The 57,046-nt window shown below is 70.4% G+C and carries 50 protein-coding genes, 2 tRNA genes, 2 pseudogenes and 2 riboswitches (1 of these 56 cut by a window edge); of the genes and pseudogenes, 23 read left to right on the top strand and 31 right to left on the bottom strand.

The window, feature by feature from the left end:
* The 5 genes in view from AC5YDV_RS15605 to AC5YDV_RS15585 are tightly spaced (at most 41 nt apart) and all read right to left on the bottom strand, a layout consistent with a single transcriptional unit that may run on beyond the window.
* On the bottom strand, positions 1–2,847 hold the 5' portion of the coding sequence (locus AC5YDV_RS15605) for a Na+/H+ antiporter subunit A (protein WP_496184391.1). 84 nt of this gene lie to the left of the window's left edge; only the first 2,847 of its 2,931 coding nucleotides appear in the window; the start codon lies at positions 2,845–2,847; the stop codon falls past the left edge of the window.
* Between the two features lie 41 nt (positions 2,848–2,888).
* The gene (locus AC5YDV_RS15600) at positions 2,889–3,950 is read right to left on the bottom strand and encodes a CPBP family intramembrane glutamic endopeptidase (RefSeq protein ID WP_496184390.1); all 1,062 of its coding nucleotides are present in this window, start codon (positions 3,948–3,950) and stop codon (positions 2,889–2,891) included.
* Complete coding sequence (ndk, locus tag AC5YDV_RS15595) at positions 3,947–4,354, bottom strand: nucleoside-diphosphate kinase (RefSeq protein WP_496184389.1); 408 nt, start codon at positions 4,352–4,354, stop codon at positions 3,947–3,949. The genes AC5YDV_RS15600 and ndk overlap by 4 nt, the downstream gene beginning before the upstream one ends.
* 10 nt (positions 4,355–4,364) lie before the next feature.
* Complete coding sequence (locus AC5YDV_RS15590) at positions 4,365–4,703, bottom strand: DUF4233 domain-containing protein (protein WP_496184388.1); 339 nt, start codon at positions 4,701–4,703, stop codon at positions 4,365–4,367.
* Positions 4,700–6,040, bottom strand: coding sequence for a bifunctional folylpolyglutamate synthase/dihydrofolate synthase (locus tag AC5YDV_RS15585; protein ID WP_496184387.1), 1,341 nt, complete (start codon positions 6,038–6,040; stop codon positions 4,700–4,702). The genes AC5YDV_RS15590 and AC5YDV_RS15585 overlap by 4 nt, the downstream gene beginning before the upstream one ends.
* A gap of 78 nt (positions 6,041–6,118) precedes the next feature.
* Between AC5YDV_RS15585 and valS the strand changes: the two genes are divergently transcribed.
* A complete protein-coding gene (gene valS / locus AC5YDV_RS15580; protein WP_496184386.1) occupies positions 6,119–8,752 on the top strand; it encodes a valine--tRNA ligase in 2,634 nt (877 codons plus the stop codon).
* A gap of 120 nt (positions 8,753–8,872) precedes the next feature.
* Here the strand turns inward: valS and clpX are convergent, their stop codons facing one another.
* The 8 genes from clpX to AC5YDV_RS15540 form a co-directional block, all read right to left on the bottom strand.
* Positions 8,873–10,159 (bottom strand): ATP-dependent Clp protease ATP-binding subunit ClpX, encoded by a 1,287-nt coding sequence (gene clpX / locus AC5YDV_RS15575; protein ID WP_496184385.1) that lies wholly within the window; start codon positions 10,157–10,159, stop codon positions 8,873–8,875.
* Between the two features lie 31 nt (positions 10,160–10,190).
* Positions 10,191–10,835, bottom strand: coding sequence for an ATP-dependent Clp protease proteolytic subunit (locus AC5YDV_RS15570; protein WP_496184404.1), 645 nt, complete (start codon positions 10,833–10,835; stop codon positions 10,191–10,193).
* A 26-nt stretch (positions 10,836–10,861) separates the two neighbouring features.
* Entirely contained in the window at positions 10,862–11,476 is a 615-nt protein-coding gene (locus AC5YDV_RS15565) for an ATP-dependent Clp protease proteolytic subunit (RefSeq protein ID WP_496184403.1), read from the bottom strand.
* A 147-nt stretch (positions 11,477–11,623) separates the two neighbouring features.
* The gene (gene tig, locus AC5YDV_RS15560) at positions 11,624–13,156 is read right to left on the bottom strand and encodes a trigger factor (protein ID WP_496184384.1); all 1,533 of its coding nucleotides are present in this window, start codon (positions 13,154–13,156) and stop codon (positions 11,624–11,626) included.
* Positions 13,157–13,201: 45 nt separating this feature from the next.
* Positions 13,202–13,272, bottom strand: a tRNA-Gly gene (locus AC5YDV_RS15555).
* Between the two features lie 78 nt (positions 13,273–13,350).
* Positions 13,351–13,611: a hypothetical protein gene (locus tag AC5YDV_RS15550; RefSeq protein ID WP_496184383.1), complete on the bottom strand. Its 261-nt coding sequence runs from the start codon at positions 13,609–13,611 to the stop codon at positions 13,351–13,353.
* An 84-nt stretch (positions 13,612–13,695) separates the two neighbouring features.
* Entirely contained in the window at positions 13,696–14,115 is a 420-nt protein-coding gene (locus tag AC5YDV_RS15545; RefSeq protein ID WP_496184382.1) for a hypothetical protein, read from the bottom strand.
* 12 nt (positions 14,116–14,127) lie between these two features.
* Positions 14,128–14,538, bottom strand: coding sequence for a DUF4258 domain-containing protein (locus AC5YDV_RS15540; protein ID WP_496184381.1), 411 nt, complete (start codon positions 14,536–14,538; stop codon positions 14,128–14,130).
* A gap of 111 nt (positions 14,539–14,649) precedes the next feature.
* On the opposite strand from AC5YDV_RS15540, the gene AC5YDV_RS15535 reads away from it, so the two are divergent.
* Positions 14,650–14,725: transfer RNA gene (locus AC5YDV_RS15535), tRNA-Pro, on the top strand.
* 335 nt (positions 14,726–15,060) lie between these two features.
* Entirely contained in the window at positions 15,061–16,215 is a 1,155-nt protein-coding gene (locus AC5YDV_RS15530; protein WP_496184380.1) for a tyrosine-type recombinase/integrase, read from the top strand.
* A gap of 233 nt (positions 16,216–16,448) precedes the next feature.
* Here AC5YDV_RS15530 and AC5YDV_RS15525 read toward each other — a convergent pair whose 3' ends face one another.
* From AC5YDV_RS15525 to AC5YDV_RS15515, 3 genes are read right to left on the bottom strand one after another with little or no spacing between them, the layout of a single operon-like run.
* Positions 16,449–17,882: a hypothetical protein gene (locus AC5YDV_RS15525; RefSeq protein ID WP_496184379.1), complete on the bottom strand. Its 1,434-nt coding sequence runs from the start codon at positions 17,880–17,882 to the stop codon at positions 16,449–16,451.
* Positions 17,879–18,235: a hypothetical protein gene (locus AC5YDV_RS15520; protein WP_496184378.1), complete on the bottom strand. Its 357-nt coding sequence runs from the start codon at positions 18,233–18,235 to the stop codon at positions 17,879–17,881. Before AC5YDV_RS15520 ends, AC5YDV_RS15525 begins: the two co-directional genes overlap by 4 nt.
* Positions 18,219–18,890: a hypothetical protein gene (locus tag AC5YDV_RS15515; protein WP_496184377.1), complete on the bottom strand. Its 672-nt coding sequence runs from the start codon at positions 18,888–18,890 to the stop codon at positions 18,219–18,221. The genes AC5YDV_RS15520 and AC5YDV_RS15515 overlap by 17 nt, the downstream gene beginning before the upstream one ends.
* 485 nt (positions 18,891–19,375) lie before the next feature.
* Between AC5YDV_RS15515 and AC5YDV_RS15510 the strand changes: the two genes are divergently transcribed.
* From AC5YDV_RS15510 to cobF, 7 genes and pseudogenes are all read left to right on the top strand, one after another.
* Complete coding sequence (locus AC5YDV_RS15510; protein WP_496184376.1) at positions 19,376–20,617, top strand: IS256 family transposase; 1,242 nt, start codon at positions 19,376–19,378, stop codon at positions 20,615–20,617.
* Positions 20,618–21,119: 502 nt separating this feature from the next.
* Entirely contained in the window at positions 21,120–21,860 is a 741-nt protein-coding gene (gene cobI, locus AC5YDV_RS15505; RefSeq protein WP_496184375.1) for a precorrin-2 C(20)-methyltransferase, read from the top strand.
* Positions 21,857–22,669, top strand: coding sequence for a precorrin-4 C(11)-methyltransferase (cobM, locus tag AC5YDV_RS15500; RefSeq protein WP_496184374.1), 813 nt, complete (start codon positions 21,857–21,859; stop codon positions 22,667–22,669). The genes cobI and cobM overlap by 4 nt, the downstream gene beginning before the upstream one ends.
* The gene (cobJ, locus tag AC5YDV_RS15495; RefSeq protein WP_496184373.1) at positions 22,666–25,110 is read left to right on the top strand and encodes a precorrin-3B C(17)-methyltransferase; all 2,445 of its coding nucleotides are present in this window, start codon (positions 22,666–22,668) and stop codon (positions 25,108–25,110) included. The genes cobM and cobJ overlap by 4 nt, the downstream gene beginning before the upstream one ends.
* Position 25,111: 1 nt before the next feature.
* A pseudogene (locus AC5YDV_RS15490) lies at positions 25,112–26,323 on the top strand (CbiX/SirB N-terminal domain-containing protein); the annotation flags it as partial.
* Positions 26,306–27,025, top strand: coding sequence for a precorrin-8X methylmutase (locus tag AC5YDV_RS15485; RefSeq protein ID WP_496184402.1), 720 nt, complete (start codon positions 26,306–26,308; stop codon positions 27,023–27,025). The pseudogene AC5YDV_RS15490 and the gene AC5YDV_RS15485, both read left to right, overlap by 18 nt.
* The gene (cobF, locus tag AC5YDV_RS15480) at positions 27,022–27,819 is read left to right on the top strand and encodes a precorrin-6A synthase (deacetylating) (protein WP_496184372.1); all 798 of its coding nucleotides are present in this window, start codon (positions 27,022–27,024) and stop codon (positions 27,817–27,819) included. The genes AC5YDV_RS15485 and cobF overlap by 4 nt, the downstream gene beginning before the upstream one ends.
* 38 nt (positions 27,820–27,857) lie before the next feature.
* Here the strand turns inward: cobF and AC5YDV_RS15475 are convergent, their stop codons facing one another.
* Genes AC5YDV_RS15475 through nrdH form a run of 8 tightly spaced genes read right to left on the bottom strand, consistent with a single transcriptional unit; the run spans position 27,858 to position 33,960 of the window.
* Positions 27,858–28,085, bottom strand: a complete 228-nt coding sequence (locus AC5YDV_RS15475) for a hypothetical protein (RefSeq protein ID WP_496184371.1) — start codon at positions 28,083–28,085, stop codon at positions 27,858–27,860.
* A complete protein-coding gene (locus tag AC5YDV_RS15470; protein ID WP_496184370.1) occupies positions 28,085–28,678 on the bottom strand; it encodes an EamA family transporter in 594 nt (197 codons plus the stop codon). Before AC5YDV_RS15470 ends, AC5YDV_RS15475 begins: the two co-directional genes overlap by 1 nt.
* A 15-nt stretch (positions 28,679–28,693) precedes the next feature.
* Positions 28,694–28,924, bottom strand: coding sequence for a hypothetical protein (locus tag AC5YDV_RS15465; protein WP_496184369.1), 231 nt, complete (start codon positions 28,922–28,924; stop codon positions 28,694–28,696).
* Positions 28,925–28,968: 44 nt separating this feature from the next.
* Positions 28,969–30,165, bottom strand: a complete 1,197-nt coding sequence (locus tag AC5YDV_RS15460; RefSeq protein WP_496184368.1) for a cobalamin-independent methionine synthase II family protein — start codon at positions 30,163–30,165, stop codon at positions 28,969–28,971.
* A 1-nt stretch (position 30,166) separates the two neighbouring features.
* On the bottom strand, positions 30,167–31,141 hold the full coding sequence (gene nrdF, locus AC5YDV_RS15455) for a class 1b ribonucleoside-diphosphate reductase subunit beta (protein WP_496184367.1): 975 nt from the start codon (positions 31,139–31,141) through the stop codon (positions 30,167–30,169).
* An 18-nt stretch (positions 31,142–31,159) separates the two neighbouring features.
* On the bottom strand, positions 31,160–33,316 hold the full coding sequence (nrdE, locus tag AC5YDV_RS15450; RefSeq protein ID WP_496184366.1) for a class 1b ribonucleoside-diphosphate reductase subunit alpha: 2,157 nt from the start codon (positions 33,314–33,316) through the stop codon (positions 31,160–31,162).
* The gene (nrdI, locus tag AC5YDV_RS15445) at positions 33,313–33,699 is read right to left on the bottom strand and encodes a class Ib ribonucleoside-diphosphate reductase assembly flavoprotein NrdI (protein WP_496184365.1); all 387 of its coding nucleotides are present in this window, start codon (positions 33,697–33,699) and stop codon (positions 33,313–33,315) included. Before nrdI ends, nrdE begins: the two co-directional genes overlap by 4 nt.
* Positions 33,700–33,714: 15 nt before the next feature.
* Positions 33,715–33,960, bottom strand: coding sequence for a glutaredoxin-like protein NrdH (gene nrdH / locus AC5YDV_RS15440; RefSeq protein ID WP_496184364.1), 246 nt, complete (start codon positions 33,958–33,960; stop codon positions 33,715–33,717).
* An 18-nt stretch (positions 33,961–33,978) separates the two neighbouring features.
* Positions 33,979–34,208: riboswitch (cobalamin riboswitch) on the bottom strand.
* A gap of 226 nt (positions 34,209–34,434) precedes the next feature.
* Here nrdH and AC5YDV_RS15435 point away from each other — a divergent pair.
* The 4 genes from AC5YDV_RS15435 to AC5YDV_RS15420 are packed head-to-tail and all read left to right on the top strand — an operon-like array spanning position 34,435 to position 37,085.
* Positions 34,435–35,115, top strand: coding sequence for an energy-coupling factor ABC transporter permease (locus AC5YDV_RS15435; protein WP_496192521.1), 681 nt, complete (start codon positions 34,435–34,437; stop codon positions 35,113–35,115).
* On the top strand, positions 35,108–35,473 hold the full coding sequence (locus AC5YDV_RS15430; RefSeq protein WP_496184362.1) for an energy-coupling factor ABC transporter substrate-binding protein: 366 nt from the start codon (positions 35,108–35,110) through the stop codon (positions 35,471–35,473). Before AC5YDV_RS15435 ends, AC5YDV_RS15430 begins: the two co-directional genes overlap by 8 nt.
* Positions 35,473–36,261: a cobalt ECF transporter T component CbiQ gene (cbiQ, locus tag AC5YDV_RS15425; protein WP_496184361.1), complete on the top strand. Its 789-nt coding sequence runs from the start codon at positions 35,473–35,475 to the stop codon at positions 36,259–36,261. The genes AC5YDV_RS15430 and cbiQ overlap by 1 nt, the downstream gene beginning before the upstream one ends.
* Entirely contained in the window at positions 36,246–37,085 is an 840-nt protein-coding gene (locus AC5YDV_RS15420; RefSeq protein WP_496184401.1) for an energy-coupling factor ABC transporter ATP-binding protein, read from the top strand. Before cbiQ ends, AC5YDV_RS15420 begins: the two co-directional genes overlap by 16 nt.
* Here AC5YDV_RS15420 and cbiT read toward each other — a convergent pair.
* Positions 37,060–37,629 carry a precorrin-6Y C5,15-methyltransferase (decarboxylating) subunit CbiT gene (gene cbiT / locus AC5YDV_RS15415; RefSeq protein WP_496184360.1) on the bottom strand — a complete coding sequence of 190 codons (570 nt, stop codon included), beginning with the start codon at positions 37,627–37,629 and terminating at the stop codon, positions 37,060–37,062. The genes AC5YDV_RS15420 and cbiT overlap by 26 nt on opposite strands.
* A 42-nt stretch (positions 37,630–37,671) precedes the next feature.
* On the opposite strand from cbiT, the gene cobA reads away from it, so the two are divergent.
* Positions 37,672–38,424, top strand: coding sequence for a uroporphyrinogen-III C-methyltransferase (gene cobA, locus AC5YDV_RS15410; protein ID WP_496184359.1), 753 nt, complete (start codon positions 37,672–37,674; stop codon positions 38,422–38,424).
* Here cobA and AC5YDV_RS15405 read toward each other — a convergent pair.
* Entirely contained in the window at positions 38,402–39,127 is a 726-nt protein-coding gene (locus AC5YDV_RS15405) for a cobalt-precorrin-6A reductase (RefSeq protein ID WP_496184358.1), read from the bottom strand. The genes cobA and AC5YDV_RS15405 overlap by 23 nt on opposite strands.
* Before the next feature lie 72 nt (positions 39,128–39,199).
* Positions 39,200–39,325: riboswitch (cobalamin riboswitch) on the top strand.
* A gap of 26 nt (positions 39,326–39,351) precedes the next feature.
* Between AC5YDV_RS15405 and cbiB the strand changes: the two genes are divergently transcribed.
* The 4 genes and pseudogenes from cbiB (at position 39,352) to AC5YDV_RS15385 (ending at position 44,965) form a co-directional block, all read left to right on the top strand.
* Positions 39,352–40,317 (top strand): adenosylcobinamide-phosphate synthase CbiB, encoded by a 966-nt coding sequence (gene cbiB / locus AC5YDV_RS15400; RefSeq protein ID WP_496184357.1) that lies wholly within the window; start codon positions 39,352–39,354, stop codon positions 40,315–40,317.
* Entirely contained in the window at positions 40,314–42,350 is a 2,037-nt protein-coding gene (locus AC5YDV_RS15395; protein WP_496184356.1) for a cobyric acid synthase, read from the top strand. Before cbiB ends, AC5YDV_RS15395 begins: the two co-directional genes overlap by 4 nt.
* Positions 42,344–44,718, top strand: a pseudogene (gene cobBC / locus AC5YDV_RS15390) (bifunctional hydrogenobyrinic acid a,c-diamide synthase/histidinol phosphate aminotransferase CobBC). Before AC5YDV_RS15395 ends, cobBC begins: the two are co-directional and overlap by 7 nt.
* A gap of 37 nt (positions 44,719–44,755) precedes the next feature.
* Entirely contained in the window at positions 44,756–44,965 is a 210-nt protein-coding gene (locus AC5YDV_RS15385; protein ID WP_496184355.1) for a DUF6933 domain-containing protein, read from the top strand.
* Positions 44,966–45,003: 38 nt separating this feature from the next.
* Here the strand turns inward: AC5YDV_RS15385 and AC5YDV_RS15380 are convergent, their stop codons facing one another.
* Positions 45,004–45,162, bottom strand: coding sequence for a HepT-like ribonuclease domain-containing protein (locus tag AC5YDV_RS15380; protein ID WP_496184354.1), 159 nt, complete (start codon positions 45,160–45,162; stop codon positions 45,004–45,006).
* Positions 45,163–45,321: 159 nt separating this feature from the next.
* Between AC5YDV_RS15380 and AC5YDV_RS15375 the strand changes: the two genes are divergently transcribed.
* The gene (locus AC5YDV_RS15375) at positions 45,322–45,951 is read left to right on the top strand and encodes a GNAT family N-acetyltransferase (RefSeq protein ID WP_496184353.1); all 630 of its coding nucleotides are present in this window, start codon (positions 45,322–45,324) and stop codon (positions 45,949–45,951) included.
* 50 nt (positions 45,952–46,001) lie between these two features.
* On the opposite strand, the gene AC5YDV_RS15370 is transcribed toward AC5YDV_RS15375, so the two are convergent.
* From AC5YDV_RS15370 to AC5YDV_RS15355, 4 genes are read right to left on the bottom strand one after another with little or no spacing between them, the layout of a single operon-like run.
* Entirely contained in the window at positions 46,002–46,373 is a 372-nt protein-coding gene (locus AC5YDV_RS15370) for a hypothetical protein (protein WP_496184352.1), read from the bottom strand.
* 5 nt (positions 46,374–46,378) lie between these two features.
* Positions 46,379–47,455, bottom strand: coding sequence for an ArdC-like ssDNA-binding domain-containing protein (locus AC5YDV_RS15365; RefSeq protein ID WP_496184351.1), 1,077 nt, complete (start codon positions 47,453–47,455; stop codon positions 46,379–46,381).
* On the bottom strand, positions 47,452–48,213 hold the full coding sequence (locus AC5YDV_RS15360; protein WP_496184350.1) for a hypothetical protein: 762 nt from the start codon (positions 48,211–48,213) through the stop codon (positions 47,452–47,454). The genes AC5YDV_RS15365 and AC5YDV_RS15360 overlap by 4 nt, the downstream gene beginning before the upstream one ends.
* Complete coding sequence (locus AC5YDV_RS15355) at positions 48,210–48,536, bottom strand: hypothetical protein (protein WP_496184349.1); 327 nt, start codon at positions 48,534–48,536, stop codon at positions 48,210–48,212. Before AC5YDV_RS15355 ends, AC5YDV_RS15360 begins: the two co-directional genes overlap by 4 nt.
* A 274-nt stretch (positions 48,537–48,810) precedes the next feature.
* Between AC5YDV_RS15355 and mobF the strand changes: the two genes are divergently transcribed.
* The 3 genes from mobF to AC5YDV_RS15340 all read left to right on the top strand — a co-directional run bounded on the left by mobF (position 48,811) and on the right by AC5YDV_RS15340 (position 57,029).
* Positions 48,811–54,228 (top strand): MobF family relaxase, encoded by a 5,418-nt coding sequence (gene mobF / locus AC5YDV_RS15350; RefSeq protein ID WP_496192520.1) that lies wholly within the window; start codon positions 48,811–48,813, stop codon positions 54,226–54,228.
* A 38-nt stretch (positions 54,229–54,266) separates the two neighbouring features.
* Positions 54,267–54,908 carry a prepilin peptidase gene (locus AC5YDV_RS15345; protein WP_496184347.1) on the top strand — a complete coding sequence of 214 codons (642 nt, stop codon included), beginning with the start codon at positions 54,267–54,269 and terminating at the stop codon, positions 54,906–54,908.
* A gap of 570 nt (positions 54,909–55,478) precedes the next feature.
* Positions 55,479–57,029: an IS1634 family transposase gene (locus tag AC5YDV_RS15340; RefSeq protein ID WP_496184346.1), complete on the top strand. Its 1,551-nt coding sequence runs from the start codon at positions 55,479–55,481 to the stop codon at positions 57,027–57,029.
* The last annotated feature ends 17 nt before the right edge of the window (positions 57,030–57,046 follow it).

The following is a 57,046-nucleotide window of genomic DNA, read 5'->3' as shown; positions in this document are numbered from 1 at the left end:
GGCCTGCACGTCGATGCCGGCCCCGACGCTGCGGACGAGGTCGAGCATCATGCCGAGGACCACGAGGTAGACGCCGATGTCGAACACGGTCGAGCTGACGAGGTGGAGGTCTCCGAACGCGTTGACCACCCCCCACGGGGTGGGGACGGCGTCCAGCCCGGGAATCGTCACGTGGATGTCGTAGCTCTGGAAGATCCGTCCGCCGAAGGCCCACGGAACCAAGGCGCTGCCGACGGCGACGAACAGGCCGGCGCCGAGCACACGGCCCGCGTCGATGGGGGCCGCCTCCTCCAACTCACGTCCTCCCGCAGCGAGGTATCGGACGACGAGGGCCAGGCCGGCGACGAGGCCGCCGGCGAACCCGCCGCCCGGCAGGTTGTGCCCTGCGATCAGCAGGTAGACCGAGACGACGACCATCAGGCCGAACAGCAGGCGGGTCGTGACCTCGAACACGAGCGACCGCGCCGCGGGGTGGAGGCTGCCCGTCGTGCGCAGCCACGCCCCGCTGCTCGTGCTGGCCTCGACGCGGCGCGTGCGGCGCTGCTGCACACGGGAGCGCAGGAAGATGAGGCTCGCCACCCCGGTCGCGGCAATGACGAGCACCGAGATCTCGCCGAGGGTGTCCCACGCGCGGGTGTCGACCAGGATGACGTTGACGATGTTCTTGCCGTAGCCGAACTCGTAGGCCGCCGTCTCCAGCCCCGCCGACGCCCGCTGGGCCGTCCGCGACGCCGCTGCCACCAGGACCGAGGCGCTGGCGGTGGCGCCGACAGCGACCGCCAACAGCATCCGCGGCCAGCGGGAGGAGTGCAGTGGCCGGTCCGTGAAGTACTTGGGCAGGGTGCGCAGGACGAGGAGGAAGACCAACAGGGACGCCGTCTCGACCAGCACTTGGGTCAGCGCCAGGTCGGGAGCACCATGCACCAGGAAGAGCAGGGCCGTGCCGTAGCCGGTCACCCCCACCGTGATGACCGCTCGGACACGCCCGCGCACCCCGATCAGGGTCACGGCCGCCACGACGATGACGAGCCCCACGGCGACCTGGGCCACCGTGTCGAACCAGACCAGGTCCTGGGGCCAGGCGGGCATCATCATCAGCGTCCCCCCGACGGCGACGACGAGCACGGTGAGGATCGTGGAGAGGTAGTACGCCAGCGAACCGCGCTGGACGCGCGCGGTCACCTCGACAGCGATGACGTCGAGCAGGCGCATGGACGCCCGGTAGAAGTCGTTGGCGGCCGGCACCTGGGGGAAGGTGGCTTGGACGCGCCCCACCGCGTCCCGCTGCCAGAAGAGGATGACGCCACCCGTGATCGCGACCACCGAGAGCAGCAGCGGCGTGGTGAAGCCGTGCCACAGGGCCAGGGCGTGCGGCTCCGATCCCACGGGCACGCCGCGGGTGTAGGGAGTCAGGATGCCGGTCACCTGGTGGCCCAGGAAGCCCAGCGCCAGCCCGGCCAGCCCCAGGACGACGGGCCCGGCGATGAACCCGGCCTCCGGCACGTGCGTGACCTCGAGGCTGACCGAGCGTCGACGCCTGCCGAACGCCCCCCACCAGAAGCGCAGGGAGTAGGCGGCCGTGAGCATCGAGCCCGTCACCACTGCGGCGGCGAGCACGAAGGCGGGGGCGGGCAGCAGCCCCGTCCCGTCGCCCCCCTGCGCGACCCGGACCAGCGCGTCCAGCGCCGCCTCCTTGGCGACGAACCCGATCAGCGGCGGCAGCCCGGCCATGGACGCCGCGGCCAGGCCGGCGGCCACAGCCAGCACCGGCATGCGTGGCCCCAGCCGGGTGAGCTTCGTGATGTCGCGGGTACCGGTGGCGTGGTCGATCACGCCGACGGTGAGGAACAGCGTCGCCTTGAACAGGGCGTGGGCCAGCAGCATCGCCAGGCCCGCCTGGCCGGCGGCCTTCGTGCCGAGGCCGACGAGGATCATGATGAAGCCCAGTTGGCTGACCGTGCCGTACGCGAGCAGGAGCTTGAGGTCGGTCTGGCGCAGGGCGCGCCAGCCGCCCAGGATCATCGTCGTCGCGCCCAGGATCGTGAGGGTCTCCCGCCAGAGCGGGACGCCGGCGAACACCGGGGCCAGGACCGCGACCAGGTACACGCCCGCCTTCACCATCGTCGCGGCGTGCAGGTACGCCGACACCGGAGTGGGGGCCGCCATGGCGCCGGGCAGCCAGAAGTGGAACGGGGCCAGCGCCGACTTGCTGAGCGCGCCGACCAGCATGAGCAGCGCCGCGGCGGTCGCGGCCGCGCCCTCGGGCGCCGCGGCGAGGACCGCCTGCAGGCGGAACGTGCCGGTGATCGACCCGAAGGTCACGATGCCCACCAACATCGCCAAGCCGCCGGTCGTGGTCACGATCAGGGCCGTCGTCGCCGCCGCACGGTTGGCCCGGCGCGAGGAGTCGTGCCCGATCATCAGGTAGGAGAAGACCGTCGTGAGTTCCCAGAACACGTACAGCAGCACCAGGTCGTCCGCAGTGACAAGGCCGAGCATGGCGCCGGCGAAGGCGACCAACAGGCCGAGCGTGCGGGCGGGCGGATCGGCGAAGTACCACCGGCAGTACAGCAGGACGACCACACCGATGCCCGTGACCACCAGGCCGAGCAGCCACTGCAGCAGGCCGACGTGGAAGGTGAGGGAGACCGCCAGGGTCGGAATCCATGGGGTGGTCTCGACGAAGGACGAGCCCATCGTGACGGCGGGAGCCAGACTCGCCAACCAACCGAACCCGATCGCCGGGGCGATGGCCACCACGAGCCACGCGTTCCTACCGAGCAGTCGCCCCCACAAGGACGCCGTGATTCCCAGCACGAAGTGCAGGGTGATCAGGCTGAGGAGCACGCGGTCGCCTTTCGGTGGAGCGATCGGGGATGCCCGTCACCCTACCAAGGGGAGGGTCCTCCGTTTCCGGCCGACCCGAAGGATGGGCCGCGGGGCATGAACGCCTCGAGGGCGGCTCGGCCTGGAGCGTTGCGCACCACCAACGTCCGTCGCCGAGCCAGCCACTCGACCACTCCCGCGGCCACCAGCACCAGACCCATGGCGAACAGCATCGTGGGGTCGCCGACGCCCGCCGAGCGGTCGAACATGTCGTGGAAGTCGAGGAAGGGGATCAGTGCCAACGACATGAGGTTGTTGAGCACGTGCACCGCGATGGCCGCCTCCAGGCCTCCCGTGCGCCACGTCAACCAGGACATCACGACTCCGAACACCAAGTAGTAGGCGTTCAACCACGGGTCCGCGGCCAGGTGGATGCCCATGAAGACGAGGCTCGTCACCACGGTCGCCGCGACGAAGCCCACGACCGGGTGGGGGAACCAAGCTCCGACGATGCGAGCCAGCAATCCCCGGAGGAGGTACTCCTCCCCCGCCGCCTGGAGCGGCGTGGTCAGGAGGATCCCCACGACCATGACGGCGGTGTGGTCGCGGACGCGCAGCTCGTCGAGGGAGCCCACCACGCTCGGAACGCCGACGACGAACAGCCACAACGGCAGGAGGGCCACCAGCACCGTGAACAACCACCGCCACCGCAGTCCTCCGACCACCGACGAGAGCCACTTCGGCCGCTGCTGGACGCACACCCAGGCGGCCAGCATCGACACCGGGATGCCCAGGGCCAGGGCCACGTTGTTGGCCAGGAAGAGCCCCGGCCCGACGGACACCGGTCCTCCGGTCAGGGAGGTCAGCTCCACGTCGTCCACCACCAGTGCGACGAGGGTCGCGATGGTGGTGGTGATGAGCAGGACGAACGAGGCGAGCAGTGCGGCGAGGAGCCCCTTCCACCACCGGTTGCGTGGCGCCCGCCAGAACGCGGGGTAGTCACGCTCCTCCACGGGGAGGGAGGGACGCAGGTGCGGCGGGAGGCGGCTCGGGTCGAGGGGCTGGAGCGCGTCGGGGTGCTGGAGCGGGTCGGCGGGCAGCCCCGGACCTGGGCCGGCGCTCACAGCGCCGGGAACCAGAGCGCGATCTCGCGTGCAGCCGACTCGGGAGAATCGGAGGCGTGCACGATGTTCTGCGAACCCGACAGGCACAGGTCACCACGGATGGTGCCGGGGGCAGCCTTGACCCCGTCAGTCGCACCGTTGAGGGAGCGGACGGCCTCGATCGCGCGCTCCCCCTCGACGACGAGCGCCACGAGGGGACCCGAGGTGATGAACTCGCGGAGCCCCGGGTAGAAGGAGCGGTCGAGGTGCTCGGCGTAGTGCGCGTCGGACAGGACCGAGTCGATCGTCCGGAGCTCCAGGGCGGCCAGTGTGAGGCCCTTGGCCTCGTAGCGGGCCAGCACGGTGCCGACGAGGCCGCGGGCCACGGCGTCCGGCTTGATCAGGACGAGGGTGCGTTCGGTCATGCCCGTCACCCTACTGGGACCGTTCGATCTTCTTGCCCAGGAAGAACGCCAGGGCGAAGAGGGCGGCGAACCCGCCGCCCACCGCGTACATCCATGGGGTGAGCAGGCCCAGCGCGATGCCGGCGAGCTGGGAGAGCCACGCCAGGGGCCAGCCGATCGGACGGCGTCCGACCAGCGCCCCCGCCACGCCGGCCAGCACGGCGGCGGCGACGCCGGCGCCGAACGCCAACCCGAGCGGGACCTCGCTGACCTGGATCATGCCCGGGACGGCGAGGACGCAGACGATCGCCTCGAAGATGAGCGTGAGCGAGAGCGTCCGGGTCATGGGGTTCTTGGCGGCCAGCCTCATCGGTCAGACTCCTCGTCCTCGTCACGGACCAACAGCGTGCGCGCCTCTCCGGCCAGGATGACGGACCCGGCCACGAGGATGCCCGCCCCCGCCCCCGCCTCGTCGGCCAGGGCCACGGCGAGTTCCAGGGCATCCGGCAGGGACGCCCGGACGTGCACGTTCTCGTCGGTGAAGTGTTCCCGGGCGACTTCGCCCAGTTCCTCCGCGGGCATGCCACGCGTCGTCGAGGCGACCTGGGTGCAGACGATGGTCGTCGCCTCCTCGGAGATCAACGCGACCACCCCGTCGACGTCCTTGTCGGACATCATGCCCACGACCGCGATGAGCGGGGTGAAGTCGAACGCCTCGCGTAGGCCGTCCAGCGTCGCGCGGGCCCCATGGACGTTGTGGCAGGTGTCGAGGACGATCGCGGGCCCCGAACGGACCCGCTCGAGCCGCGCCGGCAACCGGACGGTGGCCAGGCCCTCGGCGATGACGTCGTGCGGGAGCGGCTTGCCGCCCAGGAACGCCTCGACCGCGGCAACGGCCAAGGCCGCGTTGCGGGCCATGTGTTCACCGTGGACCGGGAGGAACAGGTCCGGGACGGGGCCGCTGCCGGCCTCCACGCGCAGCACCTGTCCGCCGACGGCGACCGTGCGTTCGATCAGGCCGAAGTCGCTGCCCTCGTGCAGGACCCGCGCCCCCACCTCGACGGCGCGCGCCGCGAGGACGGCCTCCGCCTCGGGTTGCTGCGCGGCGACCACGGCGACCGAACCGGGCTTGATGATGCCCGCCTTCTCGGTGGCGATCTGCTCGACGGTGTCGCCGAGCAGGTGCGTGTGGTCGAGGTCGATGGGGCACACCACGGCCACGTCGGCGTCCGCCACGCTCGTCGCGTCCCACGTTCCGCCCAATCCGACCTCGACGACCGCCACGTCCACGGGGGCCTGGGCGAAGGCTTCGTACGCCAGCCCGGTCATCACCTCGAAGAAGGTCATCGCGACGCCGTCGAGTTCCTGGGCGTCGACGATGTCGATGAGCGGCTGGACATCGCCGACGAGCGCATCGAACGCGTCGGCGGCCATCGGCTCTCCGTCGATGTTGATGCGCTCGGTCAGGTCCATCAGGTGCGGGGACGCGATGCGACCCACGCGCAGGCCGAGGGCGCGCAGCAGCGCCTCGATCATGATGGCGGTGCTGCCCTTGCCGTTCGTGCCGGCCACCTGGATGATCGGGTAGCCGTTCTGCGGCTCGCCCAACAGGTCGGTCAGGGCCCGGATGCGGCTCAGGCTCGGGGCGACGCGGTGCTCGGGCCAACGGGCCTGGAGCGCGCGGGAGATCTCGGCATGGGTTGTCATGGCGCGCCCAGCCTACCGGGATCCCCTCGGGCGGGACCCCAGCGGGGGCGGGGGATCGTTGGCACTACGATTGCCGCCATGACTTCTCAGCCGATCCAGCCCGTGCCCGCGTCGACCCCGTCGGCGTGGGTCGTACCGGATCGCCCCGTGCTGGAGGGGCTCGAGGCCACGTGGTCCGCCCGCTGGAAGGAGCAGGGCACCTACGCCTTCGTCCGCCCCGAGGCGCGCGAGCAGGTGTTCAGCATCGACACCCCGCCGCCGACCGTGTCCGGCTCCCTGCACGTCGGTCACGTGTTCTCCTACACCCACACCGACCTCATCGCGCGTTACCAGCGCATGAACGGCAAGCACGTCTTCTACCCGATGGGGTGGGACGACAACGGCCTGCCCACCGAGCGCCGGGTCCAGAACTACTACGGCGTCCGGTGCGATCCGAGCGTGCCCTACGATCCCGACTTCACGCCGCCGGCCAAGCCGGATCCGAAGCGCCAGGTCCCGATCAGTCGCCGCAACTTCGTCCAGCTCTGCCACGAGCTGACCGCCGTCGACGAGCAGGTCTTCGAGGACCTCTGGCGCCACCTCGGCCTGTCGGTGGACTGGGACACCCTCTACGCGACGATCTCCGACGAGTCCCAGGCCGTCGCGCAGCGCGCCTTCCTGCGCAACCAGGCCCGGGGCGAGGCCTACCTGTCCGAGGCCCCAACAATGTGGGACGTCACGTTCCAGACCGCCGTCGCCCAGGCCGAACTGGAGGCCCGCGAGTACCCCGGCCACTACCACCGTGTGGCGTTCCACCCGACGAACCCCGAGGCCCACGAGGGGCCCGTCTTCATCGAGACGACCCGGCCCGAGCTCATCCCGAGCGTGTGCGCCCTGGTCGCTCACCCCGATGACGAGCGCTACCAGCCGCTGTTCGGCACCACGGTCACCTCACCGGTCTTCGGCGTGGAGATCCCGGTGCTCCCCCACGCGGCCGCCGAGAAGGACAAGGGCGCCGGCATCGCCATGGTGTGCACCTTCGGCGACCTGACCGACGTGCTCTGGTGGCGGGAACTCAACCTGCCCACGCGCGTGGTGCTGCAGCGTGACGGACGCCTCGCAGCCGAGACCCCCGACTGGCTGGTGAACGGGGACCCGTACGCCGAGCTGGCCGGCAAGACGACGTTCAGCGCCCGCGAGGCGATGGTCGGGCTGCTGCGCGCGTCGGGCGACCTGGACGGTGAACCGAAGCCGACCCAGCGCATGGCGAACTTCTACGAGAAGGGCGACAAGCCGCTCGAGATCGTGTCGACGCGCCAGTGGTACATCACCAACGGCGGTCGCGACGAGGACCTCAAGGAAGAACTGCTGGCCCGCGGCGAGGAGCTCACCTGGGTGCCGGACCACATGCGTCACCGCTACTCGAACTGGGTCAACGGCCTGAACGGTGACTGGCTGATCTCCCGCCAGCGGTTCTTCGGCGTCCCGTTCCCCGTCTGGTACGCGCTGGACGCCGAGGGTGAGCCCGACTACGACCACCCGATCCTGGCGGACGAGGCGTCCCTGCCCGTCGACCCCGCGTCGCAGCCCGCCCCCGGGTACACCGAGGAGCAGCGGGGCGTGCCCGGCGGCTTCATCGGCGACCCCGACGTGATGGACACGTGGGCCACCTCGTCGCTGACCCCCCAGATCGCGTGCGGCTGGGAGCGCGACGAGGAACTGTGGAACCTCACGTTCCCGATGGACATCGCCCCGCAGGCCCACGACATCATCCGCACCTGGCTGTTCAGCCGCGTCGTCCGCTCCCACCTGGAGAACGACGCCCTGCCGTGGAAGCGCGCGACGATCTCCGGCTTCGTGGTCGATCCCGACCGCAAGAAGATGTCCAAGTCCAAGGGCAACGTGGTCGTGCCGACGGAGATCCTCGACAAGTTCGGCGCGGACGCCGTGCGCTGGCGCGCCGCGATGGCCCGTCCGGGCATGGACTCGCCGTTCGACGAGACCCAGATGAAGGTCGGCCGGCGCCTCGCGATGAAGATCCTCAACGCCTCAAAGTTCGTGCTCGGCATCGCGAAGGGTGAGCGGTTCGGGCAGGACGCCGCGCCCTCCCGCACGGTCGACCTCTCGGCCGCGGCCGTCACGGCCGCCGTCGACCTGGCCATGCTGGCCCGGTTGGCCCAGGTCGTCGAGCAGGCGACCAAGGCGTTCGAGGCCTACGACTACTCGGCGGCGCTGGAGGTGTCCGAGCAGTTCTTCTGGACGTTCTGCGACGACTACCTCGAACTCGTCAAGGAACGGGCGTACGGCGCCCAGGGCACCGACGGCGAGGCCTCGGCCCGGGCGGCGCTCGCGCTGGCGCTCGACGTCCTGCTGCGCCTGTTCGCCCCGTTCATGCCGTTCGTGACCGAGGAGGTCTGGTCGTGGTGGAAGCCCGGGTCGGTGCACCACGCCACTTGGCCGAAGGCGTCCGAACTGCCCACCGGGGGCGACGCGGCACTGCTGGACGACGTCTCGGCGGCGCTGGTCGGCGTCCGCGGGGTGAAGTCGAACGCCAAGGTCTCCATGAAGACCGAGCTCGAGTCGGCGCTCATCGCCGGGCCGGACGACGCCGTCGAGCGGCTGAAGTCAACCGAGGCCGACCTGCGGGCCGTGGGCCGCATCACGACGCCGATCACCTGGCAGGGGGCGGACGCGCTGATGGTGACGGCCCGGATCGTCCCGCAGGAGCAGTGACGGCGTGAGGCTCGCCCGGACGACGCCCACCGTGGCGTCGTCCGGCTGATCCTCGGTCGAGTCGCCTCCCGGCTCTCCCTGATGCTCGACGCCGGGAGCACCTCGCGCTTCGAGTTGGTGTCAGGCCGACTTGCTGCGGCGGGAGCTGCGCGAGGACGCCGCCCGTGGCAGCATGCGGGGCTCGGCCCCGTCGCGGACCACCTCGGCGGTCACCACGACCTGGCCGATGGTGTCATCGGAGGGGACGTGGAACATCACGTTGAGCAGGATCTCCTCCAGGATCGACCGGAGGCCGCGCGCGCCGATGCCGCGGGCCAACGCCAGTTCGGCGATGGCAGCGATGGCGTCGTCGGTGAACTCCAGGTCGACGCCATCCAGCTCGAAGAGCTTGCGGAACTGCTTGGTCAGCGCGTTGCGCGGCTCCACCAGGATGCGGACCATCGCGTCGAGGTCGAGCGGGTTGACCGTCGAGATCATCGGCAGGCGACCGATGAACTCGGGGATCAGGCCGAACTTGTGCAGGTCCTCGGGCCGGACCTGCTCGAACGGGTTGCCGTCCGTGCGCCGGGCCGAGAGGTCGTTGTTGAAGCCCAGCGGACGCTTGCCGACCCGGGCGTTGATGATGTCCTCCAGACCCGCGAACGCGCCGCCCACGATGAACAGGATGTTCGTCGTGTCGATCTGGATGAACTCCTGGTGTGGGTGCTTGCGACCCCCCTGCGGGGGCACCGACGCCGTCGTGCCCTCGAGGATCTTCAACAGCGCCTGCTGCACGCCCTCGCCGGACACGTCGCGGGTGATCGACGGGTTCTCACTCTTGCGGGCCACCTTGTCGATCTCGTCGATGTAGATGATGCCGGTCTCGGCCTTCTTCACGTCGAAGTCGGCGGCCTGGAGGAGCTTGAGGAGGATGTTCTCGACGTCCTCACCCACGTAGCCCGCCTCGGTGAGCGCCGTGGCGTCCGCCATGGCGAAGGGGACGTTCAGCATGCGGGCCAACGTCTGCGCGAGGTAGGTCTTGCCGCAGCCGGTCGGGCCGATGAGGAGGATGTTGCTCTTGCCGAGCTCCACCAACTCGTCCTCGGCGGCCCGACGCGGGCTACTGGCCTGGGCCTGGATGCGCTTGTAGTGGTTGTACACCGCCACGGCGAGCGCCTTCTTCGCCACCGGCTGGCCGATGACGTACGAATCGAGGAAGGACACGATGTCCCGGGGCTTGGGAAGCTCCTCCAACAGGCCCACATCGGTGGCCTCGGAGAACTCCTCCTCGATGATCTCGTTGCACAGCTCGATGCACTCGTCGCAGATGTAGACACCCGGACCGGCGATGAGCTTGCGCACCTGCTTCTGGCTCTTGCCACAGAACGAGCACTTCAGCAGGTCGGAGGTCTCCCCGATGCGTGCCATGCCAATCCCCTCCCTCGTCAGGCGCCTGACGTCAGCGGACGTCCTTCAGCGACGTGAAGATCTCGTCGATGATGCCGTACTCCTTGGCCTCCTGGGCCGTCAGGTACTTGTCACGCTCGATGTCGCGGCTGATCTTCTCGACCGACTGGCCGGTGTCGTGGGAGAGCATCTCCTCCATCAGCGACCGGATGCGCAGGATCTCCTTGGCCTGAATCTCCAGGTCTGAGCCCTGCCCGTACCCACCCTCGGTGGCGGGCTGGTGGATCAGGATGCGGCTGTTGGGCAGGGCGAAGCGCTTGCCCTTGGCACCAGCGGCAAGCAGCACGGCCGCGGCCGAGGCTGCCTGGCCCAGGCAGACCGTCGACACATCCGGCTTGATGTACTGCATCGTGTCGTAGATGGCGGTGAGCGCCGTGAACGAGCCGCCGGGGCTGTTGATGTACATCGAGATCGGGCGCTCGGGGTCCATCGACTGGAGCACGAGCAGCTGCGCCATCACCGCGTTGGCGATGTCGTCCACGATTGGGGTGCCGAGGAAGATGATGCGATCCTCGAACAGCTTGGTGTACGGGTCGACGCGGCGGACGCCGTAGCTGGTGCGCTCCTCCCACTGCGGGATGAAGTAGTCCATCATCGGGCCCTGCGGGGCGGCGCCGCCCGCGAGCATCTTGTTCATTGCTGCGATGTCCATGGGATCCGTCCTCACTGGTTCGGGGCGTCGGAGCCCGGGATCTGTGCGGCGCGCGCGTACACGTGGTCGATGAACCCGTACTCGAGGGCCTGCTGTGCCGTGAACCACCGGTCACGGTCGGAGTCGGCCTCGATCTGCGCGAGGGTCTGCCCCGTGTGCTCGGCGATGAGCTCCGCCATCTCCTTCTTCGTGGCGATGATCTGCTCGGCGAGGATCTTGATGTCGGACGCCGTGCCACCGAGACCGCCGGACGGCTGGTGCATCATGATGCGCGCGTGGGGCAGGGCGTACCGCTTGCCCCTGGTGCCGGCGCTGAGCAGGAACTGCCCCATCGAGGCGGCCAGGCCCATGGCGACGGTGGCGACGTCGTTGCTGATCCACTGCATGGTGTCGTAGATCGCCATGCCGGCGGTCACCGAACCGCCCGGGGAGTTGATGTAGAGGTAGATGTCCTTCTCAGGGTCCTCCGCGTTCAGCAGCAGCAGCTGCGCACAGATCGCGTTCGCGTTCTCGTCGCGGACCTCGGACCCGAGGAAGACGATGCGGTTGGCCAGGAGGGCCTGATACACCGAGTCACTCATGCCGGCCACCGATGGGCCGGCTGCGGCTCGCAGGCCGGGAAGCATGTTTTCCGTCACGTTCCTGACGCTACCCGCTGCCCGGGACATTTCGGAGGCAGTGGGGCCGGTGTTCGCTCAAGGCAGACGAGGCGAACCGCCGGTGGACGTGGAAACGCGCGGCCCCCGTAGGGACCGCGCGTTCCAGCGTCAGTCTCAGGCCTCCTCGGCCGCAGCCTCCTCGGCGGTGGCTTCCTCGTCGGTGGCCTCCCCCGCCTCGGCGTCGGCGTCCGCCTTCTTCTCGGCGGCAGCCTTCTTGGCCGGGGCCTTCTTCGCGGTGGCCTTCTTGGCCGGGGCCTTCTTCTCCGGGGCCTGGTCGTCGCTCTCGGCTTCGGCCGCGACGGACTCGTCGATGGTGCCGTCGGACTGGACCGCCGCGACGTTCACCACGTTGCCGTCCGTGTCGGTCACGGTGGACTCGAGGACGATCTCGCGGAGGATCTTGCCGCGGCGGAGCTCACCCATCCACTCAGGAGCGTGGTTGTGCTCCATCATGTGCTGCATCTCCTGCTCGGGTGAGGTGCCGGACTGCTGGGCCCGGCGGAAGATGAGCTCGGTCAACTCCTGCTGGGTGACAGTGACCTCGCGCTCGTCGGCCAACTTGTCGAGGATGATCTGCGCCTTGAGCGAGGTCTCCGCGTTGGTGGCGACCTGCGCCCAGAACTCGTCGGCGTCCTTCGCGGTCTCGTCCTCGGTGTCCTCGAGGTAGCGCTCGAGGGTGTAGCCCGCGCGGGCGAGCTGGTCGTTGATCTGCTGCTTGCGGTTCTCGACCTCGGTGTTCAGGAGCGCCTCGGGCAGCTCGAACTCGGTCTTGGCGACCAGGTCGGCGACGATCTTGTCGGAGGCGGCGTTGATCTGGTCGACGCGCGCCATGCGGGCGACGGCCTCGGCCAGGTCGGCCTTCATCTCGTCGACGGTGTCGAACTCCGACACCATCTGGGCGAACTCGTCGTCCAGCTCGGGCAGGGACTCGGTCTGCACCTTGGTGACGGTGACCTTGATGTCCGCCTGCTGCCCCTTGGCGGGACCGCCCAGCAACTCGGAGGTGAACTCGACCTCGTCGCCGGCGCTCTTGCCGTTGACGGCCTCATCCAGGCCGTCGATCATGCCGCCCGAACCGACCTTGTAGGTGAGGCCCTCGGCGGAGCCCTCCTCGATCTCCTCGCCGTCCTTGGAGGCGACGAGGTCGATGGTGACGACGTCACCGGGCTCGGCGGAGCCGTCCTTGTCCGCACGGGTGGCGAAGCGCTGGCGCATGACGGTGATGCGCTCCTCGACCTCGGCGTCCACGTTGCCCACGGCGTCCACCTCGGCGGTCAGCGTGGAGAAGTCGGGCATCTCGAAGTCGGGGCGGACGTCCAGCTCAGCGGTGAACTCGACGAGCTCGTTGTCCTCCAGCTTGGTCACATCGACGTCGGGCTGGCCCAGAGGGACCAGGTCGTTCTCGGCGACAGCGGCCGTGTAGGCGTCCGGCAGCGCGGCGTTGATGGCCTCCTGCAGCACCGAGCCCCGACCGAAGCGCTGGTCGATGATCGCCGCCGGCACCTTCCCCTTGCGGAAGCCGGGGATGTTCACCTGAGAGGCGATGTCCTTGTACGCCTTGTCCAGGTGCGGCTTGAGGTCGGCGAAGGGGATCTCGATGGTGAGCTTGACCCGCGAGGGGCCGAGCTTCTCGACGGTGCTGGGCACTTGGTTGACTCCTGTGTGTGGACGACGATTCGGTTGAACCCTCGGAGCGGATGACGGGAATCGAACCCGCGTAGCCAGTTTGGAAGACTGGGGCTCTACCATTGAGCTACATCCGCAGTGCGCGCTCACGCGCCGCTACAGCCTACAAGGTCGTCGGCCCCGGATGCACACCGAGCCCACGCGGGGCGGCCGAATCAGTAACTTCCCCGCGGCCAGTTCTCGCTGGAGCCGTGGTCATCGAATCTCTCGGCGCGCGAGCGGTTGCCCTTGAGGGCGTGCACGAACGCGGCCACCTCCTCGCGGGAGACGTCGTCGCCCTGTTGCACCTTCGGCAGACGGGCGGGGTCGCGGTCGGTGAGGGCCACCGGCTCCGCTCCGAGCTCGAGCAGCCAGCGACGGACCCTCTCGCCCGACGGGGTATGCAGGTCGAACGCCACCCGAGGTCGATTGTCCATGGCGTCATGCTAGGCGCGCCGGACGCCGTCCCCCTGCTCGCCTCCGGCAAGCTGGACGCCGTGGACGCGGCTCGATGCAAGCGGTCAGGCCGAGGCCTCGGTTGCCAGCGCGTCCGCGAAGGCCCTCAGCCGGTCAGGGGCGACCCGAACGAGAACACCGACACCCGATTGGGTCGACACCCGGGCGTCCAACTCGCCCTGGTCGGCGAACCACGCGAGCTCGACGTCGTCGTCGGACCATCGGCGGGCACGGAGGATGAAGGACGGCTCAAGGGGTTCGAAGTCCAGGCGCTCGATCGCGCCGTCAGCCAACTCCGCCAAGGACCGGACCAGGGAAGGGAACTCGTCCCGGTACAGGTTGACGGCAACCTCCACGAGCGGCTCGGCAGCCCCCCGCACCAGCGTCAGGCGGCACGCGCGCCAACCCTCGTCGTCGGGCACCCCCGCGGCCAGGCTCACCCTCCACGGGTCGACCGTGAATGACTTGTTGTCGAGATCAGCCACTTCTTCCCCGTCCTACTTGCGCTCCCACCGCGCCTTGGGCGCGGCCGTGTTGTACGTCGTGATGACCTGACCGCCGTTCGTGCAAACCGCCCACCCCGTCGAGGCGTCGTAGTACACGATGGCGCCCTCGTAGTTGGGGTCGGAGTACTTCGTGCCGGTGCGCATCACCTCACGCATCTTCGTGTTGGAGATGCCTCGCTGCTCCCCGCGCTCCTTGGCGTGCTGGGAGAACTTCCCCCGTTGCACGGACATCATGCGGGCCACCGCTTCGTTGCCCGCGAGGCGCTGCAGGTTGACCAGCACCGCCTCGCGGCGCCCCATGACGGACGTCGCGCGCTGACCGGTGGGACCCTCCTCGCCACGCACCAACCCATGGCGCCTGACCCCGGGCTCGGCCTCGAAGGCCTCGACGAAGCGGCTCATCCCCCCAGTATCGGCGCCTCGCCCATGGAGGGCACCCACCCAACGGGCACGGCGCGTGCCCCATGGGGAAGACGGGGCAACTGACGCGTGCGCTAGAATCCCCGAGGTCACCGGGGCGTAGCGTAGTGGCTAGCGCGCCTGCTTTGGGAGCAGGAGACCGCAGGTTCGAGTCCTGTCGCCCCGACCATTTCGCCACATCGGCCTGACTACGGGTTCAACGCTCGCCCACTAGGGGTTTCGCCCCCTCGCGGGAGGACGATGGCGGCCAGTGATGGTCAGAAAAAGACTCCTGGAGCCCCAAATAAGCCCCCAACTTTCCGTATTGGGGGCTTACGACACGCCTAGTCACAGCGATTTGGCCCGATGTGGGTCGGGGCCTTCCGGCATGGCCTGTCGCCCCTGTTTGAGCTGCTTTGGCGGTCCTCCCGGGCCTTCGGGCGAACGAACGAGCCCGTCGATGTCCGTGGAACCGCCGTGCTGCACATAGGGACGGGAAGGCTCCGCGCAGGCAGGAAGGTGAGCATGGCCAGCACTCGAAGGTCGTTCGGTTCCATCGAGCGGCGCCGCGGGCAGTTCCGGGCCCGGTACTGGGGCCCGGACATGGAGCGCTACGACGCACCGGAACCGTTCACTGCGAAGATCGACGCCGAGCATTGGCTGGCGGAGGTACAACGACAGATCAGCAGGGGTGACTGGCGGCCGCCCCAGCCGACCAAGAGCGACGAGCTGCTCACGCTTGCCGGCTACGCACCCCCCGCCCTCGACGCGAGGAACCTCTCCCCCAGGACCCGCGAGGAGTACGACAAGCTGCTGGACAAGCTGATCCTGCCCACCTTGGGCAGGAAGCAGCTGCGCTACATAGACCCCGAGACGGTGCGCCGCTGGTACTCGGCAGAGTTGCGCGCCGACAAGCCGACCCAGCGCAAGCACGCCTACACACTCCTGCGATCGATCTTCACCCAAGCCATCGCCGAAGAACTCCTCGACCGCAACCCCTGCCAGATCCGCAATGCGGGCAAAGTGCGCCGCACGCGTGACATCGAGCCGGCGTCCCCCGCGGAACTGGATCGGATCTTCGAGCTGCCCCTCCGCTTCGCCATCCCGGTGGCGCTCGGCGGCTGGTGTGGCCTTCGCTCCGGTGAGGTCCGCGCGCTCAGGATCAGGGACCTCCAACTCGACCCGGGCAACCCGGTCGAGGGCATCGAACCCAGCGGCGAGGTCTACGTCCGTCAGGCCGTCACCCGGACCAAGGGCTCGACCCACATCGGCCCCCCCAAGACGCGGGCCAGCATCAGGGACGTCGGCATCCCGCCCCACGTCGTGCCCCACATCATCAAGTACGTCGAAACCTTGGACCGTCCCGACCGCGAGGCCTTCCTCTTCCCGGGCAGGGACGGAGCCTCACCCATGTCCGAGAAGGCCCTGCGGTATGCCTACCAGCAGGCCAAGAAGGCCACCGGACGCCAGGACCTCACCTTCCACGACATGCGGCACAGCGCGGCATCCGTGGCGGGCCAATCGGGGGCCACCACCGCCGAACTCAAGGCGATGATGGGCCACGAGACGGCGTCGATGGTGGAGCGGTACCAGCACGCCAACAAGGCATCACGTGCCCGCCTGGCTCAGAACATGAGCCGGCTGTCGAGGCTGGCCACGTCCTGGGAAGAGAACCCGTGAGCGTTGCTGGTCGGCCGGTTGACACCTCACGGAGCGAGGACAGGGGACGCCGCCGCCTCGCTGTGTGGCAAGCCGACGATAACCGCCTGAAGTGGGCGGCGGCAGCGACGGTCCTACCCACCCCCAGGAGGACAACGGGCCGCTGCCGCCGGGTGTGGAGTCTACTGGGTGCCCCAACACGCAGCCCCACCGGAATTCTTGCCCCTGACCTGCTGCCGGGATCCCTGCCCGATTTAGATCCGTGGGCCTGGGAGCCTTTCGCGTGTGGCCTGGCGCGCATGCGCCTCCGCGTGGATGCGGCGGTCGCTGAGGGTGAGGGTGGGGACGGTCTCGGGGCGTGGTCCCGAGGCCAGTGAGCGGTCCAGGAGATGCTCGGCCCGGCGTTGGTGCCGGGCCGCGGCGGTGGCCTGGTCCGCGACCAGTTGAGCGGCGGGGATGATGCGTTGCGGGACGAGCCACAGGACGAGTCGTATGACGGGCCGCTCGCCGTCGGGTTGTGGGATGAGGCGCTTGGGGTCGAACTGGGGTGCCAGCCGACGGACTTCTTCACGGTCGACCCAGAGTCGTCCCGAGCCGACGGTCATGTCCCGGATGGTGTTGGCCAGGGCGTCACCAACCCAGGTCGCGTGACGGCTGAGCGCCTGGGTCACCGCGGCCAGTGAACGCGGGTGGTGGAGTCGCAGTAGTTCGGTTCCGGTGAGCCAACCATCGGGCCCGCGGAAGTCGGCCGCGATCGCTGCCCGAAGTTCGCGGGAGGTGCGGATGAACTCGATGGCCGGCGGGCCACCCAGGCGTAGGTGCGCCGGCCATTCAGCCAACGCTTTCCAACCCGTGTGTGCTTTGCTCATCGACTCCGTAACGTCCTGATGGGCCTGCGGGTCGGTGGTGGTGAGGCGGAGGATGGTGGCGTTGATGATGCTCAGGTCTGCGGCCATCATCGCGAAGGTGCCGCTGGTGACGAGCCGGCGATGCAACGCGAGTTCGGCCTCGTGCGCCCAGCGCTGGGCAGCCCCCAGCAGGGAGATCTCCGACCATGGTGTGGCCGTGAGGGATTCCAAAGCACTGTCCCGGTGGGTGGGGTCGATCCACAGGTGGGGCTCGGCCAACCTGGCCAGTTGCGTCAAGGGCTCCACCAACGGATGGTTCTGGTCGCCGAGTTGGCGCACGCCCCACTGAGCGAGGATGTGGGTCGCGGCCAGCAGGTTGCTCTGCAGACCGTAGGCGCTGGCATCATCGGACCGCAGGCCAACGAAGACCGGCTCGACGGCCGGCTCACGTGAGCGACGCGGGTTCGTTTGCCAGCCGGGCCGCCAAGGTTGGGTAGCGACACGGAATGGGGCACGCCGGCTGGTCAGCAGGTCGGCGATGGCGCCGACCACCAGAGCCGCGTCCGCCAAATGCCCGATTGGCTCACCATGGGGGCCGATCTTGGCCGTCGTCGAACTGATCTTGTCCAAGGCGGTGACCGCCACGTTGCGGATCTCGTGGCCAAGGTTGGCCTCCTCGAACGGGAGCGTGCTCAGGGCGCGGGCCAGGTGTCGTGCCAAGCCGTCCCAGCCCGCCTCCTGGGCACGCGTCTGCTCCGGGGCATCGGCGGCCGGGTCTGCACTGACGAGGGTCGCGATCTGGTGCAGCCGATCGACCAGGGTCCCGATGGTGGCGCTCATGGCTTGGCCACCAGCCGGAGTGCTTCGGCCAACCAGCCCTCGATGACGGGCGCGAGACCTGCCCTGCCCCGGATCAGGACCAAGGCGCGACCGATCGCCTCGACCGCCGGCATCGACACCGCCAGCGGCAGAGCCTCCTCCACGCCGTCGACCTGCTCGAGCTCGACCTCGACATCGATCAAAGCCGCTAGGGCGAACTCGTCGGTGACCTGACCACCCAGCCGCGCCAGGCGGACCAGCCACAACACCTCACCCCACACAGCGACCACATCATCGCTGCGCACCTCACGCCGACCATCAGGCAGCGAGTCGCTTCGGAACGCCTGGTCGACCACGTCAGCGTCCCAGCCCACGAGAGACGGGAACCTCGGACGTCAGGGGGACCGGGATACGCTCCTGCTGTTCCACCCCGGGTGAGCGTCCGGCTGGCACCTGTTCGAAGCGGATCCCCAGCTCGCCGTCGGTGGTGGCCAAGCCCCGCTCCCCCAACAGGCGGACGAACTCATCGCCCACCTCCGTGCCCCGCGCCCGGGACGCCGTGGTGGCGGCATCCACGGCGTGCAGCACCTGCACCCGGAACCAAGCCGCCTCAGGATCCTGCGCTCGACGGACCTCCTCCACCGCATGAGCACGACTCCCCCGCACCAAGTCCAGGTTCCAACGTGGCTCCACCGCAAGCGGCTCCGGCAGTCCCGCTCGAGCAGCACCCAGGTCCTCATCCTCAAGCCGCCCCGGGACACCCAGAACCGAATCGCGGACCTCGATGAAACGCGTCCGGACCTCGGGCTCCACCCAACCCGGGTGCCCCTCCACGACCCGGATCAGGCCGGCCACCTCCGCAGCAGGCATGAACCGGAACTGATCACCGTCACCGATGAACTCGGCGACCACACGCTGGAACGCGATCGGATCCAAGCCCTCCCAGTGGAACTCGGCCGCAGCCAACTCCGCCATGTCGCGCCGTACCGCCGCCACCAAGGCAGCGCTCTCAAACGGGGATGTTGCCATCATCGGCTCCTCACTCGATAAGTCCTCACCCCCCTATGCGCAGCAACCGGCACTCCAAGGACACCGAGGGCACGTGGACTTCTCCGAGAAGAGCTGCAAGTGCATCGGACTGGCGTGGTGGCGACCTCCGCCTGCCCATGGCGGGGCGGGTGGATGCTTGCGCACGCGGCGCCGGTGTGTTGGGATCGTCGACACACCCAGTCGGGCCACCACCCCCGTGCTCGTCCCGCCTCTCAGGGCGGGCTTGCTCCCGTTCGGAGTTGCCGATGCTCATCCCCCCTCGTCACCCCCAGTCGGGCGTCTGTCCGGCCGTCGGACACTCGCATCGCTTGGTCGACCTGCACGGTCGCACGGCGGTCGAGCTGAGTCCAGCACAGTGGTGTACGACCCGGTGATCGTGACCGTGTCGCTCCGAACGTAGGGGCGGTCACCGGGTGATTCTTCGAGAGATCTCTCACAACCAACTCGAAGGAAAGGCACTACCGATGACCGCTGTTCCCAGTATCGACGACCCCGCCCAGTTCCTGAACCAGATCTTGGGCCAGTCCTCCCCGGACCTGCTCCGCGAACTGTTGGAAGGGTTCGTGAACACGATCCTGTCTGCCCAGGCCGACCAAGTCTGCGGCGCCCCCTACGGCGTCACGGATGAGGCCCGGGTGAACCGGCGCAACGGCTACCGCCACCGCGACCTCGACACCCGCCTCGGCACGTTGGATGTCGCTGTGCCGAAGCTGAGCGAGGGCTCGTTCTTCCCCGAGTGGCTGCTGGCCCGGCAACGTCGCTCCGAGCAAGCCCTCGTGTCGGTGGTGGCGACCTGCTACCTGCTGGGCGTGTCGACCCGGCGGATGGACAAGCTCGTCAAAGCGCTCGGGATCACCGGCCTGTCGAAGTCCGTGGTCAGCGTGATGGCCCAAGAGCTCGACCAGCTGGTCGCCGACTTCCGCAACCGACCGTTGGACGCCGGCCCGTACACGTTCGTGGCGGCCGACGCCCTCACCATGCGCGTCCGTGAGGGCGGCCGGGTGGTCAAGGTCGCCGTCATGGTCGCCACCGGCGTCAACAACGATGGCTACCGCGAAGTACTAGGCGTTTCGGTGTCCACGAGTGAGTCACATGCTGGTTGGCTGACCTTCTTCAAGGACCTGGTGGCCCGCGGCCTGACCGGCGTCGCCCTGGTCACATCGGATGCGCACAGCGGACTCGTGGAGGCGATCGGGGCGACCCTGCCCGGTGCGTCGTGGCAACGCTGCCGTACTCACTACACCGCGAACCTGATGAGCGTGTGCCCCAAGCACGCCTGGCCAGCAGTGAAGGCGTGGCTGCATTCGGTGTTCGACCAGGCCGACCCCGACGCGGTGCACGCCCAGTACGACCGGCTCCTGGCCGAGGTCGCAGCCAACAAACTCCCCGCCGTCCACGACCACCTCGAGCACGCCCGCGACGAGGTCCTCGCCTTCACCAACTTTCCGCAAGGGGTGTGGCGGCAGGTGTGGTCCAACAACCCCAACGAGCGGTTGAACAAGGAGATCCGCCGGCGTACCGACGTGGTGGGGATCTTTCCCAACCGCGACAGCATCATCCGACTGGTTGGCGCTGTCCTGGCCGAGCAACACGACGAATGGGCCGAAGGCCGCCGCTACCTCGGCCTCGAACTATTGAAGAAGGCCCGCCTCACCCTCATCCCCGGCACCACCGAACAGGAGGAACCCACCGCCCTCACCGCATGAAACGAAGAATCCCCCGTACACCACCCCGCTGGACTTGACCTCCGAGTTCATCAAGTTCACCCCAACGCGACACTCCCCCGACCAGCAGTCAAGCGTGTCAAAGAAGTCCGAAGCGGGCTGATGCGACGCAAGTGCCACGAAGTCTGGAACCCATGAGACAGCCGGACGCTGGGCTCGACCGAGCCCCGCTCGCACCACCTGCCGAGCTTGTACCTAACCATCTGCCGAGCTTCTATCTCACCATCCGCCGAGCCCGAATCCAACCACCTGCTGCGAGTTGACCGTTGAATGCCCGGCTGGTCCTGGCGCGCATGCCCGGTGGTAGGTTGGCTCCGCCGGCCTGTGCGGTCGGCGCGTCGCTGCCAGCGAAGTCGGTGTGATCCCGACGCTGTCGCGCAACGGTGATGCCGCAGAACTCCCCCAGAGGTGCGGACGAGCCCGGTCGCCTGTCCTCGACGCCCTTCTGGACGGGCCTCCGCTGCAGGGGCCGGAAAGGCACGCGATGACCCGCCGCTTGATCGGAGTGGGCGTCGGCCCGGGCGATCCGGAGTTGCTGACCCTGCGAGCGCACCGCATTCTCTCCACCGCTGACGTGGTGCTGGTCCCGAGCACCGAGGCGTCCGGCGACGGCCCGGGGCGCGCCGAACGCATCGTGCTCGCCGCCTGTCCGGACGCCGCCCCCCGCGTCCGCCGCGTGCCCTTCAGCATGGGCGACCGCACCGGCGTGACCCGACGTCGCGCCGCCGCTTGGGAGACGTCCGCCGCCGAGACCCGGGCCGCGTTCGATGCCGGTGCGACCACGGTGGCCTTCGCCACGATCGGCGACCCGAGCGTCTACTCCACGTTCAGCTACCTGGCCGCCGGGGTGCTGGAGGCGCTGCCCGACACGGCGGTCGAGGTGGTGCCCGGCATCACGGCGATGCAGGCGTTGGCCGCGGCGTCCAGAACCCCGCTCGTCGAGGGCGACGAGAGCCTGACCCTCGTCACGATGAAGCACGGCCTGGACGACGTCACCCACGCCCTCGACGCACACCCGGGCGGCACCGTCGTGGCTTACAAGATCGGGCGCCACTTCGCCGCCCTGCGCGACCACCTCGAGCAGAGCGGTGGCGAGCACGTGGTCGGGATCGACGTCGGCCTGCCCGACGAACGCCTCGGCCGCGCCGCAGACTTCGACGACGCGCCGTACTTCGGCGCCGCGCTGATCACCCCCACCCGCACGAGCACCGGAGGCAGGCTGTGAGCGGCAAGGTCGTCTTTGTCGGCGCAGGCCCCGGGGCCCCCGACCTCATCACCCTGCGCGGCGCGCGGGCCATCGCCGAGGCCGACATCATCATCTGGGCGTCCTCGCTGGTCAGCCCCGAGATCGTGGCCGGGCACAAGCCCGGCGCCGAGCTGGTCGACTCGGCGTCGGCCTCGCTCGAAGCGATCACCCCGCTCTACGAACGCGCCCGCGACGAGGGCCTGCTGGTGGCCCGGGTGCACACCGGCGACCCTGCCATCTACGGGGCCACCGCCGAGCAGCGCGACGTGTGCCGGGCGGTGGGCGTCGCGTTCGAGTCGATCCCGGGCGTGTCGGCCTTCTCCGCGGCGGCCGCCGCGGCCGAGGTCGAGATCACGCTGCCCGAGGTCGCCCAATCTCTCATCCTCACCCGCCTCGAGGGCGGCCGGACGCCGATGCCCCCGCGCGAGCACGTCCGGGAGTTCGCCCGGCACGGCACCACGATGGCGCTCTACCTGTCGGCGGCCCGCAACAAGGCCCTGCAGGAGGAACTGCTGGCCGGCGGCTACCCGCCCGACACCCCGGTCATCATCGGGCACAAGGTGAGCTGGCCCGACCAGGTGCTGCTGCGGTGCCGCCTCGACGAGTTGTCGGCCACCATGAAGGACCACAAGTTCTGGAAGCACACCGTCATCCTCGTCGGCCCTGCCCTCGCAGAGGCTCCCGTCGAGAAGCGCAGCCACCTCTACCACCCCGGCTTCCGCCACGAGTACCGCGCGGCCGACCCGGCCGCCGCCGCCGACCTGCGGGAGAAGGGCGCCCACGCATGATCACCGTCTTCGGCTACCTCGGCCACTCCAGCGCCACCCTCACGGACGCCGCGGCCTCGGCCGCGCTCGTGGTCGGCGGACGCCGGCACCTCGACGCGCTCGACGTCCCGACCGAGCGGCGGGTCGAGCTCGGCCCGCTCCAGCCCGCGATCGACGCTCTCGTGGCGCTGCCGGAGGGCGACGAAGCCGTGGTGGTGGCGTCCGGGGACCCCTTGTTCTACGGCGTGGTACGCCGGCTGCGCGCCGCCGGGCTGGCCGTGCGCGTGGTGCCCGAGGTCGGGTCGCTGCAGGCCGCGTTCGCCGCCGTCGCGCTGCCCTGGGACGACGCCCTGCTCGTCAGCGCCCACGGCAACGACCCCGCCCCGGCGCTGCGCGCGTGCGGGGAGCACCCGAAGGTCGGCGTCCTCACCGACCACCTCACGGGGCTGCCGCAGGTCGTCGCGGCGACCACCGGCCTGGGCCGCTGGTACGTGCTGGCCGAGCGGCTCGGCGAGGCCGACGAGCGGGTGCGGGTGTTGAACGAGGCCGAGGCGTTGCGCGTCACCGACCCGGCCCAGCCGCACGTCGTGCTCGTGCTCGCCCACCACCCCGACGACCCGGCCGCCCTCGGCACCCAGCACGGCATCGCGGGCACCAGCGCGCCGGAGCCGGCCGAACGCCACCGGGGCGGTGACGTCGTGGGCCAGCTCACCAACTCGGCCGCCGCCCGCGCGCACGCCGACACCATCGACGCCGCCCTGGGCGCCACCCGGCGCTACGACGGCCGCGCCGGCGACCACCTCGCCGCCGCCTGGGCCGAGTGCGACCTCATCATCAGCCACCTCGCCCTCGGCGCGACGACCCGCCTCATCGCCCCGCTTTTGGCCGACAAGAAAACCGACCCCGCGGTGGTCGTCGTCGACGAGGCGGGGCGCTTCGTCGTCCCGCTGGTGGGCGGGCACGTCGGCGGCGCCAACGACCTCGCCGTGCGCGTCGCGGACGCCCTGGGCGCCACCCCGGTGGTGACCACCGCCACCGACGTGACGGGCGTGCCCGGCTTGGACACCCTCGGCTGGCCGACCTCCGGCGACCTCGCCGGCGTGACGCGTGCCCTGCTGGACGGATCGCCGGTCGAACTCGTCCGCACCCAGCCGTGGCCGCTGCCGGCCTTGCCGACGAACGTGCGCGAGCCCGGCGTGGCCCGGGTCGAGCGGCGCGGCACGCACACCTCCGAGCTGCCCGACCTCGGCGAGCCCGTCGCGCGCATCGTGGTCTCGGACGCCGTCCCCGCCGACGGCGACCTGCCGACCGTGACGCTGCACCCGGGCAGCCTCGTGGTGGGCATGGGCTGCAACCGCGGGACGTCGGTCGACGTGTTGGCCGGTCTGCTGGAGCAGGTCCTGGCCGAGGAGGGGCTGGCGCAGGCATCCGTGACCGCTTTGACCAGCGTCGACGCCAAGGCCGACGAGGCCGGGCTCATCGCGTTGGCTGGGCGCCTGGGCGTCCCGTTCGTCACGTACCCGGCCGAGACGCTCGCGGCGATTGCGGTCCCCAACCCGTCGGCCCACGCCGACCAAGCGGTCGGGACGCCGAGCGTCGCGGAGGCATCCGTGATCGCCCACGGCGCCCAGCTCGTCGTGGAGAAGCGGAAGAACCCCGACGCGACCGTCGCCATCGGACGCCTCGCGCCGCTGGGCACGCTGGCCGTCGTCGGCCTGGGCCCGGGTGCGGACGACCTGCTGACCCCCCGCGCCCGGAACGTGCTGCGCGCCTCGAGCGTCGTGGTCGGCTACCGCCCCTATGTCGCGCAGATCCGGCACCTGCTGCGGCCCGGCACCGATGTGCTGGCCATCGGCATGGGCACCGAGGAGCACCGCATCGAGTTCGCGATCGCCCAGGCCCGCGAGGGGCGGTCGGTGTCGCTGGTGTGTGGCGGCGACCCGGCGATCTACGCGATGGCCTCGCCGCTTCTGGAGAAGGGCACCGAGGGCGTCGACGTGCAGGTGGTGCCGGGCGTGACGGCCGAGCTCGCGGCGTCCGCGATCCTGGGCGCCCCGCTGGGGCACGACCACGTGACGATCTCGTTGAGCGACCTGCACACGCCGTGGCCGGTCATCGAGCAGCGGCTGCAGGCCGCCGCCGAGGGCGACTTCGTCGTGGCCCTGTACAACCCGCGCAGCAAGAAGCGGGTGATGCACCTGCCCCGGGCGCTGGAGATCCTGGGCGCCCACCGGCCCCCCACCACCCCGGTGGCGGTCGTGCAGGATGCCTCGCGCGCGAACGAGAACCACCGCATCGCGCCGCTGGCCGACTTCGACCCGACGTGGGTCGACATGCACTCGATCGTCATCGTGGGGTCGTCGAAGACCGTGCTGGTGCCCACCGGCGCCGACGGCCAGGTGATGGTGACCCCGCGCGACTACACCTGGCTCGATGGAACCCTCCCGAAGGGGAATTGCTGACATGACCGTGAAGGACGCCACCGTGCCGACCCCGCCCGCCCTGCTCATCGCCGCGCACGGCACCCGCCTCCCCGCGGGGCAGGACGCCGCACGCGCACTCACGGCGCTGGTCGCGAGCAAGCTGCCCGACGTCGTGGTGAGGGATGCCTTCATCGAGCTCACCGACCCACCCCTGGACGCCACGCTGGCCGAGCTGGCGGCGTCCGGGCCGCTGGTCGTCGTGCCGCTGATGCTCGGCGCGGGCGGGCACCTACGCGACGACATCCCCGAGGCGATCGACGCCGCCCCTGTGGGCGCCCGCATCGCCCTGGCCGACCACCTGGGCCCCGACCCGCGCCTGCGCGCCGCCGTCCGCGAGCGGATCGCCGAGGTGCTCGGTGACTGGGCGCCCGACCAGACCGCCGTGGTGTTCCTGGGGCGCGGCTGCTCGGTGCCCGACGCGAATGCCGACCACACCCGGCTGGGCCGCATGCTGTGGGAGGAGGGCGGCTACGCCTACGTCACCGACGCGTTCATCCAGGTGGTGTCGCCGACGCTGGCCGAGGGGTTGTCGCTGGCGTACTCGACCGGCGCCCGGAAGATCGTGGTCGCACCGCACTACCTGTTCCCAGGGTTGCTGGAGAACTGGGCGCACGACCAGTCCGCGCGCTGGGCGGCCGAACACCCCGACGCCGAGGTGCGGGTCGCGCCCATCATCGGCGCCGGCGACGCGCTGGCCGACGTCGTCATCGACCGCTACCGCGCCGCCGCCGAACACCTCGACGAGGGCGAGGGCTCCGCGGTGTACCTGTCGGGCCTCGACCTGCGCGGACGCCGCGTGCTGGTCGCCGGCGCCGGCCGGGTCGCGACGCGCCGCATCAGCCGGCTGCTCGAGGTGGACGCCGACGTGACGGTGGTCGCCCCCGAGGCATCGGGCCGGGTCACGGCGTGGGCCGCCGCCGGAGCGCTGACCTGGGAACGGCGGCCCGTGGAGCCCGTCGACGTCGAGGGCGCTTGGTACGTCCTGGCCGCCAGCGACTCTCCCGAGGCCAATGCCGAGGTGGCCGCCGCGGCGGAGCGGGCGGGCACCTTCTGCGTGCGCGCCGACGACGCGACCGGCGGGTCGGCCTGGACACCGGCCACCGGCGTGGCCGGCCCCGTCACCGTCGGGGTGGTCGGCCGCGGCAACCCGCGCCTGTCGGCGTCCCTGCGCGATGTGGCGGTCCGTGCGGTCGCGGCGGCAGGTGCGCAACCGCAGGCCGGGGCGTCCGGGCGGCCGACCTACGACTACCGCCAGCAGGGCTCGGACATCTACGCCGAGTCGTTCCGGATCATCCGCGACGAGGCCGACCTGTCGGTGCTGCCGGCCGACCTCGAGCCGGTCGCGGTGCGGATGATCCACGCCGCCGCCCAGACCGACCTGGCCGGGTCGCTGGCCTGGTCGCCGGGCGTGGCCGCGGCCTGCCGCGACGCCCTGCGCGCAGGCGCACCGATCCTGTGCGACGCATCGATGGTCGCCACCGGCATCATCCGCTCCCGGCTGCCCGCCGACAACGAGGTGGTCTGCCACCTGGGCGACCCCCGGCTGGCCGACCTCGCTGCTGAGCTCGGCACCACCAAGACGGCCGCGGCGGTCGAGCTGTGGCGCGAGCGGCTCAACGGGGCGGTCGTGGCGATCGGCAACGCTCCGACCGCGTTGTTCCGGCTGCTCGAGGTGGTGCGCGACACCGGCGTCCAGCCGGCGGCGGTGATCGGCATCCCGGTGGGGTTCGTCGGGGCAGCCGACTCCAAGCAGGCGCTGGCCGAGAACCCCTACGGCCTGGAGTTCCTCACCGTGCTCGGACGCCGCGGAGGCTCGGCCCTCACCGTGGCTGCGATCAACGCGCTCGCCTCGGCCGCGGAGACGACCAACGAGGCCACGGAGCGCGCCCGGTGACCCGCGAGCTCGTCCTCATCGGCATCGGCGCGGGTGACCCCGGCTGGTTGACGCTGGAGGCCGTCGAGGCGATCAAGGCCCTCGACATGCTCTTCGTCGTGGTGAAGGAGGACGAGTACGACGAGCCGGTCGCCTTCCGGCGCTCGTTGGTCGCCCAGCACCGGCCCGAGGCGTCCGGGCTGCGGGTCGTCGAGCTGCACGACCCGCCGCGCCCATGGCAGACCACGCCCGACTACCCCGCCGCCGTGCGGCGGTGGCGCGAGCAGCGGCTCGCCGCTTGGTCGGACGCCGTGGCCACCCACCTGGGCTCGGGCCAGGTCGGCGGGTTCCTGGTCTGGGGCGACCCGAGCCTGTACGAGTCGACGCTGGCGATCGCCCAGCAGCTCAAGGCGGCCGCCCCCGCGGAGGCGCCAGTAGCACTGCGGGTGATCCCCGGGATCAGCTGCGTGCTCGCGCTCGCGGCCCGCCACCAGATCCCGCTCAACCGTCAGGGCAAGGCGGTGCAGATCGCCCCGGCCCGGCTGCTGGCCGACGGCATGCCCGCCGACGTCGACGACGTGGTCGTGATGCTCGACGGCAAGCAGACGTTCGCGCGCATCGACCCGACCGGCCTCCACATCTTCTGGGGGGCCTACCTCGGCACCCCCGGCGAGATCCTGCTCAGCGGCCCCCTCGCCGAGGTCAGCGACGAGATCCTGGCCGTGCGCGCCGAGGCCCTTGCCCGCAAGGGCTGGATGTTCGACACCTACCTGCTCAGGCGCGAGAAGCCCCCGATCACCTCCCAACGCCGCTGACCAGTGCGCTGGCCCTGCTGGCCTGACCCGGCCCACGGTCATCCTCCGTGGTCGTGGCGGTGGTGCGCGTCGGGATAGTGCTCGTGCGTGTGCGTCATCTCCGCGTGGGTGTGCTCGTGGACGTGCCAGCCGGCCGCCGAGGCCTGGTCGGGGTGCTCGTGGTCGTGGTGGCGATCGTGGCTGTGCCCGTGGGTGTGGGTGACGGCGGCGTGGTGATGCGTGTGCTCATGGGTCTCGGTCAGGTGGAGCCACACGCCGACGGCCATCAGGACGCCACCCGCCACGAGCGACCAGGTCGCAGTGTCCCCCAGCGCCACGGCCAGCACGGCCCGAAGAAGGGTGCCACGCTGTAGTAGGCGCCCGCCCGCGCGGTGCCGAGGCTGCGCAGCCCCACGATGAACAACGCCAGGCTCGCCCCGTAGGCGAGGAACCCGATCGCCAGCGCAGCACCCACCAGCGCGGGCGCGGGCACCGTGGCCCCGAGCGCGAAGGCCAGCGCCAGGTTCACGGGGCCGGCGACCGCGCTCTTCACGGCGGCCAGCAACGTCGCATCGGCCAGCGCGACACGCCCGGTGAGGTTGTTGTCGATCCCCCACGCCAGGCAGGCGCCGAGCACCGCCAGGCTGGGCCACACCGCCCCCACCTCGGCTCCGGTGGGCACCGCGAGCAACACCGCGCCGGCAACGATGGCGGCCATCCCGACCAGCACCCGGCGCCCGACATTCTCGCGGAACACGACCCACGCGATGACGACCGTGAAGACCGCCTCGGCGTTCAGCAGCAGGGACGCCCCCGAGGCCGGCATGGCCGCCAACCCCACCATGAGCAGGACCGGACCCACCACCCCGCCGGCGAACACTGCTCCTGCGACCAGCTAGCGTTCGGTCGGGGTCAAGAGAGGGCGTGGGACACGCGCCCGCGCCCGCCGGCCCGCCAGGCGCACGAGGCCCAGGCCCAAGCCCGAGCCGCAGTAGAGCAACCCCGCCATCAGCCACGGACTCACCTGGCCGAGCAGGAGCTTGGCCAGGGGCGTCCCAGCGCCGAAGAGCACCGCGGCCAGCAGCGTCACCCGGACGCCGTGGTGGCGCAGCCCGGACGCCGTCACCGCCACCTCATCACTCCGTTCCCCACGAGGCCCTGGACGCGACCCTAGGCGCGCCGCGCACCTTCGCCGAGGGACTCGAGCTTGGCCCACGCGATGTCGGCATGGACGCGCCCGCCCAGCCCGCAGTCGGTCGAGGCGATGACGCGGTCGGGGCCGACGGCGTCGGTGAACCGGCGGATGCGCTGGGCGACCAGGTCGGGGTGCTCGACCACGTTGGTGGCGTGGCTGACCACCCCCGGAACCAGGACGAGGTCGTCGGGCAAGGCCACCTCGTTCCACACCGTCCACTCGTGCTCGTGGCGGACGTTCGCTGCCTCGAACGAGAGCGAACCGACGTTCGCCGTCAAGACGACCGGCAGGATGTCGGCGATGCCGATGTCGGTGGTGTGGGGGCCGTGCCAGGAACCCCAGCACAGGTGCAGCCGCACGAGTTCGGCCGGCAACCCCGCGATCGCATGGTTGAGCGCATCGACACGGATCTGGGTGAACCTCTGGTAGTCGGCGACGCTGGGCTCGGGCGTGACCTGGTCCCAGTTCTCGGCCAACGACGGGTCATCGATCTGGACGACGAGGCCCGCGTCGGTGATCGCCTTGTACTCGTGGCGCAGCGCCTCGGCCCACGCCCAGATGTGCTCCTCCTCGGTGGCGTAGTGCTGGTTCCACACGCGGGCCGCACTGCCGGGCGAGATGGCCGTCAGGAAGCCCTGCTCCCCCGGCTGGAGGGCCGCCTGGAGGTTGCGGATGTCGGTGGCCACGGCGTCCTGCCCGGTGTACACGAGGGGCCCCGTCGTCGACGGGAACGCCGTGGCGAGCTTGCCGGTGTCGACGCCCCCCACCTCGACCGGGTCGGAGTAGACCCGCGGGAAGCGCTGCCGGTCCCGCCGGTTCGCGAACGAGGTGAGCCGGACGTTGCCGGGTGTGGAGGGGGCGTCCGGCTGGTTGAACAGGTCAACCTCCCCGAGCTCGAGCCCGCCGACCCGCTGGAAGGAGTACGACCACCAGGCTCCGTAGTCGACGGCGTTCGACATCGCCTTACCGAACTCGCCGTCCCCCAGCAGGGTGATGCCGGCGTCGCGCTGCCGAGCGACCACGTCGGCGACCGCCTCCGTGACGAGCCGGGCGAACTCGGGGGTGGTGTCCAGGGTGAACCCGTCGTCGGCGAACGAGCGGGCCGCGTTGGCGGCGATGAGGGCGTCCGTGCGGGGCAGGCTGCCCGACGTCGTGGTGTGGATGGTGGTCATGTCAGAAGTCCCAGTCCTCGTCTTCGGTGTTGACGGCCTTGCCCATCACATAGGAGGAACCCGACCCCGAGAAGAAGTCGTGGTTCTCGTCCGCGTTCGGTGACAGGGCGGCCAGGATCGCGGGCGACACGGCGGTCGCCGGCTTGGGGAACAACGCCTCGTAGCCAAGGTTCATCAGGGCCTTGTTGGCGTTGTAGCGCAGGAACATCTTGACATCCTCGGTCAGGCCGAGCGGGTCGTAGAGGTCCTCGGCATAGGTCTCCTCGTTGTCGTAGAGCTCCAGCAGCAGGTCGAAGGTGTACTCCGTCAGCTCGTCGCGCCGCGCCTGGTCGGCCTCGGCGAGCGCCTTTTGGTACTTGTAGCCGATGTAGTAGCCGTGCACGGCCTCGTCGCGGATGATCAACCGGATCAGGTCGGCGGTGTTGGTCAGCTTCGCCCGGCTCGACCAGTACATCGGCGCATAGAAGCCGGAGTAGAACAGGAACGACTCCAGCATCACCGACGCGACCTTGCGCTTCTCGGGGTCCTCGCCCTCGTAGTAGCCCAGGATGATCTGCGCCTTGCGCTGCAGAGCCTCGTTCTCCTCGCTCCACCGGAACGCGTCGTCGATCTCAGCGGTGGAGATCAGCGTCGAGAAGATCGAGCTGTAGCTCTTCGCGTGCACCGACTCCATGAACGCGATGTTGGTGTAGACGGCCTCCTCGTGGGGCGTCCGGGCGTCGGGGATCAGCGACACCGCACCGACGGTGCCCTGGATCGTGTCGAGCATGGTCAGGCCGGTGAACACTCGGGTCGTCATGAGTTGTTCGTGCGGCTTGAGCGTGCGCCACGACGGCACATCGTTGCTCAAAGGCACCTTCTCGGGCAACCAGAAGTTGCTGGTCAGCCGGTCCCAGACGTCGGCGTCGATGTCGTCGGTGATGCGGTTCCAGTTGATGGCCTGGACGCCGCGCAGCAGGGTGGTCTTGTCGTTCATCGTCTCGTCCTTGTCGATTCAGAGCATGCAGCTGACGCAGCCGTCAACCTCGGTGCCCGCGAGGGCGAGCTGCCGCAGCCGGATGTAGTAGAGGGTCTTGATCCCCTTGCGCCACGCGTAGATCTGCGCCTTGTTGATGTCGCGCGTGGTCGCCGTGTCGGGGAAGAACAGGGTCAGCGACAGGCCCTGGTCGACGTGCTGGGTGGCCTCGGCGTAGGTGTCGATGATCTTCTCGGGGCCGATCTCGTAGGCGTCGGCGTAGAACTCGAGGTTGTCGTTCGTCATGAACGGCGCCGGGTAGTAGACGCGGCCGATCTTGCCCTCCTTGCGGATCTCGATCTTCGCCACGATCGGGTGGATCGAGCTGGTGGAGTGGTTGATGTAGCTGATCGACCCGGTCGGCGGCACCGCCTGCAGGTTCTGGTTGTACAGCCCGTGCTCGGCGACCTCGGACGCCAACCCCCGCCAGTCCTCGGGCGTGGGCAGGTGGATGCCGGCGTCGGCGAACAGCTGGGCGACCCGGGGCGTCCGGGGTGACCACTGGCCGTCGATGTACTTGGCGAAGTACTCCCCCGTCGCGTACGTGCTGCGCTCGAACCCGTCGAACCGGACGCCGCGCTCCCGGGCCAGGCGGCACGAGGCGGCGATCGCGTGGAACGTCACCGTGTAGAAGTACATATTGGTGAAGTCCAGGCCCTCCTCCGAGCCGTAGTGGATGCGCTCGCGGGCGAGGTAGCCGTGCAGGTTCATCTGGCCCAGGCCGATCGCGTGGCTCATCGCGTTGCCGCGTTCGATGCTCGGCGCGCAGGCGATGTTCGACTGGTCGGACACCGCGCTCAGCGCGCGCACGGCCACATCGATGGTGCGCCCGAAGTCGGGCGAGTCCATGGCGTGGGCGATGTTGAGCGAGCCCAGGTTGCAGGAGATGTCCTTGCCGACGTGGTCGAAGGACAGGTCCTCGCGGTAGGTCGACGGGGTCGACACCTGGAGGATCTCGGAGCACAGGTTCGACATGGTCACCCGCCCGTCGATGGGGTTGGCCCGGTTCACCGTGTCCTCGAACATGAGGTAGGGGTAGCCCGACTCGAACTGGATCTCGGCCAGGGTCTGGAAGAACTTGCGCGCGTTGATCTTGCGCTTGGTGATCCTCTTGTCGTCGACCATCTCGTGGTACTTCTCGGTGACCGAGATCTCGCTGAACGGCACGCCGTAGACCCGCTCGACGTCGTAGGGGCTGAACAGGTACATGTCCTCGTCGTGGCGGGCCAGCTCGAAGGTGATGTCGGGCACGACGACGCCCAGCGACAGCGTCTTGATGCGGATCTTCTCATCAGCGTTCTCTCGCTTGGTGTCGAGGAAGGCGAGGATGTCGGGGTGGTGGGCGTTGAGGTAGACCGCCCCAGCACCCTGGCGGGCACCGAGCTGGTTGGCGTAGCTGAACGAGTCCTCGAGCAGCTTCATGACGGGGATCACGCCCGAGGACTGGTTCTGGATCTTCTTGATCGGTGCCCCGGCCTCGCGGATGTTGGTCAGCGACAGCGCCACCCCACCGCCGCGCTTGGAGAGCTGCAACGAGGAGTTGATGGCTCGTGCGATCGACTCCATGTTGTCCTCGATGCGCAGCAAGAAGCACGACACGAGCTCGCCGCGCTGGGCCTTGCCGGCGTTGAGGAACGTCGGCGTCGCCGGCTGGAACCGGCCCGCCATGATCTCGTCGACGACCTGCTCGGCCAGGCCGCGGTCGCCGGCCGCCAGCGTCAGGGCGACCAGGCACGCCCGATCCTCGAAACGCTCGAGGTAGCGGCGCCCGTCGAACGTCTTGAGCGTGTAGGACGTGTAGTACTTGAACGCGCCCATGAACGTCGGGAAGCGGAACTTCACCGCGTACGCGCGCTTGAACAGGCTCTTGATGAAGTCGAAGTCGTAGCGGTCCAGCACCTCGGCCCCGTAGTAGCCCTCCTCGACGAGGTAGTCGAGCTTCTCGCGCAGCGAGTGGAAGAACACCGTGTTCTGGTTGACGTGCTGCAGGAAGTACTGGCGGGCCGCCTGACGGTCGGCGTCGAACTGGATGTTGCCGTCGGCGTCGTAGAGGTTCAGCAGCGCGTTCAGGGCGTGGTAGTCGGCGGAGTCGCTCGCGACGACTTCCTGACCGGTGTCGGTGAGCAGCGTGGTCATGGGTGGTGGATCCTTTCGCGGACGCGCTCGACGTCGTCGGGCGTCCCGAGGAGTTCGAAGCGATCAAGATGGGGGACGCCGCACTTGGCGGCCACGATGTCCCCGGCCAGGCAGTACGCCTGGCCGAAGTTGGTGTTGCCCGCGGAGACGACCCCGCGAATCAGGGCACGGTTGCCCGGGTCGTTGAGGAACCGGATCACCTGCTTGGGCACGGCCCCGCGCGCGTTGCCGCCCCCATACGTCGGCACGACGAGCACATACGGCTCGGTGGCGACCAAGGGCTCATCGGCGGGGCGCAGCGGGATGCGGTCGGCGTCCACCCCCAGCTTCTGCACGAAGCGGTGGGTGGTGTTGGACGCCGACGAGAAGTAGACCACGCGCACGGCGGACGCCGCGGGCTAGGCGACGCGGACGCGTTGCGCCGCGGCCTTGATGCGGTCGGGGCGGAAGCCGGCCCAGTGCTCCTCACCGTCGACGACGACCGGGACCTGCTGGTAGCCCAGCGCCATCACCTCGAGCAGGGCGGCCTCGTCCTCGGCGAGGTCGATGACCGCGTAGTCCAGCCCCAGCTTGTCCAGGGCGCGGTAGGTCGCCGTGCACTGGACGCACGACGGCTTGCTGTAGACGGTGATTCCGTTCGACATGCTCTCTCCTCGAAGCAGTGGTCAACCTGTGCGCTGGCAGGTATTCGGACTCGAGGGCAGGACGCCAGATGGCGTTGGTCTAATGGGCGACGCTTCCCAGCCCTGTCGGGCCAGTGCTCGATGCCGCCGGTCGTTCCCTCTCACCGCTGCGGGGCAGTCCCGGATTCACACCGGGTTCCCTATTGCCTCACGGCGCCAACCCCAACATGTTGTGGTCGATGACGTGAACCAGCACAACGGACAGTAATGACACCTGTGTGATTCGTCAATGCCGGGTCTCGCCGGGCATCCGGGACTGCCACCTGAGACCGGGATGTGAGACGCTGGCCCCACAACACCAGATCGACGAGTCACCGAGGAAGCCGGGAAGAGCCGGCACGGTCGCGCCACTGTGAAGTGCACACGCTGCACGAAGTCAGGAACTCGCCTCGTCACCCACATCGAGACGCGCAATCTCGAGAAAGGGCATGCGGCATGCACATTGCCGAAGGCTTCCTGCCAGCCACCCACTGCATCGCCTGGGCGGCCGTCTCCACCCCCTTCGTGATCCACGGCGCCAAGGCCGTCATCGAGGAATCGAAGAAGAGCCCCGAGAACAAGCTGCTGCTCGCCGCGGCCGGCGCGTTCACGTTCGTGCTGAGCGCCATCAAGCTCCCGAGCGTCACCGGTTCCTCCTCCCACCCGACCGGCACCGGCGCGGGCGCGATCCTGTTCCGGCCCCCCGTGATGGCCTTCCTGGGCACCACGGTGCTGCTCTTCCAAGCGCTGCTCCTCGCCCACGGCGGCCTCACCACCCTCGGCGCCAACGTGTTCTCCATGGCGATCGCCGGGCCGTGGGCCGGCTACGGCATCTGGGTGCTCCTGCGCAAGCTGGGTGCTGGGATGAGCGTCGGCGTGTTCTTCGCCATGGCGATCGCCGACCTGACGACCTACGTCGTCACGAGCGCGCAGCTCGCGCTCGCCTACCCCGACCCCGACCTGCTCGGCGCGCTCGGCAAGTTCGCCGGGGTGTTCGCGCTGACCCAGATCCCCCTCGCCATCGCCGAGGGCATCGTCGGCGTCCTGCTGTTCCAGTTCCTGCGCAAGGTCGCCGCCCCGGCGCTGGCCGCCCGCAAGCTGATCGACGCGCCCGCGAAGGAGGCCGCCCATGTCTGAGACCACGACCACCCGCACCCAGGGCCACCGGACCAATCCGGTCACCACCGCCCTGCTCCTCGTCGCACTGTTCGCCGTGCTCGCCTTCTCGTTCGTGGTCGCGCCCCGGCCCGACCACCCCGACGAAGAGGCCTTCGGCGGCACCGACGCCCAGGTCACCGCCATGCTCGAGGAAAATGGCCACGAGCCGTGGTTCTCGCCGATCTTCGAGCCGGGCTCCGGCGAGATCGAGTCGGGCCTGTTCGCCCTGCAGGCCGCGCTCGGCGCCGGCGTGGTCGGCTATGCCCTGGGCAACCTGCGCGGCCGCAAGGCAGCCCGTGACGAGTCTGCGGTCGAGAAGCCCGAGACCGTCGGCTGATGCACCTGCACGCCCTGGACGACGCCGCCTGGGATTCCCCCTGGCGGCGCGTCCGGGTCACCGAGAAGGTGGCGCTGTCGGGGGCGCTCGTCCTGACCGCACTGGTCGGCCCGGCCTGGCCGGTCAGCCCCCTGGTGGCCGTGGCCTCGATCGCCCTCGCCCTCGGTTCGGCCCGCATCCCGGTGCGCGCGCTCGGCTACGCGATGGCCGCGCCGCTGACATTCCTGGTCATCGGCGGGGTGTCCGTCGCCCTCGTGCTGGGCGGCGTCCCCTCGACCGACGCCTGGACCCTCGGCCCCCTGTGGGCCGATGCCGCCAGCGCAACGCGCGGGCTGTCGGCCTTCGCCCACGGGGTGTCCGGCACCCTCGCCGTGATGCTGCTCGCCACCACGACACCCATGGTCGACCTGTTGGGGTGGTTGCGCCGCCTGGGCATCCCCGCACCCCTGGTCGAGATCGCCTCGCTGACCTACCGCCTGCTGTTCGTGCTCCTGAGCACGGCGATCGCCCTGCACGCCGCCCAGACCGCCCGGCTCGGAAACAGCCACCGCGGCCTGGCACGTTTCACCTGGGGCCTGCGCAACGCAGCCAACACCATGGGAACCCTGATCATGCGCACCAGTGACCGCACCCTGCGCCTGCAGGCCGGGTTGGAGGGCCGCGGGTACGTCGACGACCTGCGCACCCTCGCGCCGGCCCACACGACCTCGCGGTCGTTCCTCGTCATGGCCGCCTGCGTCGTCGTCGGCATCTGGGCCGCCTGGGCCCTGTTCTGGTGGGTGGCGTGATGCTCCGGGCCCGCGACCTCGTGGCCGGCTACCCGGCCCGCCCACCCGTCCTCACCGGCGCGCAGTTCAGCCTGCCCGACGGGGGCCGCCTGGCGCTGCTCGGGGCCAACGGGTCGGGGAAGACGACCCTGCTGCGGTGCCTGTCCGGAGCCCACCGGCCCACGGCAGGGGCCGTCCTGCACGACGGTGTGCCCCTCGACCACACCCGCGCCGCGCTGCGCGCCCACCGCAGCGCCGTGCAGTTGGTGCTGCAGGATCCCGACGACCAGCTGTTCAGCGCCGACGTGGTCGGCGACGTCAGCTTCGGGCCCCTCAACCAGGGCTTGTCGGACGCCGAGGCGCGCGAGCGCGTCGACGAGGCCCTCGACCTGCTGTCGATCACCCACCTGGCCGAGCGCGCCACCCACCAACTGTCATGGGGCGAACGCAAGCGCGTGGCGCTGGCCGGGGCGGTCGCCATGCGCCCGAGCGTGCTCCTGCTCGACGAGCCCACCGCCGGGCTCGACCCGGTGGGGGTCGCCGAGACGCGGGCCACGCTCGAGCTGTTGCACTCCCGCGGAACGGCCTTGGTGGTGGCCACCCACGATGTCGACTTCGCGCTGGCCTGGGCCGACGAGGCGGCCGTGGTGTGCGCCGGCGAGGTCACCCAAGGGCCGAGCGCTGAGGTGCTCGCCGACGCAGCGCTGCTGGTCCGCGCGCGCCTGCTCTCCCCGTGGCCCCTGGCCCTCGCCGCGCGGCTGGGCCTGCCGGGTCGCCCCCGCACTCTGGACGACGTCGCGACGCTCCTTGACGCAGGGCTCAGCGGGAACAGGACCACTGGGTGACCGCGCGCAGGGGCGTCCAGCCCAGGAAGCGGCCGATGGGTTCGGCGACTTCAACGCCGAGCCGGGCCAGCTGCCCGCCGTGGGCACGGAAGGCGTCGACCAACAGCGCCTCGGTCTCCACCGTGACGCCGTGCACGACGATGCGTCCGCCGGGACGCAGCGCGGCCCACGCCGCGTCGATCACGCCGCTGGTCGCCCCGCCACCCACGAACACCGCATCGGGAGCGGGGAGCGAGCCGACCAATGCCGCGGCGTCCCCCTCGAGGATCTCGACGGCACCGGGCGCGAGCCGCTCGACGTTGCCGCGGGCGCGCGCGGCCCGCTCGGGGTTGCGTTCGAGCCCGATCGCGCGGGCGCCCAGTCCGGCGCGGGCCCACTCGATCGCCATGGCGCCCGAACCGGCACCGATGTCCCACAACAGCTCACCGGGGTGGGGGCGCAGGAACGCGAACGCGCTGGCCCGCTGGTGCCGCTTGGTGATCAGCCCGTCGTGCTCGAAGGCCTCGTCGGGCAGGCCGGGCGTCGCGCCCCAGTCGTCATCCACGCGCTCGACCCTAGCTGTCCCCCCTGCACCGAGGAGAACCTGATGAACCCAGCCGAACCCGGCACCGTCACACTCGTGGGCGGCGGTCCTGGTGACCCCGACCTGCTCACCGTGGCCGGGCTGCGGGCGCTGCAGGCGGCCGATGTGATCTACACCGACCACCTGGCCCCCGACGTGACCGACCTGGTGCCGCCGGGCGTCGAGGTCGTCAACGTGGGCAAGACCCCCCGCGGCCCGGGTACGCCCCAGGACGAGATCAACGCCCTGCTCGTGGCGGCGGCGCAGGCCGGGAAGCGGGTGGTCCGGCTCAAGGGCGGCGACCCCTACGTGTTCGGCCGCGGCGGGGAGGAGGCCCTCGCCTGCGCCGAGGCCGGCGTCCCGGTGCGGGTGGTGCCGGGCGTGACATCCGCCGTGGCGGGGCCGTCGCTGGCCGGCGTCCCGGTCACCCACCGCACCTTGTCGCAGGGGTTCACGGTGGTGTCGGGGCATGTCCCTCCCGGTGACCCGCGCAGCACCCTCGACTGGGAGGCCCTCGCGCGCGTGCAGACCACGCTGGTCATCCTGATGGGCGTTAAGCACCTCGCTGCGATCACCGACGCCCTCACGCGCGGCGGTCTGCCCGCCGCGACGCCGGCCATCGTCGTCGCCGGGGCATACCGACCCGACATGCAGGTGGTCCGCGGAACGGTGGCGACCATCGCTGCCGACGCCGAAGCCCGCGGCGTCCGACCGCCCGCCATCACGGTGATCGGGGACGTGGCCGGTCTGGACCTCAGCGCGCTGCCAACCAGCTGAGCACGCCGGCTACGTCGGGGACGGTTGCGAGGCCGGCCGGCAGCTCCGGGCGCCGGACGACCACCACGGCCACGCCCTCCTCAGCCGCCGCGTCGAGCTTGGCTGCGGTGTGGTCGCCGCCAGAATCCTTGGTGACCAGCACCCCGATGCCCTCCGACGCCAGCAACGCGCGCTCCTCCGCGAGCGCGAACGGGCCGCGGTCGGCCAGGATCCGCCAGCCGGGCCGGGTGGGCAGCCCGGGATCCTCCGCGACGCGGGCGAGAACGTCGGGCAGCGCGGCGTAGTGGGGCAGGGGCTGCCGGCCCACGGTGAGCAGCACCCGGCCCCGCCCGGACGCCACCCGCGCGGCTGCGTCGTGGTCGGTCACCCACAGCCAACTGTCCGCGTCAGGGTGTGTCGACCAGCCGGGGCGATCGAGCCGAAGCACGGGCGTCCGGCTCGCGGCGGCAGCGGCCACGACGTTGCGCGTCATCCGGGCGGCGAACGGGTGCGTGGCGTCGACCACCGCCCCGATGCCGTGGCCGACGAGCCACGACGCGAGCCCCTCGGGGCCGCCGAACCCGCCGGTGACCACCCCCACCCCGCCCGCGCGGGCCTCGGCGGTGCGCCCGGCCACCGACGTCGTGACGTCATGCCCGGCCTGCACCAGCGCGGCGGCCACGGCCGCCCCCTCGGCCGTCCCACCCAGCACCAGCACACGCATGGGCCCCAGCATGGCAGGGTCGCGGCGGAGAGCGCGCGAAGGGGCCCAGCGGAGGGCCGAGCGGAGGGCGCGGCGCAGGGGTACGGCGCTGGTAGGGTGAGCGGCGCGCCCCGCGGCGAAGTCGGTGTGAATCCGACACTGTCCCGCAACGGTGAGCCCCTTCGAGGCAAGTCCGGTCGCCCGCGTGACGCGCTGAATTCCACATCGACGCGAAGGACGTACGAGTGAGCCGTGGCAGGGGCCTTCTCCTGGGGGTGGCCGTCGACGCGCTGGTGGGGGACCCCCGCCGCTTCCATCCGGTCGCCGCGCTCGGGCGCTGGGCGTCCCACGTCGAGTCGCGGGTGTACGGCGACTCCCTGCCCCGGGGCGCAGCGTTCACCGCGATCACCGTCGCCCCCATCGTCGCGCTCGGCCTGGCCGCCGAGGCGGTGGGACGCCGCCACCCGGTCGCGCACACCCTGTTGACCGCGGCCGCCACGTGGGGGTGCCTGGGCGCCCGCTCCCTCGTCGTCGAGGGCACGACGATGGCCGCCCGCCTCGACGGCGCCGACCTGGCCGCCGCCCGCGCCCAGTTGCCGAACCTGTGCGGCCGCTCCCCCGACCACTTGGACGCCCCCGAACTCAGCCGCGCAACCGTCGAGTCGCTGGCAGAGAACGCCAACGACGCCGTGGTTTGCACCCTGTTCTGGGGCGCCCTCCTCGGCGTCCCGGGGATGCTCGGCCACCGGGCGGTCAACACCCTCGACGCGATGGTCGGCCACCGGTCACCGCGGTATGCGCGGTTCGGCACCGCGTCCGCGGTGCTCGACGACGCCCTGGCCTGGGTTCCCGCCCGGATCACCGGCGCGCTGGCCTGCCTGGCTGCGCCCCTGGTCGGTGGGTCGGCGTCCGCGGCCTGGCGCACGATGCACCGCGACGCCCGCGACCATCCGAGCCCGAACGGCGGCTGGTGCGAGGCGGCATGGGCGGGGGCCCTGGGCGTCCGGCTGGGTGGGGCGAACACGTATGGCGACCGCGTCGAGGTGCGCGGCACCCTCGGCGAGCCGGACGCCCCGCAACCCGGGGCGTCCGAGGTGCGGCGCGCCGCCCAATTGGTCGGGTGGGTGGTCGCCGCCGCGACCCTCGGGGCCGCGCTCGCAGCCGTGGCCCAGGGACGGGTCGGCCACCAGCTCTCCGGGAGGCCGCGGTGACCGGGATCCTCATCGCCGGCACCTCCTCGGACGCCGGCAAGTCGCTCGTCGTCGCCGGCCTATGCCGAGCGCTGGCCCGCCGCGGGATCGACGTGGCGCCGTTCAAGGCGCAGAACATGTCGAACAACTCGGCGGTGTGCGCCGACGGCTCCGAGATCGGCAGGGCCCAGTACCTGCAGGCCCAGGCGGCGGGCATCGAGCCGTCGAGCCTGCTCAACCCCGTGCTGCTGAAGCCGGGCACCGACCGACGCAGTCACGTGGTGGTTCGGGGGCGTCCCGCCGGCACGCTGGAGGCCGGCGAGTACGCCACCGGCCGCGCCCACCTCGCCGAGGCGGCATTTGACGCCTACCGCGAGCTGGCTGCGACGCACGACCTGGTCGTGGTCGAGGGGGCGGGCTCGCCTGCCGAGGTGAATCTGCGCGAGCGCGACTACGTGAACATGGGTCTGGCGGCCGAGCTCGGTTTGCCCGTGGTCGTGGTCGGCGACATCGACCGCGGCGGGGTGCTCGCCTCGATCTTCGGCACGTGGGGCATCCTCGAACCGACAGACCGGCGCCGGCTGGCGGGGTACGTCATCAACAAGTTCCGCGGCGATCGGTCGGTCCTCGAGCCGGGGTTGGCCGACCTGACCCGCCGCACCGGCCTGCCCTGCCTGGGTGTGCTGCCGTGGCTGCCCGACGTGTGGCTCGACGGCGAGGACGCCCTCGAGGTGGCCCGCTGGGGTGCCGTCTCCCCGGATGGGGATGTCAGCTCGCTGAGTGTCGCGGTGGTCCGGCTGCCCCGCATCTCCAACGCCACCGACGTGGACGCCCTGGCCCGGACCCCGGGCGTCCACGTGGAGGTGACCACCGACCCGGCCGTGTGCGCGGCGTCCGACTTGCTGGTGCTGCCCGGGACCCGCGCGACCGTCGACGACCTCGTCTGGCTGCGCGAGCGCGGCATCGCCGACGTCGTCGCGCGCCGCCACGCCACCGGACGCCCCACCCTCGGCATCTGCGGCGGCTACCAGATGCTCGCCGAGGCGATCACCGACGGGGTCGAGTCGCGGGCGGGGACGCTGCCCGGGCTGGGGGTGCTGCCGGTCGCGGTCCAGTTCGGCACCAAGGTCACCGCGCGCACCACCCACCCCTGGCGGGGGCTCGACGTGCCGGGCTATGAGATCCACCACGGCTCAGCGCGGGTCACTGGCGTGGCCGAGCCGTTCCTCGACGGCTGCCGCGTGGACGCCACGTTCGGGACGCTCCTCCACGGGGCGTTCGAGCACCAGCCCTTCGCGGACGCCTTCCTCACCGAGGTCGCCTCGCTCGTCGGGCACGACTGGGTGCCGACCCCGCACCCCACGCACGACGAAGCGCGCGAGGAGATGCTCGACCGCCTGGCCGACGCGATCGAGGAGCATGTGGATGTCGAAGCCACTCTCGACCTGATGCGCCCCACGCATCACGTCGGGAGCGACCCGGCCACCACCCGCGCGCGCCGCACCCAGCCCCGGCTGATCGTGAACACCGGGCACGGCAAGGGGAAGTCGTCCTCGGCGTTCGGCACCGGCCTGCGCGGGTGGGCGCAGGGCTGGTCGATCGGGGTGTTCCAGTTCGTGAAATCGGACAAGTGGCGCACCGGCGAGCGCGCCGCCTACGAGGCGCTGGTCGCGCACCACGCCGCGACGGGCGAGGGCGGCACGATCGAGTGGCACACGATGGGTGCGGGCTGGACGTGGCTGCGCTCCTCGGCCGACGTCGACCAGGCCGAGCTCGCCCGTCAGGGCTGGGCCGAGGTCGCCCGCCGACTGGCCGACCAGAAGCACGACCTGTACATCCTCGACGAGTTCACCTACGCGCTGGCGCGCGGCTGGGTCGACCTCGAGGAGGTGCTCGCCACGCTCGCCACGCGCCCCGGCCTGCAGCACGTCATCATCACCGGACGCGACGCTCCCCCAGCCCTGCTGGCGGCTGCCGACCTCGTCACGTCGATGGACAAGGTGAAACACCCCTTCGACACCGGGGCACGCGGGCAGGCGGGCATCGAATGGTGAGCCTGCCCCGTCTCGTGGTCGCCGCCGCCGCCTCCGGCTCGGGGAAGACCACGGTCGCGTTCGGCCTCATGGCCGCCCTGCGCGACCGCGGGCTCGCGGTCGCACCGGCCAAGGTCGGCCCCGACTACATCGACCCCGGATACCACGGGCTGGCCACCGGCCGCCCCGGCCGCAACCTCGACGCCTGGCTGTGCGGCGAACACCGGCTCACGCCCCTGTTGCTGCACGGCGCTCGGGGGGCCGACGTCGCCGTCATCGAGGGCGTGATGGGGCTGTACGACGGCAAGCTCGGGCCCGTCGATGGACGCCGCGGCTTCGGTTCGACGGCCCACGTCGCCCGGCTGGTCGAGGCGCCCATCGTGCTCGTCCTGGACGCCGCCCACGCCTCCCGCACTGTCGCCGCCGTCGCACACGGGCTCGCTACCCATCCCGATGCTCCACGCGTGGCCGGCGTGATCCTCAACCGCGTGGGCTCCCCCCGAGCGGTCGCCGAACTCACCGACGCCCTCGACCAGGTGGGGCTGCCGCTGCTGGGCGCCCTGCCGCGCACCGACAGCCTGGTCGTCCCGTCGCGCCACCTCGGGCTGGTGCCCGCGGCCGAGCGCGAGCAGGCCGCCGCCGTCGTGGCGTCAGCCGGAGCGTTGGTCGCCGAACACGTCGACCTCGACGCCGTCCTCGCCGCGGCCCACGAGGCCCCCGACCTCCCCGGCCCGGCCTGGGACCCCACCTCCGAGGTCACCGCCGTGCCCGGACGCCCCCGCATCGCCATCGCGGCCGGCCGGGCCTTCACGTTTCGCTACACCGAGACGACCGAACTCCTCGAGGCCGCAGGCTGCGACGTCGTCGGCGTCGACCCCGTCACGGACACCACCCTCCCCAACGGCACGTCCGGCCTGTATCTCGGCGGCGGGTTCCCCGAGGTGTTCGCAGACGAGCTGGCCCGCAACACCGAACTGCTCGGACACGTGCGGGACGCCGTGATGGCGGGGCTGCCCACCTACGCCGAGTGCGCAGGGCTGCTCTACTTGGCCCGCACCCTCGAGGGACGCCCCATGGCCGGTGTCCTGCCACTCGATGCCCGCATGGGGGCCCGCCTCACCCTCGGCTATGCCGAGCACACGCCGGACGCCGACGCACTCGCCGCGCGGGCGGGAGAGACGTACCGCTACCACGCCTTCCACCGCACGGTCGTCGACCCAGCCGACGCCGAACCCCACCTGGACCCGACCGTGCAGGCCAGCTACCACCACGTCCACTGGGCCGGACACCCCGCCTGGGCCCAACGGTTCGCCGCAGCCGCAGCCACCCACGCGTGGGCCGGGCGATGAACGTCGACCTGCGCCACCACGGAGACGCCGATCTCGCCCCGGGCCTGGTCGACCTCGCTGTGAACGTGCGTCCCGACGCGCTGCCGCCGTGGTTGTCAGAGGCGATCACGGCCGACCCCACCCGGTGGGCGGCCTATCCCGACGCCGGCCCGGCCCGTGCGGCGCTGGCCGCACGCCACGGCGTCCCGGTGTCGATGGTGCTGCCCACCGCGGGCGCGACCGAGGCCTTCGCCCTCGTCGCGGCCGGGCTGCGGCCGCGACGTCCGGTGGTGGTGCACCCGCAGTTCACTGAACCCGAAGCCGCCCTCGCCGCCCTGGGGATCCACGTCCGGCGCCACCTGGCGCCTGCCCCCCGGTTCATCCTCGACCCCCGGGCCATCCCCGCCGACGCCGACCTCGTGGCCGTGGGCAACCCCACCAACCCGACGGGGGTCCTCCACCCCGCCACCACCCTGCAAGCCCTGCGTCGGCCCGGCCGCGTCGTCGTCATCGACGAGGCGTTCATGGACTTCGTGCCCGACGAGAACGCCTCCCAGATCGGCACCGACATGGACGGGATGCTGGTTGTCCGATCCCTCACGAAGATGTGGGGGCTCGCGGGCCTGCGCGCCGGCTACGTCGTCGGCGACCCAGCCCTCATCGCGCGGCTCGCCGAAGCCCAACGCCCGTGGTCGGTCTCCACGCCCGCGCTCGCCGCCATGGTGGCGTGCTCCACCCCCAGGGCCAGGACCGAAGCCGCAGACGCTGCCCACCACTGCGCCACGCAACGCGACGCCCTCGTCGCATGCCTCGAGGGCGCCGGATTCCCGGTGGCCGGGGAACCCCAGGCCCACTTCGTGCTCGTGGACACCCACACACTCGGCCCGCACTCAGCACGACTCAGCCTCGCTGCAGCCGGATTCGCCGTGCGTCGCGGTGAAACCTTCCCCGGCCTCGGCCCCACCTGGATCCGCGTCGCCGTACGGGACCATCCCACCACACGCCACTTCGTGGCCGCCCTCCAGCGCGCCACCCCTGCCGCCACACCATCACCACGTTGACTACACCCCCGGACAACCTGACACGAATCGTGAACGCGTGCGCCACCTACAAGACCGATCGACCAGCAGCCACAGCGTGATCGGCTCAATGAACGAGTTCACCCACCTCGCCAGCCACCACCGTCACGAACTCAGTGTGAACGCCGACCTCGTCGCCGTGTCCGCCCGGTTGGATCGCACACCGTGCGGCCCGCTCTTCAAACGGCATGTCACACCGGTCGAAGAGCTGAAAGCCCTCTTGAGCTAGCCGTCACCCAAGGACCAGGAGCTTGCGAAGGGTCTCACTCACAGCTGGCGTAGCTGAGCAGCCAACGAACCAAGTTGGTGCGCGACGATGTCAATGATCAGGTCCGGATTGACCCGGAAGTACTCGTGCACCGCGACATTGCGAAGCCCGGCGATCGCCAGAATGTCTGCAACACGCTCGAGTTCGGACCTGCTCACACGCGAACCGCCTCAGCCATCGCCGTCTGTGAAACACCATCCCGCAGCAAAGAGTCGGCCACCACATCCACACGGCGCGTTCGCTCCTGCTGATGTGCCGTGTCGGCCCGGGGGGTGGCCTCTCGACGTGATTCGTGGTGACGGGTACCGTCCGGGAGCATGGCGAACCAAGATCCGGGCCCGACCTCGGTGAAGCCGCTGTCGCCGGCCACCTGGCCTCTCTTCGACGCGCTGGTGGAGCGGCACAACGGCATCTTCAGTGGATGCTGGTGTGTCTGGTTTCACCCCGATTGCGACGAGAAGGGGAAGTCCTACCAGGGCAATCGAGACTTGAAGAAGCGGCTCGTGGAGGAGGGTGTCGCGCACGCGGCGCTGGTCGTGCGCGAAGGCGAGGACGGCGAGGAAGCCATCGCCTGGGCGGAGTTTGGGACCCCGGAGGAGTTGCCGAACATCCACCACAAGAAGCAGTACCTCACCGACCTCAGCGCTGCGAACGAGGACGAGCCCGACTACCGGATCACCTGCATCTTCGTGGACAAACGCTTCCGGGGGCACGGGCTGGTCACGGTTGCTCTCGAAGGTGCACTCGAGATGATCGCCCACGCCGGCGGCGGCGTGGTCGAGGGATACCCTCACATCCCGCGCACCGACAAGCCGACCTCCTCTTCGTTCTTCTACAACGGCACCCGTGCGGTGTACGAGCGTGCCGGGTTCGAGTTCATCCGTGCCAAGGGCCAACGCAACACGGTCATGCGGCGCGTGGTCGCTCCCGCCAATCGGGAGGGATGATCGGGGCTCGGTACGACCATCCCGTGAGCGGTGACGGACGTGCGTGCATGTCAGCGCCCCCAGGCGGAGGCCGGCCGTTCGATGGAAGGGCGACAAAATCGTTCGAGGCGCCGGGAACCGGGTCCGGCGACGCGCTCCCAGGCCGCGTCGCGATGGCCGTTCTGCTGGGCGGCTTGCCGGATCTGCTGGCGCAACTCAGCGAAGTAGTCCTTGTTCGGGTCGTGCTCGAGGACCTGCACGTCCTTGGGTGACCACCACATGCCGAGGAACAACGGGTAGGCGCACACGAAGTTGTGGCCGTCCCGGCGGGCCGGGACCGGGCGGGAGTGGCGGACGCTGATCAAGTACGGATAGCCGAACTCCCCCGGGACCCGCCCATCGTCCGCGCGTTCGCTGCGGTTGGGCTGCTGGTGAGCGGGCATCCGACTCACCTCCCCACCGTGATCGAGACAGCCCCCGCAATGAGCGGACGGGCCTGCTTGTCTCGGGCGACCCCGTTGGGGCTCGGTGCGTCCACCCGCTCCCACATCGGTGGTGCCAGCGCCTCGTCGACCGACAGCTCAACGGGCTGGGTCGCCTGCAGGATGTGCTCCGACGCGGTGAGCACCCGCTGTCCGGTTGCCTTGAGTACGTCCTCCACGCTGGGGCCGTCGGGCCGCGCCGCTTCGTGTACCCAGCCGGCGACGTAGTTGAACGTGTACTGCGAGGTGTCCACGCCGTGGGCGGCCATCACCATGAACGCCACCGACTCGGCTTCGACCTCGACCACGCCGCGGCACGCGAATGGCTCACGCGCCTCCGGATGATGCAGCAGGACGTGACCCGCTTCATGGGCGAGCGTCTTCACCGCTTGGGCCTCGTCCACGTCAGCGCGAACCCGCACCTCACGGGTGCTGAAGTTGGTGAGTCCGTTCGCGCCTCCGCAATCCCCACGCGTCACCGCATAGCCCTGGCCCTCCACCAAGGCTTGCAGGGAGGCCCACAAACCTGAGGGTGCCTCCCCGGAAAGGAGCGTCGCTGTCGGTTGCTCCGGAAGCGGCTCGCCGTCGGTCTGGGACACGTCGAACACCGACACCGGCTTCACCCCAACCACCTGCACCTGCTGGACGGGCCTGCCCTCACTGCCGCGCACCGGGTTGCCCTCCGGATTGAGCAGTGGCTCGCGTCGGGTGACCGGCCCGTACACCTTGATGGCAGTCTCGCCGCGCCGGACCTGGCGTCCCTTCGCCTGCCAGGCGCGGTAGCCGGCCACCATCGTGGCGTCGGGCCGCTGCGCCCAGATCAACAGGGTGTTGTTGAACGAGTAGTGGTGGAAACTGTTCGCGAACCGCAGCCACCTCGTCCACTCGCCCGTGGACGCCAGCGCGCCAACCTTCTCGGCCAGTTGGGCGTGCATCGCCTCCAAGGTCGCCCGCCGCGCCGCCTCCGCCTGCTCCGGATCGAAGCTCGACCGCCCCTCTCCGCGAGCCGCTCGGTACACCTGCCCGCCATCGTCCGTGTTCATCGCGTGCCCCCAGGGACCGACGTGGGGACGCTCGTCCGTTCACCGTCGGCCAAGCCGGCTTCGCGGACGGCGTCCATCCCCAACCGGTCAACCTCGGACCGCCAACGGCGCACCCAGATAGGAGCTACCAGCACAGCAGACGCAAAGCAGATGAGGCTGACCACGATCGACCAGCGCTGTTCCGCCGCCTGCTGCACCACTGCGATCACCGAGACGAGGACCAGCCATGCGGTGTACGCCCGCCGCAAGCCCGGGTGCCGGTGCGCCACCCAGGACAGCGGAGTGACGACGATCAAGGCTGGCCAGCAAGCCGCTTCCACGATTGCGGTCCACGTCCGCTTTGTGACTGAGCGTCCCCGCTCGGCGGCCATGCCAGCCGCCAGGTCTTCCACGGTGGCTCCCCCAGACTGGATTGCGGGCGCCCACCCTGCAGTGACCAAGACCTCTCGCTGTCGGGGGAATTCGACGCGCAGCCGAGGGTCGTCGTTCACCCAGATGGTGGGCTCGTTGCGACCCCGCAGTCCAGGCACCAGACCTGCTGCAGCTCTGATCACCTCCCGCTCCCCCACCGTGGGCGTGCGTGCACCAGCCAAGACGCGCCACACCGACGTCCGAGTCGCAACGACGCCGAGGATGACACTGCTGACCAGCCACACGGGCAAGGCGAGCGCATCGATCCCACTCGCAACGCCGACCAGCAGGAGGCTCCCGACCAGCGCGAGAAGCCGGGCCCGCAGGTACACCCAATGCCAGCTCATGACGCCGCCGCCCTCTCCAGCGCGCCTTCGCCGGCGTGCACGCGGCGGCGCAGCCTGCCGACCTCTCGGAGGCCGATGTCGCCACACCAGGCGGACGCCTCGGTAGTGCTGAGGCCGAACTCGTTGACCAGCCGATCCAGCGCCTGCCCGGCCGCGAGCTCGCACCGCTCCACCTCCGCATCGCGCGTGGCGATCAGCACCATCACGTTCTCAGCCAGCTGCTCCATCAGCCGCTCTCGGTCCGCGCGCTCGGCGCGCAACCTCGCCCTGGTCGCCGCTGCCGCCTTCCGCGCCGTTTCCCTAGCGGTCTGTCGCTCAGCCATCAGTACGTCCCTCCTGGATCAGCTCCTGCTACCTCCCTATGCGCAGCAACACCCCCTTCATGGACATCCAGCCACGCCTCTTCAAACCACCCGCCCCCGACCCACACTCGACTGACCGCCACCTGCACGCTTCACCACCCCACGTCCAACCCCGATTCCAGCCACCCCATGTCGTACACACCTCTTGCATTCCGGCGTCGAAGGTGGCGAATCGCATCTGCTGCGATGTCCTTGGACACCCCTTTCGTGCGCATAGGGGGGTGTGACGGCGTCGGTGCAGAAGATCACCGCCGGGTCGGGGTATGAGTACCTGACCCGGAACGTCGCACGCCTGGACGGCACCCACGAGGCCCGCCCCTCACTGGCGTCCTACTACACCGAGAAGGGTGAGACCCCCGGACGGTGGGTCGGCACCGGCCTGTCAGGCCTGGAACTGCTCGCCGAGGGCGACCCGGTCACCGCCGAACAGATGTGGAACCTGTTCGCGGTCGGCTACCACCCGCTGGCCGAGCAGATGCAGGACCGCGCCGCCACCCGGCCGGACAGCACCCCGGCGCAGATCGAGGCCGCCGGACGCCTGGGCAACCCCTTCAAGACCTACAACGACGTGAACCCCTTCCGCGTCGAGGTGGCCCGCCGACTAGAGGCCATCAACACCGCTGCCGGACGCCGCCGCGACGCGGCCCTGCCTGCCGAGATCCGCGCCCGGGTCCGCACCGAGGTGGCGGTCGAGATGTTCCTCGACGAGTACCACCGTCCACCCCGGGACGCCCGCGAACTCGCCGGCCACGTCGCGCGACTTTCCCGCCAGCAGACCACCGCTGTCGCCGGTTTCGACATCACCTTCTCCCCGGTCAAGAGCGTCTCCACCCTGTGGGCGCTGGCCGACCCAACGTTGGCGGCGCGGATCGAGCAGGCCCACAACCAGGCTGTCGCCGACGCGCTCCGCACCATCGAAACCACCGCCCTCTACACCCGGTTGGGGGCCGGCGGGGTGCGGCAGGTCGACGTCCGGGGCTTGATCGGGGCGGCGTTCACCCATCGCGACTCCCGCGCCGGCGACCCGGACCTGCACACCCATGTGGCGATCGCGAACAAGGTCCAAACCGTCGAGGACGGCCGCTGGCTCGCCATCGACGGACGGGTCCTGTTGAAGGCCATCGTGACGATCTCCGAGACCTACAACACCGCCCTGGAACGCCACCTGAGCGAGGCGATCGGCGTCCAGTTCGAGGCCCGCCCACGTGCGGACGGACGGCGGCCGGTCCGGGAGATCGTCGGCGTCGACCCGGCCCTGAACGCGCTTTGGTCCACCCGGCGGCAGCGGATCGAGACCCGCCGCGCCGAACTGGCCCGCACCTTCCAGCAAGCGCATGGGCGTCCGCCCTCCCCGGTCGAGGCGATCGCCCTGGCGCAGCAAGCCACCCTCGAGACCCGCGACGCCAAACACGAACCCCGCAGCCTCCCCGAACAGCGCACCACCTGGCGCGCCGAAGCACGCGACGTCCTGGGCTCCGATCCCGCAATCGACGCCATGATCCACACCGCGATCGGCCAGCGGGACCAGCCCGGATTCACCCCAGACGAGACTTGGATCAGCGCCACCGCGCGCACCGTGCTCGCGACCGTCGAGGGGTCACGGTCCACGTGGCAGCGCTGGCACGTGCACGCCGAAGCACTGCGCCGGATCCGGGACGCCAACGTTCCCAGCGACCTCATCGAACCAACCGCCCACCGCATCACCCAGGCCGCCCTCACCACGCTGTCCATCCCGCTGGTCCGGCAGCACGACGGCGTCGCCGAACCCCGCGTGTTGCGCCGCGCCGATGGCACCAGCCAGTACACCGTCGCCGGCGCCGACCTGTACACCAGCCGCCGCATCCTGGCCGCCGAACAAGCCCTCGTCGACGCCGCCGGCCAGTCCGACGGGTTCACCGTCACCCCCGCGCACGTGGCGGTCGCCCTGGCCGAATCCGCCGCCAACGGCACCATGCTGAACCCCGGTCAAGCCGCGCTCGTCGAGGCCATGGCGACCAGCGGCCGCAAGCTGCAGGCCGCCATCGCCCCCGCCGGATCGGGCAAGACCACCGCCATGCGCACCCTCACCCAAGCCTGGACCGACGGCGGCGGCACCGTGCTCGGCCTGGCCCCCTCCGCCGCCGCGGCAGCCCAACTGCGCGACCAGACCGGCGCCACCACCGAAACCCTCGCCAAACTCGTCTGGGACCTCCACCACGGGCACGCCGCCGCCTTCGCGGCCATCGGACCGACCACCCTGGTGATCATCGACGAAGCCGGGATGGCCGACACGATCACCCTCCACACCGCCGTCCAACACGTCCTCGACCGCGGCGGCAACGTCCGCCTGATCGGGGACGACCAGCAACTCGCCGCCATCGGCGCCGGCGGCGTCCTACGCGACATCGAAGCCACCCACGGCGTCCTCCGCCTGGACGAACTCGTCCGCTTCCAAGACCCCGCCGAAGCCGCCGCCTCCCTCGCCCTCCGCCAAGGCCGACCCGAAGCGCTCGGCTTCTACCTCGACCAACAACGCGTCCACGTCGGCGACCTCGCCACCCTCACCGACGACGTCTTCAACGACTGGCTCCTGGACCGGCAAGCCGACCGCGACGCGATCATGCTCGCCCCCACCCGCGAACTCGTCGCCGACCTCAACATGCGCGCCCGCACCCGCCGCCTCAACGGCCAACCCGCCGGGGTCGAAGTCATCCTGGCCGACGGCAACACCGCCAGCGCCGGCGACACGATCATCACCCGCACCAACAACCGCCAGCTCCGCACCAGCGCCACCGACTTCGTCAAGAACGGCGACCGTTGGACCATCCTCGCCGCCCACCCCGACCGCGGCCTGCACGTGCAGCACACCCGCACCGGCCGCACCGTCGTGCTGCCCGCCAGCTACGTCACCGAGGCGGTCGAGCTCGGCTACGCCAGCACCATCCACACCGCCCAGGGCATCTCGGTCGACGTGAGCCGCGGCCTCGTCACCGGGGAGGAGTCCCGGCAGCTGCTGTACACGATGATGACCCGCGGCCGGCAGGCGAACCACGCCTACCTGACCGTCGTCGCCGACGGCAACGAACACTCCACCCTCGCCCCCGAGACCCTCAACCCGCTCACCCCCACCGACATGCTCGAAGGGGTCCTCGCCCGCGACGACACCCCCCTGTCGGCCAGCACCCAAGCGCGGATCGCCGCCGAACCACGGACCCAACTCGCGACCGCGGCCGCCCGCTACGCCGACGCCATCATGGTGGCCGCCCGGCACACCGCCGAGCCGGATATGGAGCGCCACCTCACCCGCCGGGTCGAGGACCTCCACCCCGGCCTCACCCGGTTCGATGCCTGGCCCACCCTGCTCAACCACCTCTTCCTGATCGCCGCCGGCGGCAAGGACCCCCTCCACGTGCTCAGCGAGGCTCACGGCAACACGTTGCAGGGCGCCCACGACCCCGCCGCCGTCCTCGCCGCACGGCTCGACACAACCACCGGCCGCGGACCCCTCCCGTGGCTGCCCGGCCTGCCCCACCAACTCGCCCACCATCCCCAATGGGGCCCCTACCTGACCGCCCGACGCACCCTCGTCACCCAGCTCGCCGATCAGGTCGGCCAGCAGGCGCTCGCCGAGCCAACCGCCCCCGCGTGGGTCGCCCACGGCACCTGGACGCCCTCGACCAACACGATCTGCGACGTCGAGGTCTGGCGAGCAGCCACCAGCGTCGACCCCACCGATCTGCGACCCACCGGCGAGCGCCAACACACCGCCGCCGCGCTGCGCTACCAGACCCGGCTCGACCGCCGCCTGCACGACGACCGCTCCCCCGCCCTCGCCGAATGGGGTCCCCTCCTCCGCGACCTCGCGCCGACCCTCAGCACTGACCCCTACCTGCCCCAACTCGCCCGCCGGCTGGCCCACCTGTCCAGCCAACGCGTCGCTGTCCGCACGCTCCTCACCGCCGCCGTCGACGCCGGCGTCTTGCCCGACGACCACCCCGCCGGCGCCCTGTGGTACCGGCTCAGCCGGACCCTCGACCACGCCCAGCGCACCGCCCCCGGCCACACCGCAGGGCGCTGGCTACCCGCCCTGCGCGCCAATTTGGGTGAGCAGGCCGACACCTACCAGGCCAGCCCGTGGTGGCCTGCCCTGCTGGACGCCGTCGAGCACGGCCTGCAACGCGGATGGGCCCTCGACACCCTGCTCGACCACCCCCACCAGACTTGCGACCAACTCCTCGACCACGTCGCCCGCCTCGTCGGCAGCTACGAGCCCGACCACACCAGCCCCGAGCCCACCGCCCAGCCGGACGACCTGTGGGAGGACTACATCCCCAGCAACCCCATCCACGTGCCCACCCCCACCGAAGCCGCGCCTCCAACCGAACCAGCCGAGGGGCCATCCAGCGATGACGCGGCTGCCGCCTGGGACGACAACAACCTCACCATCGAAGCCCTCATCCGCGAAACACTCCCCGCCCCCGAACTCACAGCCGCCGACTTGGCGCTTCAGCTCGCCCACGCCGACCAATGGCGCGAAAGCCCGGTCGACCAACACCGACTCGAACACGTCAACGCGCTCGCCACCGACTACTACACGAGCTGCCTCGAGCGGGCCCGCGGCTGGCCCCGCCGCTACCTCGCCGACCGCTTCGGTCTCGACTTGGTCGGGCACCCCACCATCCGGCCCGGCTACGCACCCGCCGGCTGGACGAACCTGGTCACCCACCTGAAGGGACTCGGCGTCACCGACACCGAGATGCTCACCGCCGGCGTCGCCGCCCAAACCCGCGACGGGCGCCTCATCGACCGATTCCGGGACCGGATCGTGCTGCCCATCACCCGCGACGAGGTCGTGCTCGGCTTCGTCGGACGCCGCAACCCCACCCGCACCGACGACGACCAGGCCGGACCCAAGTACCTCAACACCCCCGAGACCCCGCTGTTCCACAAGGGCAACCAGCTCTACGGCGCGACCGGTCTGCTCGCTGACCCACACCGGATTCCCGTCCTGGTCGAAGGCCCCTTCGACGCCCACGCCGTCACCCTCGCCAGCAACGGCCACTACGTCGGCCTGGCTCCCCTCGGCACCAGCCTCACGCCGACACAGGCCGCGCAACTCGCTGCTCTTGGTCGGACGCCGATCGTTGCCACCGACGCCGACCCCGCCGGACGCCTCGCCGCCGAACGGGACTACTGGCTCCTCACCCCGCACGGACTCGACCCCCACTACGCGACCCTCCCCGCCGGCGCCGATCCGGCCCAACTGCTCCAACAGCAGCAAGTCCACGTGCTCCTCGACGCCCTTCACCACGCCCGACCGCTGGCTGACACCCTCATCCACGAACGGGTCACGAACCTCGCCACTCCCCACGCAGCGACCGAAGCCCTCGGCGTTCTCGCTGCCCAACCAGCCGCACGTTGGGAAGCCGGCGTCCACCACCTCTCCGGGGAACTCGACCTGCCACCGAGCTTCCTGCGCAGCGCCCTCAAGCAGCACATCCACGCCTGGAACGCCGACCCCCGCCACGCCGCCGACCAGCAGCTGGGCCGGCTCTCCGCGGTCAAGACACGACTCCTCCCCCAACAGGAAACCGTCACCTCTACCCCGCTGATGGACGCCCGACACGAACGAATCCCCACCACAGCGCGACGAGGACCAGGAGTCCGCCGCTGAGCCTGACCTACACTCACCCCAACCCCACGGAGTCCCCCATGCCCCCCACCACCACCGCCCTCATCGCCACACTGATCGGCACCGCCGTCGGCCTGTGGATACGCACGCGCCTCAACACACTCAGCTACCGCTACCCCGACGAACACGATCGGCCCCACCCCGGACAGCGGTGGTGGGTCCCCGTGGTTCTCGCTCTCGCGTTCGGCGCCATCACCTGGCGCCACCACAACCTGGGCCAGCCCGAAAACCTGCTGTTCCTGCTCCCCATGGCCGCCTACTGCGTGTGGGTCTCCGCGATCGACCTCGACGTCCACCGCATCCCCTTCAAGACCACCCTGACCACCGCCGGCCTGCTGATCATCGGACTAGGAGCCGCCGCGCTCTGGCAAGGCTCCGAACTCCTCCTGCGAGGTGCGTTTGGCGGCTTGGTCGCCTACCTCAGCTTCTGGCTCCTCAACCGCGCCAGCCGCGGCGGCCTCGGCATGGGCGACGTCCGCCTCGTAGGCCTCATCGGCGTCACCTCCGGAGCACTATCCTTCTGGACCCTGTGGTGGGCCATCGCATTCGCCGCGTTTGCCGCCGCCGCGTGGGCCATCATCAGGCGTCCGACTACACGCGAAGCCTACGGGCCATGGCTGGCCTGCGGGTGGCTGGGGGCCGTCGTCCTCCTGACTCCCTAGCCGAGTACGCCTCGGCCGAGCGCTCCCACTGGCCTTCGCGTGCGCCACCTCGGGCGATAGCGGCACGGCTGCCCGTTGGCAAAGCGCACGGAGCAGGTCCACCTCAGCGAGCGAGGAGTACGTTCCGCACGTGGGCTCGCTTGTCGCTTATGCAGAGGGACCGCCTCCGAGGAACGTCGGGGATTCGCCGATCCCGCAGCCGCTGAGCTTCGTAGCGTCCCCACACACCGATCTAGACCTCCACGACGCCGCCCTCGAGCCCCGCACCATTGGTGAACACTCCCTCCCCACCCGGGGTTCTCCTGTGGGCGCCCGCTGGCTCCAGCGCCCCAACGCATCGTGAAAGACCGCACCCCAGCCGAGCTGTTCGACGCCCTGCTAACCTCCAGGAATCGCCTCCTTTGCAAGGACTGCTGGGAACCACCGCGCCGTTACCGCCCTACATTTGGGCGCCGTCGACCTGAGTTGGACCTCTGGTGGCGGCTTTGGGTGTCCTAGTGATTATCGGACCTAGTCACCGAAGGTTGGTTGGCTCGTTTGGGGCACTAACCAGGCGGTAGGATCGTGCGGGTGAGCCCGTTCCTGCGGAAGGTGAAGACCGCTTCGGGGGCGACGGCTGTGCAGATCGTGGAGAAGAAGCACGGGGTCCGCACGATCCTGGAGCACTTGGGCTCGGCGCACGATGAGGCCCAGTTGGCGGCCTTGTTGCAGGTGGGGCAGGCGAAGCTCCACGCGAACCAACCCCTGCTGGACCTACCGACCACGGGTGGCGTGCAGGCCGGGTCGGCGGTGATCGAGGGCAAGCAGTCGAAACTGCTCGTGGACGTGGTGCATGCCTCCTGGCGTCGGCTCGGGTTCGACGTGATCGAGGATGAGGCGTTCTTCCAGCTGGTGTTGGCCCGGCTGGTGGAGCCGACCTCGAAGGTGGACAGTCTGCGCGTGGTGGCCGACCTCGGCGTCGCTGCGGTGCACCTGTCCACGGTGAAGCGTTGCTTGAAACGGTGTGCTGACAAGGAGTACCGCAGCAAGGTCGCCCACGCGTGCTTCCAGCACGTGTGGACCGACCAGGGTGGGGACGTGTCCCTGCTGATGTACGACGTGACCACGCTCTACTTCGAGACCGACACCGAGGACGACCTCCGCAAGGTGGGGTTCAGCAAGGAACGCCGGGTCGATCCGCAGATCGTGGTCGGTCTGCTCGTGGACCGGACCGGGTTCCCGCTCGAGATCGCCTGCTTTGAGGGGAACAAGGCCGAGACCGGCACGATCATCCCGGTGGTCAAGGCGTTCCAGGAGCGCCACAGCGTGGCCGACATGGTCGTCGTCGCGGATGCGGGCATGTTGTCGACTGCGAACCTGGAAGCCATCGACGAGGCCGGATTGCGGTTCATCGTCGGCTCCCGCGTCACCCGCGCCCCGCACGACCTGGCCAAGTACTTCCACTGGCACGGCAATGCCTTCGCTGATGGCCAGGTCATCGACACCATCACCCTGCGCCGGCAGAAGACTGATCCCGACCAGGTGAAGACCCGCGCCGAACCCACCTGGACACCCCAGACGCATCCGGCGGCGTGGCGCGCCGTCTGGCAGTACTCCCACAAGCGGGCTGCCCGGGACCGCAAGACGTTGTCCGCACAACGGGAAAGGGCGGTCGCGATAGTGGACGGAGTGCGGCCGGCGAAGAAGGCCCGGTTCGTGAAGACCACCGGCCAGACCGCCAGCCTGGACGAGGCATCGTTGCAACGTGCCACCGACCTGGTTGGTTTGAAGGGCTACGTCACCAACATCACCGCCAGCACCATGCCCGCGGCCGAGGTCATCAGCAGCTACCACGACCTGTGGCAGGTCGAGCAATCCTTCCGAATGAGCAAGAGTGACCTGGCTGCCCGGCCCATCTACCACCGTCTGCGCGACTCGATCGAGGCACACCTGACCATCGTGTTCGCCGCACTCGCGATCGCCCGCGACCTGCAAGCCCGCACCGGCTGGAGCATCAAGAGGATCGTCCGAGCACTACGCCCCCTGCAACACGTCACCATCACGCTGGCCGGCCAACAACTCCAAGCCGAGCCCGTGATCCCCGACGACATCGCCGAAATGCTTGCCCGCGTGGGTCACTAAAGAGGTCCAACTCAGGT

The organism is Propioniciclava sp. LT432, assembly GCF_059515965.1.
The sequence above is the reverse complement of the archived record's forward strand: the minus strand, read 5'-3'. Positions and strand labels throughout refer to the sequence as shown.

Coding starts and splice junctions, on each gene's coding strand:
- AC5YDV_RS15515 (WP_496184377.1), bottom strand. CDS start 18,890: ATGGCAACATCCCCGTTTGAGAGCGCTGCCTTGGTGGCGGCGGTACGG.
- AC5YDV_RS15370 (WP_496184352.1), bottom strand. CDS start 46,373: ATGCCCGCTCACCAGCAGCCCAACCGCAGCGAACGCGCGGACGATGGG.
- cobI (WP_496184375.1), top strand. CDS start 21,120: ATGACCCGCCGCTTGATCGGAGTGGGCGTCGGCCCGGGCGATCCGGAG.
- AC5YDV_RS15365 (WP_496184351.1), bottom strand. CDS start 47,455: ATGAACACGGACGATGGCGGGCAGGTGTACCGAGCGGCTCGCGGAGAG.
- AC5YDV_RS15590 (WP_496184388.1), bottom strand. CDS start 4,703: ATGAGGCTGGCCGCCAAGAACCCCATGACCCGGACGCTCTCGCTCACG.
- ndk (WP_496184389.1), bottom strand. CDS start 4,354: ATGACCGAACGCACCCTCGTCCTGATCAAGCCGGACGCCGTGGCCCGC.
- AC5YDV_RS15540 (WP_496184381.1), bottom strand. CDS start 14,538: ATGAGCCGCTTCGTCGAGGCCTTCGAGGCCGAGCCCGGGGTCAGGCGC.
- AC5YDV_RS15405 (WP_496184358.1), bottom strand. CDS start 39,127: ATGCGTGTGCTGGTGCTGGGTGGGACGGCCGAGGGGGCGGCCGTGGCC.
- AC5YDV_RS15460 (WP_496184368.1), bottom strand. CDS start 30,165: ATGACCACCATCCACACCACGACGTCGGGCAGCCTGCCCCGCACGGAC.
- AC5YDV_RS15525 (WP_496184379.1), bottom strand. CDS start 17,882: ATGAGCGCCACCATCGGGACCCTGGTCGATCGGCTGCACCAGATCGCG.
- cbiQ (WP_496184361.1), top strand. CDS start 35,473: ATGCACCTGCACGCCCTGGACGACGCCGCCTGGGATTCCCCCTGGCGG.
- AC5YDV_RS15360 (WP_496184350.1), bottom strand. CDS start 48,213: ATGAGCTGGCATTGGGTGTACCTGCGGGCCCGGCTTCTCGCGCTGGTC.
- AC5YDV_RS15375 (WP_496184353.1), top strand. CDS start 45,322: ATGGCGAACCAAGATCCGGGCCCGACCTCGGTGAAGCCGCTGTCGCCG.
- AC5YDV_RS15475 (WP_496184371.1), bottom strand. CDS start 28,085: ATGGCCGTCGGCGTGTGGCTCCACCTGACCGAGACCCATGAGCACACG.
- nrdH (WP_496184364.1), bottom strand. CDS start 33,960: ATGTCGAACGGAATCACCGTCTACAGCAAGCCGTCGTGCGTCCAGTGC.
- AC5YDV_RS15550 (WP_496184383.1), bottom strand. CDS start 13,611: ATGGACAATCGACCTCGGGTGGCGTTCGACCTGCATACCCCGTCGGGC.
- cobJ (WP_496184373.1), top strand. CDS start 22,666: ATGATCACCGTCTTCGGCTACCTCGGCCACTCCAGCGCCACCCTCACG.
- AC5YDV_RS15355 (WP_496184349.1), bottom strand. CDS start 48,536: ATGGCTGAGCGACAGACCGCTAGGGAAACGGCGCGGAAGGCGGCAGCG.
- AC5YDV_RS15570 (WP_496184404.1), bottom strand. CDS start 10,835: ATGAACAAGATGCTCGCGGGCGGCGCCGCCCCGCAGGGCCCGATGATG.
- AC5YDV_RS15585 (WP_496184387.1), bottom strand. CDS start 6,040: ATGACAACCCATGCCGAGATCTCCCGCGCGCTCCAGGCCCGTTGGCCC.
- nrdE (WP_496184366.1), bottom strand. CDS start 33,316: ATGACCACGCTGCTCACCGACACCGGTCAGGAAGTCGTCGCGAGCGAC.
- clpX (WP_496184385.1), bottom strand. CDS start 10,159: ATGGCACGCATCGGGGAGACCTCCGACCTGCTGAAGTGCTCGTTCTGT.
- cobA (WP_496184359.1), top strand. CDS start 37,672: ATGAACCCAGCCGAACCCGGCACCGTCACACTCGTGGGCGGCGGTCCT.
- AC5YDV_RS15345 (WP_496184347.1), top strand. CDS start 54,267: ATGCCCCCCACCACCACCGCCCTCATCGCCACACTGATCGGCACCGCC.
- AC5YDV_RS15435 (WP_496192521.1), top strand. CDS start 34,435: ATGCACATTGCCGAAGGCTTCCTGCCAGCCACCCACTGCATCGCCTGG.
- valS (WP_496184386.1), top strand. CDS start 6,119: ATGACTTCTCAGCCGATCCAGCCCGTGCCCGCGTCGACCCCGTCGGCG.
- AC5YDV_RS15530 (WP_496184380.1), top strand. CDS start 15,061: ATGGCCAGCACTCGAAGGTCGTTCGGTTCCATCGAGCGGCGCCGCGGG.
- AC5YDV_RS15430 (WP_496184362.1), top strand. CDS start 35,108: ATGTCTGAGACCACGACCACCCGCACCCAGGGCCACCGGACCAATCCG.
- nrdF (WP_496184367.1), bottom strand. CDS start 31,141: ATGAACGACAAGACCACCCTGCTGCGCGGCGTCCAGGCCATCAACTGG.
- AC5YDV_RS15565 (WP_496184403.1), bottom strand. CDS start 11,476: ATGCTTCCCGGCCTGCGAGCCGCAGCCGGCCCATCGGTGGCCGGCATG.
- AC5YDV_RS15510 (WP_496184376.1), top strand. CDS start 19,376: ATGACCGCTGTTCCCAGTATCGACGACCCCGCCCAGTTCCTGAACCAG.